The sequence below is a fragment of the Enterococcus raffinosus genome, from assembly GCF_018917525.1.
In the GTDB taxonomy this organism is placed as follows: domain Bacteria; phylum Bacillota; class Bacilli; order Lactobacillales; family Enterococcaceae; genus Enterococcus_A; species Enterococcus_A raffinosus_A.
Map to the genome: position 1 here is coordinate 57,672 of NZ_JAHLOS010000001.1, position 57,482 is coordinate 115,153.

Here is a 57,482-nt window from a genome sequence, read left to right on the forward strand (position 1 = left end):
CGGGCGATGTAGTAAGACATCCCGTAGTTGCAGAAATTATCGAAGCTTATGAACATGAGAACCTACGACACCAAGAAAAGTAGTCAGGAGGGAATTGGATGTTAAATCGACCCATCAATAACTTGCTGAAAAAGTTAGGTTCAAAATTTATACCAATCATTTTAGGCGCTTTTTCGACTATATTAGTTTTAACGATGCTTACGAGCGTCATTCAAAAAAGTGTGGATTATAAAGAAGGTCAAGTGGCTACAGAAAGTATTCGAGCCAACAAGACCATTGAAAACAAAACGGAGACGAATCAAAAGCGTCAGCTGGCCGCTGAAGCAGTTACGCCAGAATATACTTATCAAGCTGACTTGGCACAAACCCAGCATGATCGTATTAGTCAATTAATCTCGTTGATTCAAAAGGCGAATAATGATTTAGATAAAAATTATCAGACGAAGGTCTCACAAGCCAAAGATGGAGAAAAAGTTCCTCAACCGACAGTTGATGAGCGGGTTGCCGCAGTGAAGAAGAATTTTGAAGGATTGGATCAGGATGCTGTGACTTTCTATCAGCAGCTGCCAGAGGAGTTTTATCAAGCCGTTGTACAACTAAGTGCCGCTGATTTGACGAAAGTTGGAACAGAGAGTTTGAAGCTGTTAGATGAGCAAATGACCAAACGAATCCGTCAAAGTGATCTTGCTGAATACAAGCAGCAAGCCATCGATAAGGTCCAAAATTTGGGGTTGTCAGAAGAGTCTAATCAAGTAATGCGTTACTTGTTAGAGGAAGGGATCGTTATCAATGACTCCTTAAATCAAAAACGGACGGATGAGCTGAAAGAGCAAGCTAGTGATTCAGTTCAGCCTGTAATGATTTATCAAGGTGAAGTGATCGTTCGTGAAGGAAGCCAAATTGATGCAAATGCGATCAATAAGTTAAAGCTATTAGGTTTGACTAGCTCCAGCACCTCGATCTTTCCATTAATTGCAATGGTCTTATCTGCCATTCTGCAGGGTGTGCTGCTATGGTTTTATAGCCGCCAGTTTGAAGTCGAGTTTCAACGTGTTCGTTTCATTTTATTCTATAGTGCGACGATGACGATTGGTGTCTTTATTATGAAGATATTACAATCTTTCCAAGGCGGGACTTCGAATAATCTAGCGTTGTTCTTCCCAGCCGCCTTTATACCATTGATTTTGACTGTCTTTGTCAATCGACGAGCAGGGGCTTTATCGGCGGTTTTCCAGACTGTTTTTGCGTTGTTTATTTACTACAATGCCATCGGTACAAATATGCTGCCAGTCATTTTAATGACGTATCTTTTCTCAGGTACATTGGCTGTTATGGTGAAACAAAGACGCTTATCCGACCAAGTGAAGCAAGCTTTGCTTTGGATCGTGGCCTTTCCGGTTGCCTGGTCGATTATTTTAAGTATCTACCAAGGAATGTCCTTTACTGATTCGCAAACATGGGGGCTGCTGCTAGGTGCTTTTGCTGCCAGCATCTTATCCTTCATTATGGGGATGGGACTTCAACCGTATATCGAAATCTTAGTGACAGATAGCGGTGTAATTACCTTAAATGAATTAAGTAATCCGAACCATCCGCTGTTAAAAGAACTTTTGGAAAAAGCTCCCGGAACCTATCATCACTCAATGATGGTAGCGAATCTGAGTGCTAATGCTGTGGCAGAAATCGGCGGTCGTTCGTTGCTGACGCGAGTAGCGTGTTATTATCATGATATCGGTAAGATCCGCCACGCGAATTTCTTCGTAGAAAATCTACCAACTGGAGCAGAAAATCCGCATAATTTCCTGTTACCAGAAGATAGTAAACAAATTATCTTTGGTCATGTGATTGAAGGCGCCAAGATTCTGAAAGAATACAAGATGCCGCAAATGGTGATTGATATTTGTAATCAGCATCATGGTACGACGTTGATGAAATTCTTCTATTTTAAAGCGAAGGAACGCAATCCTGATGTAACCGAAGCTGACTTCCGTTATCCAGGTCCTAAACCACAAACTCGTGAAGCTGGGGTCGTAAACATTGCGGACAGCTGTGAAGCAGCGGTCAGAGCGATGGATCATCCTTCGATCGATAAGATTACAGAATTTGTTCATAATTTGATTGAAGAACGCATCAATGATGGTCAGTTAGATGATTCTGGCTTGACCCTAAAAGAGATTCGAATCGTAGAAAAATCATTGATCAGCGGCTTAAGCTCGACCTTCCATTCACGGATCAAATATCCAAGAATGCAATCAGAGGCTGAGAAAATGAAAGAAGAGCAAGAGAAAAAAGGGGAAGAGTAATGGATATTACGTTTATTGACGAAACAGAGCAGGTCTCTGAAGAAAAAATTCAAGAAATCGATGGCGTATTGCAGTTTGCGGCTGACTATTTGAAGCTGCCGAAGGATACGGAAATGTCTGTTACTTTTATGGATAATGCAGCGATCCAAGTCATCAATCGTGATTATCGCGGAAAGGATGCACCAACTGATGTCATCAGCTTTGCGCTGGAAGAAGAAGGTGAAGATGAGATTCCGATCATCATGGATGAGGAAGATCCGATGCCGCGGAATTTAGGCGACATTATGATTTCTACGGAACGTGCCGCAGAACAGGCAGAGGAATATGGGCATAGCTTTGATCGTGAATTAGGATTTTTAGCCGTACATGGTTTTTTACATATCAATGGGTACGACCACATGACTCCTGAAGATGAAAAAGAGATGTTTGGTCTACAGAAAGAGATATTAGATGCCTATGGACTTAAAAGATAAAACAGAAAAAAATAAACATTTTATTACCTCTCTAGAATTTGCGATTCAAGGAATCAAAACAGTTTTTCAAGAGGAGCGCAATATGCGTGCTCATGTAGTTTTTGGGCTGATGGCGATTCTGGTAGCATTCTTACTGGGTGTCTCTGTACTGGAATGGCTCTGGATTTTTTTAGCGGTCTTTCTCGTTTGGATTGTTGAGATTATCAATACGGTTTTTGAGAATGTGGTCGATATGGTGACCGATTGCCATTTTCATCCAATCGGCAAGAAAATCAAAGATATGGCAGCTGGGGCAGTTTTAGTGACGTCAGTGTTTGCGATAATCGTTGGAGTGATTATCTTTTTACCAAAAATTATTGAGCTTTTTCTTTCGGGAAATTGAGTATTTAAGGTTCAGAAAGGAACTTTTACATGTCAGAACATAAATCAGGGTTTGTAGCGATCGTTGGTCGACCGAATGTTGGTAAATCAACCTTGTTGAATCGTATCGTAGGTCAGAAAATCGCGATCATGAGCGATAAGGCACAAACCACTAGAAATAAAATTCAAGGTGTTTATACAACACCAGAAGCACAAATTGTTTTTATTGATACTCCCGGCATCCATAAGCCGAAGCATCGCTTAGGTGATTATATGGTAGAGATGGCCTATAGTGCTTTGCGTGAAGTGGATGCCATCATTTTCATGGTTAGCGCGGATCAAAAACGTGGACGCGGTGATGACTTCATTTTGGAACGATTAAGCAACCAAGAGGTCCCTGTTTACTTGGTCATCAATAAAATCGATACGATCCATCCAGACGAGCTGTTGGCGATCATTGATGATTATCGTACGATCATGGAATTCAAAGAGATCATCCCGATTTCAGCGACTGAAGGCAATAATGTCGAACACTTGTTGGACGTTTTAGTTGATCAAATGGATGAAGGGCCACAATATTTCCCAGACGATCAAATTACCGATCACCCAGAATATTTTATCGTTTCTGAACTGATTCGTGAAAAAGTATTGAGCTTAACGCGTGATGAAGTTCCGCATTCAGTGGCTGTCGTGACGGAATCAATGAAACGGGATGAGAATGACAAGGTTCATATCCAAGCGACGATCATCGTTGAGCGGACAAGCCAAAAGGGTATCATTATTGGAAAAGGTGGAAAGATGCTGAAAAATATCGGTACACAAGCCCGCAAGGATATTGAGACACTTTTAGCAGATAAAGTGTATTTAGAGCTTTGGGTCAAAGTCCAAAAGGATTGGCGCGATAAACAAACTTATCTGCAAGACTACGGTTACCGTAAAGACGACTATTAATAAACAAAGCTTCACGATTCTTTCGTGGAGCTTTTGTTATCGAAGTGGAGGTGAAAATTTTTGGCACAAGTGGGCGAAACAAAAGGTATCATTTTATTCAGCCGTGATTACAAAGAGAAAGATAAGCTGATCAAGATTTTTACCGAATCGGCTGGGAAGGTTATGTTTTTTGCGAAGGGGATTCATCGAGCGAACAACCCATTGCAGACAGCGGTCCAGCCCTTTACTGAAGCAGTATTTATTGGAAATTTGAAAACGGATGGCCTTTCTTTCTTAAATAGTGCCAAGGATGTCCATCCTATGCGAAAGCTTCAAGAGGATATCTTCTTGAATGCTTATGGCTCCTATATCCTAGGTTTAACGGATGCGGCGATCGAAGATCATGTGTACGATCCAGCTTTGTATGGGTTCACTCGAGAAGCATTGCAGCGAATGAATGAGGGTGCAGATGGTGAGACGATCATGAATATTTTTGAGGTTCAGATCATGCAGCGCTTCGGAGTTTCGCTTAATTGGCAGGCTTGTGGAGTGTGCGGAAAGAAAACCGGCGCCTTCGATTTCTCTTCGAAGTACAATGGAATTCTCTGCCAGGAGCACTGGCATTTAGATCAGCATCGCTATCATGCTGATCCGCGAGCAATCTATTTTCTTCGTTTGTTCAATAGTGTGACCTATGAAAATATCAATACGATCAATTTAAAGCCTGAAACAAAAAAAGCGATTCGCCAAACACTGGATCAATTATACGAAGAATATATCGGCTTGCATTTGAAGAGTAAAAAGTTTATTGATCAAATGGGCGAATGGCAAGATGTATTAAAACCAAAAGACGCAGAATAAGCTGTAGAACCTAATTAGGACTACAGCTTATTTTTTGTATTTAATTGTTTACAGAAGAATAGCCAAATCAGGCTGCCTATGAAAGACAAGAAAAGGTAAAGGAAAATCATTTGTCCGTTTAACTGATTCTGATAAATAATTGCCGAAGCAAATATACCTATGATTAGAAAGTATGCGAAATAAAAGAATGTCCGGATTTTATTAGATAAAGAGGATCTGGTTTCAATGAAGTAGGAAGCTATCAAGAATAAGCTAACAATGAGTATGTTAAATAAGGGTTTAATAGACCACCCGTTTGTATACAGTTCATGTGACCAATCGTACAGAGGAAATATCATGAGTAAAATGAGAAATATTATGTACGTATTCGTCTTTTTTATTTTAGGCTTTCGTTTATTCATCATTAGAAATCTCCAACTCCTTTTTATGTTTGGTCATATTAATAGCACCCAACAATGGGCCAAATCCACCAAAAATGGAGATAAAGGCAATCAGAATGACAGATGTATAATCAACTAAGCTTTCTTCAATGATATCTATAGTTAATAGGGTTAAGAAGATGAGAAGAAAGCAAACCAAGAACTGTAGACCTTTCCTGCTGGTGATTACAAAGGCAAAGTAACTAATCAAATGAAACCAAGAAAACAATAGAGGATAGTAAAAATTAGCAAATGGCTGGGCATGCCTAATAAGATTGATTGTTAATTGAATAATAGCTAAGAATACAAATAAAATTATCACTGAATAACCAGGTTTCCCTCTCAAGAAATCATCGAATTTTCGATAATTTGTTCTAAGCATCTCCACCATTTTTACTTTACCTTGCCTTCTAGTTTTATTGTTAAGAAAAGTATATCAGAAAAGTTTGCTGAAATAATCAAATCTTTTATTTCTTATTCTGCAAAATGTTCGTTCTTTCACAGATTACCATTGCTAATTTATGGCAAAACGATTAATATTGTTAGAAAATACTAAGGAATTGTCATCTGGACAAAAAAGGATTTCAGTCAGATTTTTGCTGTATGAAATGAACTGTATGAATTTGAAAAAATGATTACATAAATTGAATTAGATGGTATACGGCAGGAAAATTAAATACAAAAAAATGACTTAGGATGCCAGTTCAGCTTTTCGCAGTGTATGGCATTCGGACTGAATACAACAAAGTAGGGCAAAATAAAGCTCGAACTGTCTAGCTGAATGGTATACGGTAGGAAAATCAGACTTAATTTTCTGTAAAGAAAATTAAATACATAAAATTGACTTAGGAGTGATAAGTGTGGAAGAATTATGGGAAGTATTAAGACCCGAGGAACAAATCGAATTAAAATTAAGAAAGTTATATACTCAACATCATTTTCATCCTTATCACTTAAACAATTTTGAAGAATATGGCGACTATCAGCAAAATTACAACTTTTTACGAAATTCCTCCATCATTACCTTTACCGGAAACGATGGTCGGACAATGGCATTGAAGCCGGATGTGACGCTGTCAATCGCGAAGAATACGCCGGCTGGCGAAGCACGAAAAGTGTATTATGTGGAAGATGTGTATCGCCATGACCGTCAAGCGGGAGAATACCAGAAGATTTATCAGATCGGTTTGGAGATTATTGATGAGATTACTTGGGAGGATCAGCTGGAAGTATTAAAGCTGGCTTGGGAAAGTTTAACGTTGGTTGGTGAAGGCACATTGGATCTGTCACATATGGGGATCATCAATGGGATCTGTGATCGTTTTCCAGCGGAGGATCGCCAAAAGGTGTTAGATTGCTTGCGAGATAAAAGTTCTCACGGCATGGATGAGCTGACAGCCAAAGCAGGTTTATCAAAGGAAGAATCTGATAATTTAGCGAAATTGGTACGTTTATCAGGAGATTTTGAAACTAAATATCAGCGCGCGAAAGTCTTATTAGCGACTTATCCTGAAGCACAAGCAGGGTTAGAAGAGCTGAAACAGCTATACAAAGCGATGCAGGAAGAGAAGCTCTCAGAAAAGATCCGTTTGCGGATTGATTTTTCGATCATGAATGATGCGGATTATTACAGCGGTTTATTATTTCAGGGCTTTATCAAAGAAGCGCGCGAAACGATTTTGTATGGTGGACGCTATGACCGCTTAATGAGCCGTCAAGGAAAAAATCAAGGGGCGATCGGTTTCGGAATGAAGCTGAATCATGTTGGGCAAAAGTTACCATCTGATAATCAAGGCTCGGAATATTTAAATATCGCTTTGCCTAAGGGGCGAATGGGCGATGCGGTGTATGATCTTTTCACTAAAGCAGGTGTTGCGGCTGAAGGTGTCTTTGAAGATAATCGCAAATTGATTTTTAGTGATGAAGACAATAAATTACGCTTCTTTTTAGTGAAGCCTAGTGATGTGGCGATCTATGTGGAGCATGGAGCAGCAGATATTGGTGTTGTAGGTAAAGATATTCTATTGGAAAGTAAAGCAGAGGTTATTGAGTTTCTGGATCTGCATATGGGTGCCTGTCGTTTAGCAGTGGCTGCTCACAATGATTTTGAAGAGGATTTCTCACGACCGTTACGTGTATCGACAAAATACCCGACAATCACTCGCGAATTTTATGAAGGCATCGGACGTTCTGTAGAATTGATTCATTTACATGGTTCAATCGAGTTGGCCCCTTTGTTGGGCTTATCCGATGTGATCGTTGATATTGTCGAAACGGGAACAACTTTAAAAGAAAATGATTTGAAGGTGATTCAAGATATCGCGCCATCTTCTGCTCGGTTGATCATTAACAACGCAACATGGCGCTTTAAACAGGAACGAATTCAAAAAGTGATCGAGAAGGTGAGGAAGCAACTATGAGAGTTTACTCAACACAAAAGGATCCATTAGCCGATATTTTGGCACGGAAATATTCTGAAACGGCTGATGTTTCTGCGGTGGTCAAAAAAATTATTGAACGTGTACAACAAAATGGGGATCAAGCGTTGTATCAATTGATTGAAGAAATTGATCATGTCACGCTGAATTCATTAGCTGTTAGTAAAGCAGAAATCCAAGCTGCTTTGCAGGCCGTATCGCCAGAATTATTAACGGTGATGAAGCAGGCGAAAGAGAACATTCTATCCTTCCATCAAAAACAAGTACGTCAAGGATTTGTTTCAACAGAACCAAACGGTGTTGTGATGGGGCAGCGGATCATTCCTTTAGCACGTGTCGGAGTCTATGTACCTGGCGGAACGGCGGCTTATCCCAGTACAGTCTTGATGGATGTCTTGCCAGCTAAGATCGCTGGTGTGAAGAAAATTGTCATGATGACTCCAACAGATAGTGAAGGAAATGTTCCAGCAGCTATTTTAGCAGCAGCGTCTATTGCTGGAGTAGATGAGATTTATAAAGTGGGCGGTGCACATGGCGTCGCGGCACTTGCTTATGGAACAGAGACGATTCCGAAGGTTGATAAGATCGTGGGACCAGGAAATATTTATGTCGCAACGGCAAAGCGTATGGTATATGGCGAAGTTGATATTGATATGATTGCAGGACCGAGTGATGTGTTGATTGTTGCTGATCACAGCGCAAATCCTCGCTGGATTGCAGCTGATCTGTTAGCGCAGGCAGAGCACGATAAATTGGCACAAGCCATCCTGGTGACGACTGAAGAAGCATTGATCGAAAACGTTCAGACAGAACTAGAGCAGCAGTTAGCTGTCTTGCCACGTAAAGAAATTGCTGGGGCAGCTATCGAGAATACGGGAAAAATTATTTTGGTGAAGGATTTGGAAGAAGCGATTTCGATTGCCAATCAAATCGCGCCAGAGCATTTGGAACTATCTGTAGCAGAGCCCTTTGCGTTGTTAGGCAAGGTTGAAAATGCCGGTAGTGTCTTTTTAGGTCATCACACTCCAGAGGTTTTAGGTGATTATTTTGCAGGACCGAATCATACACTGCCAACTGAGGGCACTGCTCGGTTTTATTCACCATTATCGGTGGATGATTTCATTAAAAAGAGCAGCTACCTTTATTATACCGAAGAGGCCATGAGCGAAGTGGCTTCAGGAGTAGAATTATTCGCGGAGACTGAAGATTTAATGGGGCATGCTCGTTCAATGAGAGTCCGAAGGGAGGAAAAGGAATGACCTTTTTAGATCAAAAATATCAGGACCTCACTCCTTATACACCGGGTGAACAGGTAAACGAGCAAACATATATTAAATTGAATACAAATGAAAGTCCTTATCCGCCAGCACCGAGCGTAGAAGCAGCAGTTGCTGAAGCTTCAAAAAGCTTAAATCGTTATTCGGATATTGCAGTTGAAATCGTTGCGAAACCTTTATCAGAGTACTTGGGGGTAAAAGAAGAGCAGCTGTTTCTCGGCAATGGCAGTGACGAAGTGCTTTCGTATATTTTTCAGGGCTTTACGGAAAACGGAATTGCCTTTCCAGATGTGACCTATGGTTTTTATCAGGTCTATAGCGGATTGTATAAAGTGGATTCGACAGTTGTTTCATTGAACAATGATTTTTCTCTTGATCTTAACGAATATGACCGTTTGAAGGGGACAGTAATTTTTGCCAATCCGAATGCGCCAACGGGAGTTTATTTGCCGCAGGCGGAAATTTGCGCATTTTTAGAGCGTCATCCAGACCGCTTAGTTGTGGTCGATGAAGCGTATATCGATTTTGGCGGTACGTCAATGGTCTCTTTGATCGATCGCTATAAAAATTTATTTGTAGTAGGAACCTTCTCCAAATCTCGTCAATTAGCAGGTGCGCGATTAGGCTTTGGTGTTGGGAACACGGAGCTAATCGCGGATATGAATCGCTTGCGTTTTAGCCTAAATCCTTACAATGTCAATAGCTTGACTCAAGCTGCTGGTGGCGCAGTCCTCCAGGAGCAGGAATATGTAGATCAAAAAATTCAAGAAACGATCCAAGTCCGGGAATGGAGTAAACAAGCGTTAACGAAGCTAGGCTTTGAACAAACCGATAGTCAAGGAAATTTCTTATTTGCGATGCATCCTAAAATTGCTGGTGAAAAATTATTTGCTGCTTTGAGAGAAAAGAAAATCCTTGTCCGCTGGTTCAATCAGCCACGAACAAAAGAATATTTGCGGATCACGGTTGGAACACAGGAACAAATGGAGCAGTTGATCATAGCTTTGACGACTATATTAGAAGAGGTGGACGCATGAGAAAAGCAGAAGTGACGCGCAATACATCGGAAACAAAGATTCAACTGGCATTGACAGTCGACGGTACAGGAAAACAAACAATCAAAACAGGCGTGGGTTTTCTGGATCATATGTTGGAATTATTTGTTCGGCATGGACGATTTGATCTGGATTTGGTCTGTGATGGAGACATCGAAGTGGATGCGCACCATACGACAGAGGATGTGGCGATCGTGATTGGTCGAGCTTTTTCTGAGAGTTTGGGCGAACGTCGGGGGATTAAACGTTATGGCAGTATGCTGCTGCCGATGGATGAGGCTTTAGTGATGACAGCGATTGATATCAGCGGTCGCGGGATGGCGGTCGTTGAGTTAGATATTCCTAGTGAAAAAATCGGTTCGCAATTTGATACAGAGTTAGTCGAAGAATTCTTTATTGCTTTTGCTCGAGAACTGGGCGCGACCATTCATCTGCATCAAATTGCTGGAAAGAACAGTCATCATATCGTGGAGGCTTGCTTCAAAGGCTTTGGGCGTGCGCTCGGCGATGCGGTGGCAATCAATCAATTAGCGCCAGATGAGATTCCATCAACTAAAGGTACGATAAATTAAGGGGGACGGTCTATGCTAGCAATTATCGATTATGGTGTCGGCAATCTTTTTAGTTTGTCACGCTCGTTGGAGTATTTAGGAGTGGAATGTCAGGTTACGCGTTCGTTAAAGGAATTGAAAGCAGCTGATCGAATTATTCTGCCGGGTGTAGGTGCTTTTGGCGACGCACGGAAAAAGCTGGAGGAATTGTCCTTAGTTGAACCGATCCAGGAGCTGGCAGCTTCTGGCAAACCGTTTTTAGGGATTTGCTTAGGGATGCAGCTGTTATTTGATAAAAGCGAAGAATTTGGAGAACACTCTGGCTTAGGCTTGATTCCAGGACGGATTGTGTCGATGCGAGAGGCGTTTGATCAAGCAAAACTTGATTTAAAAGTCCCACAAATCGGTTGGAACAGGTTGGATGTCCGGAAAACGGAAAGTCCTTTGGTAAAATCCTTAGGCGAAAATGATTTTGTCTATTATGTTCATAGCTACTATGCGACAGATTGTCAGGAGCATTTGGTTGCTGACAGTGAATATGGTGTTTCGATTCCAGGGATCGTGCAAAACAACAATGTTTTTGGTACACAATTCCATCCGGAAAAAAGCGGCGAGGTTGGTCTGAGTATTCTAAAAGCATTTACGGAGGTGCCAGCATGAAAATATTCCCAGCAATCGATCTCTTAGATGAGAAAGTCGTGCGTCTGTATCAGGGCGATTATGATCAAAAAGAAGTCTTTGGCGATGATCCTGTTGCCTTCGCGCAGTCCTTCGAAAAGGCGGGTGCAAAGTATTTGCATCTCGTTGATTTGGATGGTGCCAAAGCGGGCAAGCTGCATTACTTTGGGATCGCGCAAAAAATTGTTGAAAACACGAATCTATTTGTAGAAGTTGGCGGCGGAATCCGTGATGAAGAAACCATCGAGCATTGTTTATCCGCAGGTGTCGATCGAGTCATACTTGGAACGATCGCTCAAAAAGATCCCGAATTCACGCAGGCAATGCTGAAAAAATATGGCAATAAAATCGCGATCGGTGTTGACGCCAAAGATGAAAAAGTCGCAGTCGAAGGTTGGCTGGAAAAAACGGAGACGGATGCGTTTGAATTCTGTCAGCAACTCGTTGAGTGGGGGGCTGAAACGATCATCTTTACTGAAATTTCTCGTGATGGTACAGGTGAAGGAATCAACTTGCCATTATATGAAAAGCTCAATCAATTGAACATTGAGATCGTGGCTTCTGGCGGTGTGGCTTCCTTAAAGGATATTGAAGGCTTGAAGCAATTGGGTGTTTCCAGTGCGATTGTCGGAAAGTCATTATACAATGGAAGTTTAAAGCTAGAGGATGTTTTAGCAGCGGGCGAGGAGGATGACCAATGATCGCAAAACGAATTGTTCCATGTTTAGACGTTCGAGATGGACGCGTGGTTAAAGGCGTGAATTTCGCTGGTTTGCAGGACGTTAATGACCCGGTAACTTTGGCTCGTTTCTATAATGAGCAAGGAGCAGATGAGCTGGTTTTTTATGATATTACGGCTTCAGCAGAGGAACGTGGTCTATTCACTGATATTTTGAAGGGTGTTGCCTCAGAAGTCTTTATCCCTCTAACTGTCGGTGGCGGAATCAACGAGGTGTCTGATTTTGAACGGGTCTTGAATTGCGGCGCGGATAAGGTCAGTGTTAACTCTGGCGCTATTCGCCGTCCGCAGCTGATTGAAGAAGGAGCAAAACGTTATGGCAGTCAGTGTGTCGTTTTGTCCGTCGATATTCGCCGCGTTGGCGATCAATGGCATGTTTTTGCTAAAGGTGGTCGTGAGGATACGGGATTGGAAGCCTTGGAATGGATTCGTCAAGGGGAACAATTAGGTGCGGGTGAGTTAGTGATTAACAGTATGGATACTGATGGCGTGAAACAGGGCTTTGATTTGGAACTATTGAAGGCTGTCAGTGAAATCACCACGTTACCAATCGTGGCTTCCGGTGGTGCAGGGAAAAGCGAAGATTTTATTGACCTGTTCCAATTGCCGAAGATCGAGGCAGGTCTTGCTGCATCGATTTTCCATTATGGCGAAGTAAAGATTCCGGATTTGAAAAAACAATTGATGGCGGCAGATATTCCTGTCCGTATCGTTTGAGGGGGAGCAACATGACGAAGTTGAAATTTGACGATCAAGGGTTAATTCCGGTGATCGTACAAGATGCTGAAACCAATGAAGTATTGACTTTGGCGTATATGAATCAAGAAAGCTATGAGTTAACATTGAAGGATCAGCTAATGACCTTCTATTCTCGCAGTCGTAAGGAATTATGGCGTAAAGGCGAGACTAGTGGCAACTATCAACACTTGGTATCGTTGAAGCTAGACTGCGATCAGGATGCTCTCGTAGCGAAGGTTAAAAAGGATGGACCGGCTTGCCACACTGGTGCAGAGAGCTGCTTCAATGAAGTATTATACGGTGATGATCAAAAAGCGACGATCGATGCGTTGTACGAATTAATCAAGGGACGGAAAGAGACACCGCAGGAAGGCAGCTATACGAGCTACCTGTTTGATAAAGGGGTCGAGAAGATTCTGAAAAAAGTCGGAGAGGAATCTACGGAAGTCGTGATCGGTGCAATGAAGGATGATCGAACCGAAACCGTTTTTGAAATTTCTGATTTAGCGTATCATGTATTGGTATTGATGGTAGAGCTGGGAATTGATTTGACCGAGGTACGCCAGGAATTAGCGAACCGACATGTTGTTGATAAAAAAGTTAAGCAAGAACGGATGCAGTAGGGGGAATCAGCGATGTTCTATTCAAATGCCCATACCCACAGCACATGGTGTGATGGAAAAGCTACCTTAGAGGAGATGGCACAAGCTGCAGTTGATTTGGGCTTTACGGATCTGGGGTTTACTTGTCACTCTCCCGCACTTTTTGATCCTAGCTGTCCAGGTGTGTGTAATGAAGTAAAATATCAAGCAGCTTTGCGCGAGCTTAAGGATAAATTGGCTGGTAAGCTAAACATCAGTTTAGGGTTGGAATGGGATTATTACAGTGCCGACCCAATTGATGGCTATGATTATACAGTCGGTTCTGTGCATTATTTTCCACCACGTCAAGGAATTTTTCGCAGCGTTGATGAAAGTCCTGAAAGTCTGATGAAGACATTAGACGAGTGGTATCAAGGAGATGCGTTGCAACTGGTGCGCGATTATTATGATACAGTCGTGAGACATATTGATCAGAACCATTCGATGATCGTGGGCCATTTTGATTTAATTACGAAATTTAATGAAAAACAACCCTGGCTGGATGAAGACAGCATGGAATATCAGGCGATCGCTTCGAAGGCGCTGAATGATGTGATCGACATTATTCAAACTTATGATGGAATGGTGGAGATCAATACGGGGGCAATTTCTCGGAATTGGCGTACGACTCCTTATCCCAATCCTTTCCTGCTGAAGCTTTTGAAGAAAAGAGACTGTCCGATTATTATCACCAGCGATAGTCATGAAACATCGACCTTGACGTGTCATTTCCCTGAAACCGTTGAATTATTAAAAACGATCGGGTTTACAGAAACAATGCAATTGAAAGATGGTATTTTTCAGCCGATTCCTTTTGACTAGCTTATTTTGCTATAAGGACTGTTTCGATAGAAATTTTGAAACATGTCTGATGCAATTAGCAGAAAGATTTGACAAAAGGGGTCCGGTGTCGCTATTATAGAACCAAGTTGAATAGGTGCGAGGATCAAATTTAGAAATTTGTGGAAAACACAGCGAGTCTGGGATAGTGGAAGCCAGAAAGGGAAACAAATTTTGTTGGCGTTTGTGAGCACATTTAGTGAAAGCTGCCAAGCAACTGCTTGGAAGTAGGGTGGAACCGCGTTGATACGTCCCTATGTCGATTATTTCGGCATAGGGACTTTTTTGCGAGTTGCCAGTTGCACTTTTCGCAGTTTATATGGTGAAAGAAGAAAACAATGGTTTTGAACAAATTTGTGATCAAGGTTATTAGTGCAATGGTATGCGTACGAAAATAAGCTCATTTTTCCTGTTTTTGGAAAAATGAATTTCCTTCAAATGAGCTAGCCACCCTGCAAGTCAAAAGATAAATAAACTTCAATAATAAACCAGGAGGAAACAGAATGAGCAAATTAACAGTGCAAGAAATGATTTTATCGTTACAAAAGTTTTGGTCAGACAATGGCTGTATGCTGATGCAGGCCTATGATACGGAAAAAGGAGCGGGAACAATGAGTCCCTACACCTTCTTACGGGCGATCGGACCTGAGCCATGGCGTGCGGCTTATGTAGAGCCTTCACGTCGTCCTGCTGACGGACGTTACGGTGAAAATCCTAACCGTTTGTATCAACATCACCAATTCCAGGTGGTAATGAAGCCTTCTCCAAAAAATATCCAAGAGTTGTATTTAGACAGCCTGCGCCTATTGGGCATTGATCCACTAGAGCACGACATTCGTTTTGTAGAAGATAACTGGGAAAATCCTTCGATGGGCTGTGCTGGTGTTGGTTGGGAAGTTTGGCTTGATGGAATGGAAATCACTCAGTTCACGTATTTCCAACAGGTCGGTGGACTACAATGCCATCCTGTAACCTCTGAGTTAACTTATGGGTTGGAGCGTTTGGCTTCTTATATTCAAGAAGTCGACAGTGTGTATGATTTAGAATGGAGCGACGGCGTTAAATACGGCGAAATCTTCAAGCAGCCAGAATACGAACATTCAAAATATTCATTTGAAGAAAGCAATCAAGACATGCTTTTAGATAATTTTGAAAAATTTGAAAAAGAAGCGAAACGCTGTATCGATGAAAATCTAGTGCATCCAGCCTATGATTACATTTTGAAATGCAGCCATACGTTTAATCTGTTGGATGCACGCGGGGCTGTTTCAGTGACTGAACGTGCTGGCTACTTAGCTCGTATCCGTAATATGGCGCGCTCTGTTGCGAAAATCTTCGTGGCTGAGCGGGAAAAACTAGGCTTCCCATTATTGAATCAGGAGGGCAAATAAGATGGCGAAAAATCTACTATTAGAAATCGGTTTAGAAGAAATGCCAGCCCACGTGGTTTGGCCAAGTATCAAACAACTAGAAGAAAAAGTTTCGAAGTTTTTATCAGAGAACAGCTTGACCTTCGAATCCATTGAAACCTTTTCAACTCCTCGTCGTTTGGCGATCCGAGTAACCAATATTCCTGATCGTCAAGAAGACGTGCAAGAAGAAGTTAAAGGTCCAGCGAAGAAAATCGCGCTAGATGCGGAAGGTAACTGGAGCAAAGCGGCAGAAGGCTTTGTCCGCGGCCAAGGCTTAACAACTGATGCGATCACTTTCCGTGAATTAAACGGTGTGGAATATGTCTATGTGACAAAATATATCCATGGAAAAGAAAGCAAGGAAGTTTTAATTGGACTTCTGGATGTCGTCAAGAGCATGAATTTCCCAACCATGATGCACTGGGGCGACACGATGTTTGAATACGTTCGTCCGATCCATTGGATTGTCGCATTACTGGATGAAGAAGTGATTCCTTTTGAGCTATTAGATGTTCAAACGGGATGTACAACAGAGGGTCATCGCTTTTTAGGTGATCAAGTTGAACTTTCTGATCCAAGCGAATACGAAGTAAAATTAGAAGAACAATTCGTGATTGCAGATGCCCATAAGCGTCAGCAAATGATCGTGGAACAAATCGAAGAAATCGCTGAAAAGAATAAATGGGTGATTGATCTTGACCCTGATTTATTGGAAGAAGTCACAAACCTAGTGGAATATCCAACCGCATTTGTTGGCGATTTCGAAGAGCGTTTCCTATCGGTACCAGAAGAAGTGCTGGTTACTTCAATGAAGGAGCACCAACGTTACTTCGAAGTTCGCAACCAAGCAGGAATGCTGTTGCCGCATTTTATTTCTGTTCGTAACGGAAACAGTGTGAAATTAGATAACGTCATCAAAGGGAACCAAAAAGTTTTGGCTGCTCGTTTGGAAGACGGTGAATTTTTCTTTGAAGAGGATAAGAAATTATCGATCGACGATTGCGTTGAAAAATTGAAGAATGTAACCTTCCACGAAAAAATCGGTAGCATGTACAAAAAAATGCAGCGGGTCGGCTTGATCAGTCAAGTCATTGGAAAACGTATTGGTTTGAGTGAAGAAGAATTAACGGATCTGAAACGCGCATCAGAAATCTACAAATTTGATTTAGTTACCAACATGGTCGGTGAATTCCCTGAATTACAAGGAATAATGGGCGAAAAATACGCTCTGCTGAAAGGGGAAAAACCTGCTGTTGCCACTGCGATTCGTGAGCACTATATGCCGATTTCCTCAGAAGGTGAACTGCCAAAAACAACGATTGGTGCAGTTTTAGCGATCGCTGATAAGATTGACAGTGTACTTGGCTTCTTCGCTGTTGGCATGATCCCAAGCGGCTCAAATGACCCTTACGCACTGCGTCGTCAAACATACGGCATCGTGCGAATCGTCGAAGCGCAAGGCTGGACCTTCCCATTCACAGATATGCAGGGTGCAATCGTGGATGCGATCAATGAAGATGTTCTGGATTACGGAATCCATTTCAATCGTGATCAAAAAGAGTTCATTGAGTTCTTTAAGGGACGTATCCGTCAACGTTTGCAAATTTACAACGTCCGTCATGATATCATTGACGCCGTTTTAGATTCACACCAGGATGATTTGGTTCAAGTCTTTAAGACAGCCCAAATTTTTGATGAACATTTGACTGATGAGCATTTTAAAGAAGCGATGGAAGCTTTGACACGTGTCATTAATCTGACGAAGAAAATGGACCCAGATGTCATTACCTTCAAGGTTGATCCTAAGCTGTTTGAAAATGATACCGAAAAAGAATTGTACGAGGCGGTGAAAGAAGCCGAAGATCAATTCGCAAACCAAAGCATGGCTGAAAATTATCAAACCTTGACGAACTTGCGTCCAGTGATCGAACGGTATTTCAATGAAACCATGATTATGGTAGAAGATGAAAAAGTACGCGATAATCGTTTGAATCAATTAGCGATCATCACTCGTATGACGAATGCGCTAGCAAGTATCGACAAAATTATTACAAAATAATAGAAAGCTTTCGAGTTTGCGCTCGAAGGCTTTTATAGTATTAATTTTAATAATAGCGGAATGTACGCGAGATATAATAGCACCGAGTAACCCAATGAAGAAGCCGCGAACTGCTGATCCGCGCCATAGGAACGGGCCAGAATGGGGACAGAGTTTTGAACCGGCATCGCAGCTTGGATGATGAAGACGGAGAGCATCAAAGGCGGTACGGTGATCCATTGTCCCAATAGCCAGACAATTAACGGAGAGATTACGTAGCGACCAACGATCACACCAATAATATCCTTATTCAAAGTCAGATTTTTGATCCCCACGTTATAGACGATGATCCCGATGACAAACATCGATAAGGGTGTCGTCAAATTAGCCAGATAGCTTAGAAAAGTCGCGATGGAATCTGGAACAGTAATGTTAACCAAGACAGCACACAAGCCAAGCAAAAAGCCTAACAGTGCTGGAGAGAAAATCTTTTTCAAAATTGGAATTAGATGGAAATTAACTGTCGCTTGTTCGATTTGAGGATTGTCGCGGGCAATAAAGTAAATGCCCAAGGTCCAAAAGATCGTTGTATTAACGATGTAATAGAGCAGGACATAAGGAACTGCTTGTTCACCAAAGATTGCCAAATTAATTGGCAAACCGATAAAAATCGTATTGGAGCAGGTGAACATTGTAGAAAAGATTCCTTTACGAGCAGGGGTGATCCGAAAGATGCGACAATAGGCAAAGCTCATGACAAAAGTTAGCAGCATAGAAAATAGGGGAATGATCATCCCGCCAACAAGATGTAAAAATTCTGATCGAGAAAAGTTTTTCGTGATCGTCAGAAACATATTACAGGGCAATGCAATCTGTAGGACTAGCTTCGAAAAGGCATCCCCGATTTGATTAGAGAACCATTGCTTATACGTCAGCACGTAGCCGATAAACATTAAAACAAAAATAAAAAGGATATTAATATACGCGGAAATCATTTTTTCACCTCGCATCTACTATACAGAAAAACACGGGTGCCATCAATGGCACCCGTGTTGACAATTTTTCTTCTTGCTTCAAAGGTAATGTTGTTCGTACGAAAAGTGGTTCGTTAACAGTAAGCTAGCTGTTGTTATGCTCTTGATAATTCAATAACCCAGAGAGATTTTCGATCTGTTCTTCCAAGCTATCGCCGACTGTCGTATCTTTGATCAAAATGCGTTTCAGATCTTTATCGATCACACGTTTCAAGGAAGTCTCATCAGCCTGCTTGGCTAATAGATTCTTGACGGATTCAAACGGGTCATGAGTGACTAGCTGGAAGCCGTAGGAATTATTCAGTAAAGAATAACCAGCGATTCCTGTGGTTTTTTGATAGGCTTTAGAAAGTCCTCCATCAATGACAAAGAGCATTCCTTCACCTTTAATTGGCGATTCGCCATCTTGAACCTTAACCGGTGTATGGCCGTTAATGATCCGCGAGTTTGGCGAATACAAAGCAAACTCCTCTAAGATCATCTGACAAGTCTCATGTGTATCACGAAATTTATAGTAGGGATTTTTGATTTCCTTATGTGTCTTTTTATCAGCAATAAAATAGCGCTCGAATGTCGTCATGGCACTCTTACCAAACTGCGGTGATATTTTCCCGGTCCAGCAATTCCAGATCCAATCCGCAGCGGGACTATCCGTTTGTTGACTTTGACAGCCAGAGCGAATTTGCTCCTCAAAGAAATTCAAAAGATCTTTGCCGGCATAGTCTTTGCCATTCACAGTCAATGGCAGGAAGCTGCCGTCGGCCTTTAATGGCAGACAGCCATGGAAGAGCAGATGCTGATTGTACACAAGATACATTGAGCCTTTATCCAAGAGCAGCTGCATATGCTCTTGCATTTTCGTCGATTGCTGGAAGGAAGCTAGCAGCATATCTACTACATAATCCTCTTGTTCAGTCAGAGCATGAACGTCCTCCTGTAAGGTTTGGAAGCAGCTGCCTTGCAGCGGATAATCTTTTCCAGCTAAGCGAACCGTATTTTTATCGAAATCAATCTTTTCAAACAATAAACGATCGTCCATTTGAAATTCAGGATGACGTTTGATCAACTGACCTTCCAACTTAAACTGTAGGATGGACAAGGCCTGATGGACCTTCTCTAAGCTATCTAAGCTTTCAATCGAATAACTTTCGCTGCTGTTTTTTTCCTTCGGTGTGAAAATCGGATTCTTTTCGTAATGCTCCTCCGCATACATGAATAGCGGCCGTAGATTTAGCGCATACGCCTGTTCGATCTCATATAGGTAATTATAGCGCGCAGCAATCCGCAATAAGGTCATTAAACAAGCACGAGAGCCTGCGAAAGCACCCATCCAGAGAATGTCGTGATTGCCCCATTGAATATCAACAGAAGGATGCTGACACAGCTTATCCATAATTTTATCTGCCTCTGGTCCACGATCGTAAATATCGCCGACTACGTGAAGATGATCGACTACTAGACGTTGGATGCTCTGACATAAGGCAATAATAAATGTCCGACCCTGCTCCAAATCTAAAAGATGGGCCAGAATCTGGTCGAAGTAAGCCGCCTTGTCAGAATAATTCGTATCGGTGTACATCAATTCTTCAATGATATAGGCATAACGCTTAGGAAGTGCCTTTCTTACCTTTGATCGCGTATATTTGGTTGAACAAAAGGCCAGCAGTTCTAATAGCTGACGGATCTTTTTTCGATACCAAGAGCGATCCCGATACGCATAAAACTCTTTATCATCTAATGCTTCACGTGGATAGGCCACTAAAATTGTTAGCTTATCTTTTTCATGCTCCGTAAGGCGATCTCCAAAGAGCAGGCTGATTTTTTCTTTGATGTTGCCGGCACCAGTGCGCAGGATATGATCAAAGGCGGTAAATTCCCCATGAATATCACTGATGTAAAGTTCGGTTCCTTTGGGCAAATGCATGATGGCTTCTAAGTTGATGAGTTCAGTCATGATTGCCTCCTTGGTACTAAATTCTTTTTCCAACATTTGATAATATTTTTCACGGGTTGATAGCATAACGTGCTCCCCTTTTATAAACGATTATCCAAATGCTCACAAATCAACGTTGCTGATTCTTCAATTGATTTGTTGGTAACATCCAGAGTAAAGGCACCTAGTTCATCGTATACGCTTAAGGCATAATCTACTTCTTCTTTGATCCGATTGATATCTGAATAGCGAGAATTTTCTGCCAAGCCTAAAGAATTCAAACGGCTCATGCGGATTTTTTTCTGAACTTCTGGTTCGATCATCAATCCAACGATCTTTTCTTTCGGAACGTGTTTGATTTGTTCAGGTAGAGGGACCTCCGGAATTAACGGAAGGTTCGCCACCTTCAAACGATTATTCGCTAAATACATGCTTAGGGGAGTCTTCGAGGTACGTGAAATACCCAGCAAAACAAGATCTGCTTCTAAAAAGCCCTTCGTGTCTTTGCCATCATCATATTTCACCGCGAATTCGATTGCAGCCACACGATCAAAATACTCTTGATTCAGTTTGTGGACCACACCGGCTTTTTGCAGCGGAGCGACACCCGTTTTTTGATGAACAATATCCATGAACTGGCTCATCAAGTTAATGTATTGCAGGCCTGTGCGTTCACCGAAATCTTCGACAATTTTAGTCAAGTTGTCGCTAACTAAGGTCGTTACTACAACGGCACTGTCTTTTAACGCATCGCCTAGAATACTTTTCAATTCTTCTTCATCTTTTGTAAACGGAAAACGATAAGACAAATCAAAATCTACTGTAGGGAATTGGGCTGCTGCGGCATTAACTAATTTCAGCGAGGTTTCGCCGACTGAATCAGAGATCATGTATAATGGTACACTTCTTTTCATTGTTTTCGCTCCTATCGATTGGTTTCAGTTTGTTTTGCTTGCTGCATGATATAGTTGAAAATACGAGATTTCGTAATTTTTCCGATCACTTTTTTTGGATCATCTTCACTGACTACCGGCAGTGAATCAACTTGGTAATCAAGTAAGACTGCGCCAGCTTCTAAGATCGTGTAATCCTTCGTGCAGGTTTGCAAATGCGGTGCACGAGTCATAACGACCGCTACGGGAGTACTTTGCAGGTTGCTGTTCAACGACGCACGCAATAAATCTTTGCGCGACAATAGCCCGACAAGATGCTGCTCTTTGTCGGTCACATAAATCGAGCCAACATCATACATAAACATATTGGTGATCGCATCATGGATCGAGGTGTCTTGCGGCGTTAGCAGAGGCGACAGCATGATCTCTTCTACTTTGACAGAAAAAATTTTGTCGAACAGAAATTGTTCGATGCCCACTCCTGTGTAGGTGTAACCAACTTTCGGGCTTGCTTCCAAAATTCCTGCCATTGTCAAGAAGGAAAGATCTGTACGTAAAGTAGCATGCGAGATTCCTAAGTGATCGGCGATTTTCTCGCCGCTTAGCGGTTGATCGCGTTTGACGATCTCAATGATTTTCTCTTGCCTTTGTGATAGATTCATAGGTCCTCCTAGTAATGCATTCGTTCTTCAGTGAGAAAAAATGAATTGGATTTTCTTTCAATTGTCATTGATGGATACTCCAAAAAACTCAACGACTTGAATACACACCCTATTATACACGTAATAACTATATAAACAACATGATAGATTAAATAAACACATATTTAAAAATTTCAGAAATAAAAAGGGATATTGCTTTCTAAAAAATGAGTTTAGCAGTATAATTCTTTTTGTTGATGAGACATAACCCGTTAGTCAAGGGGTCAAGACGCCGCGTTCTCAGCGCGGAGGCACGGGTTCAAATCCCGTACGGGTTATACCTAGAGTTGATATCCAGTTGGGTATCAACTCTTTTTTTGTTCATTTTTCTAGTCACATGAAATAATTTGTACTATATACTATAGGTAGTACAAAAATAGCTAGACGAGGAGGAACAACATGGAAGCTGCGAATGTAAAACGGCTGTTAAAGCAAAAATCCAAAGCAAATTTGGGCTTTTATCCCACCCCATTTTATCGGTTAAATAATTTATCCAGAAAGCTAGGAGTCAATTTGTTTATCAAGCGAGAAGATTTTTCCGGGCAGAGTCTCTTTGGCGGCAACAAAATCAGAAAACTTGAGTATCTGATCGGAGATGCTAAAGAACAAGGCGCAGAATATGTTTTTACCTTCGGAGCGACTCAATCGAATCATGCCATGCAGACAGTCGAAGCTTGTCGCAAAGAAGGCTTAACACCGATTTTATATTTAGTTGCTTATGTTGAGCCCGATGAGCAGGATCTTCGCAGTAATTTATTGTTGGATCGAATTTTAGGAGCAGAAGTTCATGTTATCCTTAAAAATCCCGGTGAGACAGAGGAGGAAATGAGTGCTCGCTCTGTCGAACTAGCACGAGAGCACATGGAACGTCTAACAAAGGAAGGACACAAATGCTATGAGATTCCCATGGGCGGTGCTAGTCCGATCGGATCAGTCGGTTTTATTGATGGGTTTGTAGAACTTGCAGAGCAAGCCGCAGATAGTGGAGAAGAGTTCGATTATTTAGTTCACGCGACTGGATCAGGCGGAACGATGGCAGGCTTAGTCGCCGGAAAGAAATTGTTGGGGCATCCTATACGGATTCTCTCATTTGACGTAATCGGTCATGATTCCAGCTATTTAGAAAGTTCAGCGAAATTAGGAAATGAAAGTTTAATATGGCTAGGAGCAGAGGCTTGCTTAACGGCTGAAGACTTTGAGCATGACAATCAGTATTATTTACCTGGCTACGAAATGCCAAGTGAGGCTGGAAATGATGCGATTCGGCTACTGGCAAGAGAAGAGGGACTGTTTCTAGACCCTGTTTACTCTGGCAAGGCCTTCGCTGGGATGCTGGATTATATTGAAAAAGGTATTATTCCACAAGGTAGCAACGTGATTTTTCTGCATACTGGTGGAGCTACGGCGCTATTTGCAGAAAAAGAAATTTTGGGGAATTTATTGGATAAATAATTCGATTGGGAGGGATAGGAAATGAGCAAAAAGGTGATTTGGATCTGGTCGACAAATTCGAATCAGGGGTTCAGAGGATTTGCGACTACATTTGGCATGCTAGTCAGACCTTACAAATTTCAAAAAGAAGTTCGAGAAGCTTTAGCACCAGAGTGGGAAGTTGAGTTTATCAGCGATGATATTTCGGAAGACGAAATACCTAAAGGCGATGCAACTATTTGCAGTCAAGCCATGGCTATCTATCTAGACAAAGACAGATATCATAATCTAGTAGTAATCCCTGAGCTGGAGCTTATGCAGTATGATTATTCAGCGATTAAAAAAAGGTTGGCAGAGTTTTTATAGGATTTTTGATTACTAGAAGAGTTGTTTATCTATCACTCATCAAATAGTATACAGAATAAATAGACTACGATCTCGATAGTAACTGAGGCGTAGTCTATTTAGCGTAGGCACTTTTCTTTTAAAATAAGAAGCTATTCTTGATATCTTTGATAGTAATTTTTAGCTTTTTCCAGATGAAGTTGAGAAATAATTTTATAGAATTGGGTTTCAGAAGTGGTCATATCGCTTAATTGATTTAGCAACTCGTTTAGCTTTTGTGAATATATCGGAAAATCGAAGTAACTGTTTACGATACAAGTCATAAAGCGTAACTGTAGGGATAAATATAGATGGTCGGACTTAGTCACTGCCTCAGCATAAAGCTGCAAACACTCTTTAGCCTCGTCTACATCATTGATCATCAATAACCATTGAATACGATTGAAATAGAGATCGCTGATTTCTTCGTAGTATAGTTTGGCATCAAAAAGTTCATATTTTGCTAATTCATCAAGAAGTCTCGAATAAAGCTGATTTTCCTTTTCCTTCTCTTTTTCCGAATAGGAAAGAAGCACAAGTTTTGCCAATTTTATTTCCTTTAATGTCCACATTTTGGAAGTGTCCAAATACGTAAGAATCTCTAAAAAAGGAGCGCGAGAAAAATTATAAAAATTGGTATTCGTAATAAGTACCAATAAGTAAGACTTAATCGCCAGATAGCGAATTTCTGCATGAGAATGTGATCTGTATTTTTCAAAAATTTCATAAAGAGCTTCAAAGTTGCCGCTTTTATACAATTGATCAATCTCAATATCTAGAGCCTTCTCTTCATTTTTGTTTTGACTATCTTTAAAGTAATCAAACTCTGCTTGGGTAATTCCTAGGTTATTCAAAAATCCTTGAAATTTGGTCACTTCGACAGAGTGCTTTCCAGCTTCAAAATCACTATAAAATGTTTTTGAGGCAATCCCAGAATAAACTTCCTTTTGTGTAAATCCTTTTTGTTTGCGAATTGATTTAATAATTATTTCGTTCATACATACTCCTATCTGAAATTCCTGTATACAGGAATTATACTTGTTTTCTGTTTCTTTTTGCATGCTATATTGTAAAAAAACAAATAGAGGAGCAAAAAAAATGAATAAAACATATTTTAAATTAATCGGTGGGGCACTTGCTTTAACAATGGTAATCAGTTTCTTCTCAGCTATCGGAATCGCATTGAAAATGAACGAGAATGGGGTCATTTTGTGTCAGATAGCGGCATTTCTAATTTGTGGACTAGTTAGTTTTCTTTATATGAAGAAAAAAGATCCAACCTTGAAACAATTCGGATTCAAAAAGGTGAAGCCAAGTAAAAGACTTGTAGGATTTATGGTATTGACTATCTGTATTCAGCCAGTTGTTTTAGGAATCAATTTCAATCTTTCCCTTTCAACGTTAGGTTTGATTCTTATTCAAATGTTGTTCGTTGGTTTTGTTGAAGAAACTTTCTTTCGCGGAATTATTTTCTATTCTTTAAGAAATAAAGAGCCAAAGGTTTTTATTGCTTTTTCTAGCGTAGTATTTGGTCTTCTACACCTAGCAAGCAGTTTAAACCCTGATACTGCATTTATCTTAGTTATTTTACAAATCATCAATGCTTTGCTGCTAGGACTAATTTTCTCGTTAATTTATCACTCAAATCAATCGATCTACACGGTCATTATTTTTCATGCACTATTCAACATATTCGCCTCAATTGCAAGTATTTCTTCAATCGAGAAAAATATTATCGCGGTGGTTCTATTGAGTATTTGCTATATTCTTTTCTTGATCTATTACCGTACAATTCTTTCAAGAAAGGTTTTTAGCTAAATTTTCTTAGGTAGTTGATTCACTCGACTCCATGGGAAATATTTTTAAGTTAACAGGATATCTTTAGAAATAAAGTGCTTTATTGGACTATCACAGATGTGATGTTCTTTTTTTGTAAAGATATCTTTACTTGTTCATGGAAATAGAGTATTCTTTTTGTAAAGATATCTTTACATTGGATTGAGGGGATAGAAATGAACGTTCATAATCAAATCAAAGCAATCCGTGAATCAAAAAAGATTCCACAAAAGAAAATGGCGGAGGATCTAAATGTTTCCCGCCAAACAATGACTGCGATCGAAACGATGAAGTACAATCCCAGCTTGGAATTAACGCTAAAGATCGCGCAGTATTTTGAAATGTCAGTAGAAGAAATTTTTCAATTAGAGGAGGAGTAATATGATATTAAATGTAGTTCTTTTTGCTATTTTTTTTGGACTAGCATTATATTCAATTATCGGGCTATTTACACTACTTAAGGTACTAGTCGGAGTCCACCGTTATGATGAATTAGAGAGAAAAGCTATTTTTGACGCGTTATCTATGAGTATGTTGACTATTCTTATTGTGAATTTACTTCAAATGGTACTATCCTTTAATCTACCCACTGAATGGAGAGGAATTGTATCACCTGGCGGATTTTACAACGGCGGATTAGTAACTAACGATCCATTACATTTTGATAGCTTTCTATTTGATTGTTCAGTTGTTGGAATCTGGTATATGGTTCGCCGATACCATTTTGGATTGATCGCTAAGAGAAATATCTTTATACCGATTATTATCTTCGTATTAATTGTTATGTTGCCAACTCTGGCTTCATTCATGTTTTGATTTTTGAAAACTAGACCTTTCATGTCATGAGCAACTCTCTTAATGTACGTTCAAGACAAAATAATCTATTTTTAAGATCATTCTTCAAAATCGGACGAAATTAATAGTATAATGGAACCAACTTTGTGAAATGTTTGCTTAGGGTTGTTGCGACATTTCATAAATGATTGAAAATTGTTGAGTTGGAGTGATTAGATGGAAAAGCATTTGAAGAAAGCAAAAACATGGAACATGGTATTGATTATTTTAGGGTTACTTTCGGTGGTATCTTCAGTTGTAGGGTTACCAAAATCGTTGAACCCAAAGCTGAGTGACTATGAAATGTTAGGATCAATGGGGCAGCAGATGTTCGATTACGCGAATAATCCACTGATAAAAGGAATCTCGGTGTTATCTCTAGTGATTTCGATCGTTTTGCTGATTTTCTATTTTATGGCAAATAAGAAATTAGCGGATGAGATTACTCCAGTAAAATTTCCTTACTATATTGAAATTGGATGGAGCCTTTTAAGTACAGCAATCGGCTTCATGCTGCAGCCGAAGATGCAAATGGACGGGTTTGATTTCTCCTTTATGACGCTGATCATTGGGATAATCTTTCAAATCATTTTCCTGATCCCAGCAATTTTAGTGATCGTCCATCTTTTTAAAGCAGAACCAGAGGAGTAGCAGATGAGAAAGAAAAAATTGACGAAAAAGCAAAAGATTCGTTGGAGTATTATTGCGGGAGTACTTGCGTTAGTATTGTTTATTGGCGCATTTGTTTATTCTCAAATGAAATCTACGACGGTCAAAGACAACAAATATAAAACAGTCACCTTGAAAAAATCTGATCCACTGACCTTTAATGGAATTGTGGAAGCAACGCATACACAAGATTATTACTTTGATCAGACGCTAGGCAAGATTTCTGAGATTAATGTTCAGGATGGGCAAGAGGTAGAGCAAGGTGCGACGTTGCTGAGCTATACCAACACGGAATATCAGGAGCAAGCGGATGAACAGAGCACGAATTTAGATAAGCTCTATCTTGCTGTTTCAAATGCGCAAGAAAGTTTGGCGATTGCACAGGATAAGCAAGCAAAAGAGCAGCAAAAATTAAACGAAGCAACAGCAAACTATAACAACACAAATGAAAATAGTGAAGAAGGCGCCGCTAAAAAAGAACAGTACAATCAGGAAATGACTCAATGCGAAAGCAGTGTGGATGCAGCGGCTGATGCTGTTGTTCAAGCGAGACAAGCACTAGAGAGTGCCAATGTAGAGCTGAATGCCGCATCACAGAGTGTCACGAAAATGCAAGGGAAGGTTAGCTCAACGATTGCCAGTGCGACAAAAGGAACAGCCTATATCAATGAAAAAGGCAAGAACGATCCTTCTGTACCAGTCGTAAAAGTCGTCAGTAATGAAGTCACGATCGAGGCAAAGGCTTCTGAATATGATTACCCGCAGGTTCATCAAGATGCGGCAGTAACTATTAAACCGATCACGACGAATCAAGAAATTGCCGGAACGATCACTCATGTAAATAAGCTCCCTGATCAAGCGGAAGCGGCTAGCCAAGCTGGAGCAGCTGCCGGAGGATCAACGAGCTCTATTTCCAATTATAGTTTTATCGTGAAGCCGACCGAGGAACTGCAGTACGGCTATAATGTCCAAGTTGTCTTGCCGTTGAATGAAATTCGTCTACCGAAAAAAGCCGTTCGTAAAACAGGTGATACCTACTATGTTTTTGCTTATCGCAGCGGGAAGGTTCGTGAGATCACGATTCAGGCAGAGGATAAAGGAGACTACTTCATTTTGAAGGAAGGGCTCAAAGACGGCGATCGGATCATTTCAAATCCTGACAAATCGTTACGCGACGGTCAGGAATTGGCGGTGGATTAAATGATCGAACTGAAAAATATCAACAAGTACTACCGCAACGATGAAGAATCGCTGCATGTTTTAAAGGACATCAATCTAAAAGCGGATGCCGGTGAAATGATCGCCATCATGGGCCCATCTGGTTCAGGTAAATCAACCCTGATTAATCTGCTGGGCTTCATTGATACCAAATTTGAGGGGCAGTATTTATTTGAGGAAGAAAATCTGGTGGCTACCACGGATGATCGCTTATCTAAAACCCGCAATCAAATGGTGGGCTTTGTTTTCCAGAATTTCAGCTTGATCGAAAATTATACGGTCTATGAAAATGTGGAGCTGCCATTACTTTATAATGGCTACGGCTTTCACCAGACCAAAGAAAAAGTAATGTCTGTTTTGGAGAAAGTCGGAATCGCTGATAAAGCTGAAAAGCATCCACGTCAGCTTTCTGGTGGACAGCAGCAGCGGGTGGCGATCGCCCGAGCGCTGATCAATCAACCGAAATTTATTATTGCTGACGAGCCGACTGGGGCTTTGGATACCCACACTTCAAATGAAATCATGGAGCTCTTTAGAGAGCTGAATCGTCGTGACCAAGCGACAATTTTTCTAGTCACCCATGATCCAGAGGTTGTCCCTTACTGTACGCGCTTAGTGAAAATCAGAGATGGGGCCATCACTGAGGACAAGGCGGTGAATGACGAATGAAATTCTATGTAAATTGGCGTTCCTCGCTTGGTTCAATCTTTAAGAATAAAAAGCGCAGCGCCCTGACGATGTTTGGGATCGTGATCGGGATCGCAGCGGTAATCGCTATTCTTTCAATTGGGCGCGGATTTGAACGTGACACCATCGCGAGCTTAACTGCTGATGATTCGGAAAAACTGGAAGTGGATATTAACTTTGTTCCAGGAAATCCCGCGTTGTACTACTCCAATGTGGATATGATCCAATCCTCAGATTTTAGTCTTTTACGAGATGTCGAAGGTGTGGAATCTGTCTCCTATCCTAAAAATGATTTGTCCTATATTTATAAGGAAGTTAAGATAAAGGATAAAACAAAAAACTATCGCATCGGAGTTGTCTCAACGGATGGGGACACCGTCAGCTATGGACGTGCAATCAGCGCTTACGATAATCAAACGCAAAACAAAGTCGCAACGATTGATTCGTCAATAGCCAAGGAGCTTTTCGGCTCAGCTCGCAGTGCGGTTGGACGCGGCTTCGAACTTGATAATCAGGTTTTTACAATCATTGGTGTTTTCCCGGCAGGTGCGGAGGAAACAATGTTTTCGGAAGGTTCAACCAAAATATTATTACCCCGGCAGACCTATATCCATTTCTTTGGCAATGAGCAGGATACGAGCGCGGTGGTTTTGACCTTGGCCGATGGGAGTCAACTGAACAAGGTTGCCGACAGAGCGATTAAGAAACTACAGGACGCTGGAGCGATGCGTCAGCAAGGAGAATATCAGGTTTCTAACATGGCGATGATGACCGATGGAATCAGTGAAGTCTTAAATAGTATCACGCTCTTCATTAGTGCCGTTGCCGGGATCTCGTTGTTTATCGCGGGTGTCGGTGTCATGAACATGATGTACATTTCTGTTTCAGAGCGGACGAAGGAAATCGGGATTCGTCGAGCTTTGGGAGCCACACGCGGAGCGATTCGAATGCAATTTCTATTAGAAGGGATGACCTTGACCTTGGTTGGGGGAATCATTGGCTATTTGCTGGGGATGATCGTCGCCTATGCGATCGGTAACGTGATGGATATCTCGGTGTCTGTCGATCTGTTTACGGTTGCTTTAGCCGTGGGCGTCTCAAGCGGGATCGGTTTGATCTTTTCCGTGATGCCGGCATCAGAAGCAGCCAAGAAAGATTTGATCGATATTTTGAGATAATTAAACTAAAAGCAAACAGAGTTCAAGCTCCTATCAGGGGCTGAACTCTGTTTTTTTGACTATAAAGAAAGTATAAACTTTTTACATGAATAACTCGATTTACAGCAGGTATATCCATGTCCGGCTTCACGAACTAGCTTTCTCGGCAATAAGCAAAAATATTTCGAAATTTGAGAAGCACCGAGTAGGTACCAATCAACATCAGCTCTCTTCGATCACTGTGTTTCTTGGCAATTTAGAAATATTTTGGTCTTATTGTTGAGACACACAGCGACTGCTTGCAGAGCTGATGTGGAACAGTACCTACCTGGTGCTCAGAAGCTGAGCGAGTTCGCGAAGCCTTTCTTATGTAGTGATCTTGAAGCGTAAGAATTCTTTAGATAAGTCGTATTCCTTGCTATGAAATATTTGGAAGACGTAAAATGTACCTACATTTTATTGAAATCGTTTGCATAAGTAGGTAGAAGCTCAAAGAGAGAGGGAAAATAGAATGAATAATAGTAAATCAGATGGATTCAAAACCTTAGTTGATTTTCTATCTTCTATGGGAGTTAATTTGTATTCAGGAGTCACCGGCGGAGGGGTGATTCATTTCTTGAAGTACGTTGATCCTTATAGTGGCAAAAAGGCTGTTGATACACCAGAACTATTTACTCTTAGTGAATATGCGGCTGGTTTTACACCTTTGGGTCACTATCTTGCAACTGGACAAGTTTCTGCAGCTATAGCTACTACAGGGGCGGCTACTAAATTGTTATCCTGTGGTCTTAGCGATGGAAAGCTTCATGATATTCCCTCAGTTTATTTGTTTCCCGTATCGAATCTTTCTCATGCAGAGGACGAGGCTTTACAGGATACATCGGTCTATGGAAGCAATATGATCCAACAATTACGATCGGAATTTCCGGAACAGGTTTATCTTTTAGATAATCCGCTGAACTTTGCTAATCAATTGAACCAGGCTGCCCAGATGTTAGCCGCGCGAAAGCCGGTAATACTTTTCTTGGATAACGAAACACTAGCCTCGTCTCACTATAATCTTCCTAGAGCCACGTTTCCAGAACAGATAAGCAAGGCTGATGAGATTAGGGATTTTCTTGAGCATTTCAGGGAGAAAATAGCAGGTAAACGGGTGATTTTACTTGTTGGTGAAGAAGGGATGCATGAGGAGGGCATCCGGAAATTAACAACGGATGTTTGTAACGAATTAAAGGCTGCTGCGGTTTGGAGCATGAATGGCGGGAATTGTGTAGAAACGGATAATCCCTATGGGTATGGCTATATTTCTTTTGGTGGGAACGATCAGGCATTGGATTTATGGGACTCGGTCAATGCAGAGGATGTCGTCCTGTGTGTCGGAGTATCGCCAGATGAATATACGACAGATCTTAAAAAAATCGCAGCGAATGAGGTGTTCTTCCTAAACAATATTGCGAATGCCTATGGTCAGGTTCGCGGTAGCTTTCAGCATAGTGCCGCTCATCAGGTGTATCAAGTTAATGCACCGATAAGTGAGGTGCTGCGATTAATGATTGAAGAAGGGCAAAAGCAACCTCATTTGACAATCGCTTGTCCCGAAGCACCAAAAAATTTAAATACTCGAGAGATACTCCCGCCCAAGAAGGGCTATGCGGATATGGAAAAAGTATATAAACGACTGAACGAGTGGTGGCAACCGCAGAGTCTAGTAATTAGCGATGTTTGCCTTGCCTACAAAGATTATCAATATGTGACTCAACGACCTAATGAAAATATCACCTATTTTTCTTTTTATCGAGGGTCCGCTATGGGAGGCGCTTATGGGGTTGCTGTTGGTGCAAAATTGGGTGCTCCGGACAAGCGGGTTTTTCTATTCAGCGGAGATGGCTGTTTTAGGCTTTATGGTGGCAGCCTGGAGGAAGCCAGAAATTTAGGCATCGTTATATTTCTAATTAATAATCAGAATTATTCGATCGTTTCCCAAGGCTTACCTAAAATTCTACCTGATGTTGATTCTGAGCGTTATCATGACCATTTGAGTAACATCGATTATTGTAAAATAGCCGAAGCCTCTGGTTGGTTGAGTTATTCCGTGACCGATGATTTAAGTAATTTAAATGAAATATTATCAGAGATCGAACGAAATAAAGCACGTTCGATTCTTGTGAATATACCAGTTGATCCTGAACAAATTCTAGGGCAGAATCCACGAGTTCGTAATTTATAGAAAGAGTTGATTAGATGGAAAAAAAAGAACGTGATCAATTACTAGACCTAGTTGAACAATCTTATAGCCAATGGACTGAGGGGAAAAGCTTGATAATCCCGCTTGAGGAAGAAAAACAGAGCTATGGTTGGTTAGATGAACGAGCTCCTTTTGGCTTGTTGGTTCAAAATACTGAAAGTGATCCGATGTTTATCTATGCCAATCGAAAAGCACAAGAAATCTTCGGCTACACTCTAGCTGAATTTTTAACAATCCCTTCAAGAAAAAGCGCTCCTCCTACCAAGCGTGAAGATCGTGAACAAATGCTGCAGGAGGTAGCGAAAAAAGGCATTTTTGATGGCTACAAAGGAACGAGAATTGATAAACAGGGAAAGCTGTTTGAGATATCCAAAGGTAGTATTTGGAAGGTGCTGGATTCTTCCGGAGAAATGATTGCAACAGCAGCCATGATTTGGGTCGAGAATCAATAAACGACATAAATAGTTGATGAAACAAAAACAGAGTTCCTTCTCACTGGGAGATGGAACTCTGTTTTTTACTATTTAACACCATCGCCTGAAAGACGACTTTTCAACGGGAAGGATTATTTACGTTGTTGCTTGCCGGCATTCCGTCCGTTGCCGTTTTTATTGTTTTTGTTCTTAGGCTGAGTGACTTGTTTTGGTTTAATTGGTTCAGCCTTTTTGATCGGCGTCGTTACTACTTGTTTTGGCGGGTTTTTCTTTAGTTCTTCTTGAATTTGCGCTTTGATACGAGGACGCATCAAGACATTTGTAATAAAGGTTTGGATACAACTAAAGATACCACCGATTACCCAGTAAAGCGCCACTCCTGCAGGTGAAGTAAAGGACATGAAGACGATCATTAATGGTGAAGCGATCATCATACTGCGCATTGTTTTCTTTTGTTCTTCAGGCACACCGATTAATGAGATGTAGCCTTGCAACAAGTAAGCAACCCCTACAAACACAACGAGCAGATAGCTTGGTTTTGCCAAGTCAATCCCGATAAAGGTTGAATGCTGGATACCTTCCGAGAAACGAGCTGTATAATACAAGGCTGAGAAGATCGGCATTTGGATCAGTAGTGGCAGACAGCCCATGCCGCCCATCATGCTGACATTATTTTCTTTGTAGACAGCTTGCATTTCGCGCTGTGCTTCCATTTGTTCTTCTTGCGTGGTTGCTTGTTTTACTTTTGCTTGTGCTGCATCGATTTGTGGTTTGATCGATTGCATTTTTTCCGATTGGATCAATGATTTCTTAGATTGATTGATTCCTAGTGGCATAATGATTAGACGAACGATGATCGTTAAAACGATGATCGCAAGACCGTAGGACCAATCGAAACTGGTAACCATCCAATTAAGGAAGTTCTCCAATGGAACAACAAGCATTCGATAGACAAGACCAGATGTATCTGGGGTACCATCACTATTTGAGCGGACACATCCCGATAGTAGTAAAAGAACACCCAAAAGGCCAGAGCCTAAGAGCCAATTTTTAAATTTATTCATTCAATTCTTCCTCTGCTAATAAAAATTTATACAGGAAATACTATACTAGATAACACAGGCCTTTTCAATCAAATTCGAAAAAAGTCAGGGAACCTTGTCAATTTTTTAATAGACCACATTAAACTGATCATAGTCCTTAATGGTGGGGTCTTCATATTGTTCAATATGGGAAACTTTAGCAAACGGATTTTGTGGTACCTTCAGCTTTTCCAAGAATTGATCCAGCTGTGCTTCAGTGCCTACAGCTTCGATAGTGACACTGCCGTCATCCTCATTTTTCACTGTACCAGTCAGTCCAATCTCAATTGCCATTTGATAGGTTGTATAACGAAAGCCGACGCCTTGCACACGTCCAGTAACATTTATATGCTTCTTCATAAGAAAACCTCCTATTAATTTACTTCTTATTCTATATGATAGCGAGTTTTGCTGGTTGTTACAAGAATTCGCATGCTATAATGGCAGACGAAATGATAAATGAGCGAGGGGAACACGTTGAAAGAAATTCAATCAAGTAAAAATACATTAATCAAAGAAACAAAAAAATTACAGCAAAAAAAATACCGCCAACAAACGCAAAGCTATCTATTAGAAGGCTTTCACTTGATCCAAGAAGCAAAAGCAGCTAATGTCGTCCTGAAAGAAGTGTTTATCAGCCAGCGCGGTTTGAACGAATGGTCGGAATGGATCGAGGAAAATCTCTTGGATTATTATTTGGTTTCCGATGACGTGCTAAAAACATTAGCCAGTCAACCGACGCCTCAAGGCATGATTGCGGTAGCAGAAATGCCGCAAGAGGAGACAGCAGATTATACGGGTGCTTGGCTACTATTGGATAATGTTCAAGACCCTGGCAATGTCGGCACAATGATCCGGACTGCGGATGCGGCCGGTTTTACTGGTGTTATCTTAGGTCAGGGCAGTGCGGATCTATATAATCCTAAAACGCTTCGTAGTACACAAGGCAGTCTCTATCATCTATCTGTCAAAACCGGCGATTTAACAGAAATAATCCCGCAGTTCCAGCAAGCTGGTAGCCTAGTACTTGGAACAGCTTTAGATAAAGAAGCGAAGGATTATTTAAACGTTGAGAAAATGTCTGATTTTGCCCTCATAATGGGTAATGAAGGGCAGGGGATGTCGGAAGAATTATTGGCACTAACCGATCAGAATCTGTACATTCCAATCAAAGGGCAGGCGGAGTCTTTGAATGTTGCAATCGCTGCTGGAGTCCTAATGTTCCATTTACTTAAATAAGTCTTCACATTTTCGCAACTGTTATTAAGGAACCCTTAAACTTTTTTCACAAACTCATGGAAGCCTATTCAATGATCGGAAGCCGTGATATAATGAGCAGCAGAATGAAGAAAAGGGGCTTTTTTATCCATGACAGAAAATTGGCGTGAAGACGAAGAATACGTTTCTTATATTGAGGATTTACTAGCTACCGATGAAGTACAAAGACTAGCAGATTATACCCAACATATGAATTCAACACGATTGGAGCACTCTATCAGTGTTTCTTACAATAGCTACAAATTAGCAAAACAATTCAATGGCGATGCAAGAGCGACTGCTCGTGCAGGCCTACTACACGATTTGTTTTACTATGACTGGCGGACAACGAAATTCGATGAAGGCTCACATGCCTACATGCATCCACGTATCGCCGTGAAGAATGCAGAAAAAATCACCGAATTGTCTGACCTTGAACGTGATATTATTATTAAGCATATGTGGGGAGCAACAATCACTCCTCCAAAATATAAAGAAAGCTACATCGTAACGATGGTCGACAAATATTGCGCCATTAAAGAAGCAGCCGTACCTTTGGTTGACAGATTCAATTCTTACAAAGCACGCTTAAGAAAAGAATGGAACTAATAAAACAATTTTAGGCACCAAACATGGAATGTTTGGTGCCTTTTTTGTCAGTCACGCTTTTTGCAGTTTGCTAATGTTAAAGCCACTATTACTTAGCATTAAATATCTTGATTGAATAGGTTTAGCGTGATGATATGCGTACGAAGATAAAATCATTTTACACGGTTTTGTAAAATGATTTCCTTAGTAAGAGTTAGCTTGCCATTGCCTAAATGAATCCATTAATACGGCTAGTAAAACAGTTTACTTGCTTAAAAGCATAGAAAGTGAGGAATAGACTTATCAAACCAAATATCATTAAACAATTATTTTTTGCTGTAATCGGAACGTTTATTGCGGCGGTCGGTATCCGCTTGATTGTCGTTAGCGGATTAGGAGCTGATGCCATCAGTACATTAGTCCTAGGTATATTGCAGCATGTTCCCTTGAAATTTGGAACGGTCAGTATGCTTTTTAATGGGATCATTTTAGTAATGATTTTCTTTTATGATCGCAAGATGATCGGGCTGGGAAGTATTATCAATAGCTTCGGAATAGGTTTTTGTTTAAATTTATTAGATTGGATGGGTATTCTGCATACGATCCCATATGGCACGAATTATTTAGCAATCATCACAGGCTCGATCGTATTTGGCATCGGGACAGGTATCTATTTGTTAGCAGATTCAGGTTCGGCGGCATACGAGTCATTGATGATCTTATTGAAACGAATGCTGAGAAGTTCTGTTAAAGTCGCTCGAATCGTTTTAGACGCGGCCTTCTTTTTAACCGGTTACCTTCTAGGCGGACATATCGGCTTAGGGACGTTGATCGTGCTTTTATTAATGGGGCCGTCCTTAGAATTTACCCTGAATCAATTACCGAAACTGCGATTTTTCCGTGTGCAGCAGGCAAAATAACTAGTTTAGCCTATTTTTTCCTAGTAACTACAGGGGTTATTTGCTACAATGAATAAGGTTCATTTTATCGTAGATTCGGATCAGAATGACGATCCATCGGATTTTTTACAATGAAAAATTCGAACATATAAAATAGGAATAGGAGTGCTTATTAATGATTTCAGCAAGCGATTTACGCGCTGGTATGACTTTCGTTCAAGACGGAAAATTGATCAAAGTATTAGATGCTAGCCACCACAAACCAGGTAAAGGAAATACAGTTATGCGTATGAAATTACGCGATGTGCGTTCAGGTTCAACGTATGACACTACTTTCCGCCCAGATGAAAAATTCGAAAAAGCAATGATCGATACAAAACCTGTTCAATATTTATACAGCCAAGACGATGTTGCGATCTTTATGGATTTAGAAACATATGAACAATATGAGATTCCTGTAAAGACTGTTGAAGATGAAATGAAGTTCATCCTTGAAAACATGGAAGTAAAAATTCAATTCTTTGGCGATGAAGTAATCGGCGTAATGTTGCCATCTTCAGTTGTCTTGCGAGTGGTTGAAACACAACCATCAATCAAAGGCGCAACAGTAACCGGCTCAGGCAAACCTGCAACAATGGAAACAGGATTAGTCGTGAACGTTCCTGACTTTATTGAAGAAGGCGAATTGTTGGAAGTAAGTACCCAAGAAGGTACGTACCAAAAACGCGCAACTAAATAGTAAAACAAAAACCACGGTCTTAAGCGATCGTGGTTTTTTGTATCCAGAGTGTAGAAATTCATAAGCTGAAGCATTTAAAATTTACTTTAGAGAGAGTCCGGTCTAGCCTTTTTTCTCTTTTGAATGATAATTAAAAGCTTGATCAATACAAATTTTTAACGGTTCCTCGGGTATCGGTTCATCTAGTTCGAAAAGAATCGCCCGATTTTTCGAAAAGTTCAACGTATCAGAGAACAAAGATCTCCAATCCTCAATCAAATGTGTTTGGCAATGGACGAAGAGAGCTATCCGAGTATCAGAAAAGCGATCAATTCTTAGCGGTGTTCCGTTAGGTGTGGCAAAAGAAAGCTGTCCCCATTTAGTACTCTCAACGATTTCAATCTGAGATTCCTCGGCTATTTTGTGAATCAGCTTTTGCAATTCTGTCAGTTTTTGTTTTTCTAGTGCGGAGTACGTTGGATAGAAAGTTTGGATATCGGTTTTTAGCATAATTTTCTCCCTTCGCATTGCCTATTCAGTGATTATGAAGAACTGGTTTCTTATTAATTAGTCTACTATCAGCTTACCTATTCCTACAAGCTAAAATTAAGAAAGCACAAATAAGGCGGTATAAACTCTTCAAAAGTTTATACCGCCTTATTTGTGTTGTTACGGAGAAGGAGGGATTTGAACCCTCGCGCCGATTTCTCGACCTACACCCTTAGCAGGAGCGCCTCTTCAGCCACTTGAGTACTTCCCCAGATGAAGAATATACGGCATTCGAATCGGCCTAATTTTTTCCTAGAAAAAATTATTACTTAGAAACGAATAAGGAGGATAAGGGATTCGAACCCTTGCACGTTTTTACCCGCCTGACGGTTTTCAAGACCGTTCCCTTCAGCCAGACTTGGGTAATCCTCCATTAAAAATGACGGTTCCGACGGGATTTGAACCCGCGATCTCCTGCGTGACAGGCAGGCATGTTAACCCCTACACCACGGAACCTTCTTAACACAAAGATTAGTATACCGAAAGATAGGACCATCTGCAAGAAAAAATCGCTCGAATAAATAACGACATACTCGTATATTTTTGTTTATAAGACGTTTATATGTATGGGGGTAAAAAAAGATAAAACAACGAAATTAAGTTTTCTATTATTCTTCTAAGAGATGATTCGTAATTGTTTTATTGGATTGTGATCTGGAGCTATTGAAACTAAGTTAAATATAATTTTTATTTTTTTATCTTTTTTGTTAAACGTTTAAATTTATCCAAATTTATATTCACAAAAGCGAATATAAAAATAACTATTTCCTTATTTTTTTAGTAGATATACAGCACTATCGGTTATGTATTTTTTATTAGATAATAGTAATTATGATTTTTTATTCATTTTTATCTGAAAATGTGATATTTTATAATGAGTGAAATAGAAAATTTGAAGACCTGAACGGTTCGGATTCTAGTTGAAGAAAGAGCAGTAAAAATGTTGTTTTCAATACTAGATAATGGCAATGGTAGTCGTAAGAGTAGTAGATCCACTTCAGTGGATGATTTTGTATCAAATACAAAAGACTATTATTTAAAAAGGGATTTCAATAAGTTTCGAAAAGATATGCATGGAATTGTTGTTTCTATTAGAACCGACAGTCGAACTGTAGAACCTACAATCGAAATGAATATCTCTAAAAGAAATGTAATTAAAATCAGATATTAAGAGGAAGAAACTTATATGGAGAACTGGAAGGATACGTTTATTAATCAAGTACCCAAAGATGTTTACACAGTTAAAATAAATAGCGGTGAGCAAGACGGTTTAAACATTATGTTATATGGAGAAAAAAATAGACATAAGATTGAAATCGATTTTGGTGCATTGGCATCTTACAGAATTATTGATGAGGGATTCTTGTTGAGTGAGTGCGAACTTGTCATTCCCGACAAAATTGTAAAGAAGTTAAAAAAAGATAATTATCCAAGTACACTATATGAAATTGAGAATGAGAGTTACTCAAAATTTATCAATGAAATCAGCTGTGGTTTGTTTGATATCTATGAAATGAAACAATATAACATCATTACTTTGAACTATGTAATTGAAATAGCAAGCCGGTTTGATCCGATTATTAATATTTTGAATTAAGCTTTTTTGTAGTGAGTGGGTAGTATTCTCATCATGAGTTTATTTCTCTAAGTGTTTCAAAAGTTAACTCTCGAAGGATAAATATTTCATTTTTTTGAGAGAACGTATTTCAAAAAAAGTGTATATAAATGGAGTCATAAAGCCGTTATCAGAGGAAACACAAGAAAATAGCAAATAGGTAGTGTCAGTTTTGGTTAGGCTGAATAAAAATAAAAGAGATTTCGAAAAGGATAAGAGAGAAGGAACCTATAATGAAGATGGGCAACGAATCAGAGATTAACATTCAGGATGGGAAGATCCCTGAATTAGAAAAAATGGATTTTTCATCAAGCAGTTTTGATAATGAGCTTTATAAATTGTTTTTCGATGCAACAGAATATCATGATGTAGTGGTTGAAGCGACAAGGCTTAAAAAAATTGCTGTATTAGATGTATTTAATGAAACTATGCAGATAGGAGAGACCCGAGACTTGATCTATTGTCAAATGAATACTTCAGACTAAGTCAAGAAAATAAGTATTTATCTTTTTTTGAGAGAGTATTTGAAATAAATGATAACGAAGCTTATATAGATTTGGGAGGTGAAGATGACAAGAGTAAGATAATAGAGTCAATAGATAATGATTTCGAGGCATTAGATAAGATAGATAGACTAATTTATATGAATCAAATCGATATATTAAATAATGGTGATAATTATATATATAAGATTGAAAATATAAATCTTTTAAAACTATTTATTAAAGGTTTTCTTCGAGAAAAAATATGGAACAGTTTATACTTTAACTCACATCCTATGATTTTAATCGCCAATTATGATCTGAGTCTCCCGATTATTATTGATAATGATAAAGATAAAAAACTTTATGAAAAAATTGCCAATGAGAACAATCTATTTTTGAGATAATTTAGGGTTTTCAATTGTAAATGTTAGGAAAATAGCTTTCGGTCTACGTACACTGCAACGACAACGACTAAAGGAATTGAAGTTGTTTCTGCGTTATACAAATGCTAAAAAGGAAAGAAACTTATATGGAAAACTGGAAGGATACGTTTGAATCGGCTACACTAGACTAGACAGAAAAAATAAGGTGTGTAGAATAATAAAAAACACACTGGAGGATTTTTCATGTCAAGACGTCAACGAAGAACCTATTCAAAAGAATTCAAGCAACAAGTCGTCGATCTCTACCTTGCAGGTAACCCCCGCGCAGAAATCATTCGAGACTATGAGCTGACTGCTTCCGCTTTCGATAAATGGGTGAAGCAGGCACAGTCGACAGGCTCGTTCAAAGAAAAAGACAACCTAACACCAGAACAAGTAGAGTTGATCGCACTTCGAAAGAAAAATAAGCAGCTCGAAATGGAGAACGATATTTTAAAGCAAGCGGCGCTGATATTCGGACGAAAAGACAAGTAATTGATGCTAACAAGCACAAATACTCGATATCAGCGATGTGCAAAATCCTAAAGATTTCCCGTCAGACTTACTATTATCAAGCACAACCTGTCAAAAATGAGTCCGAGTTAGAAGAAGTCGTACAGGAAGAATTTATTCGCAACAGAAAAGCTTATGGCACACGGAAATTAAAAAAATGTTTAGCTAAGCGTGACCTTCAAATCAGTCGACGCCGAATCGGTCGAATCATGAAACGTCGTGGGTTGACATCTACCTATACGATCGCTCACTTTAAAGGCCACCGAACAACTTGTAATGAAGCGGAAACAGCGAATGTATTAGATCGGACCTTTACACAAGAACAGCCATTGGAAGCGATCGTTACTGATCTTACTTATGTTCGCGTGGGGAAAAGGTGGCATTATATCTGCTTAATTCTGGATTTGTTTAATCGAGAAATTATTGGTTATTCCTGTGGTGAGAAAAAGGACGCCTCATTGGTAAAAGAAGCCTTTGGACGGATCCCATATCCCTTAACAGACGTCAAACTTTTCCATACCGATCGTGGAAAGGAATTTGATAATCAAACCATTAATGAGATTTTAAATGGTTTTGAGATTACTCGTTCGTTGAGTAAGAAAGGCTGTCCCTATGATAACGCTGTTGCAGAATCAACCTATAAATCTGTCAAAGTAGAATTCGTGCATCAATACCAATTTGAGACACTGGCACAGCTACGTCTAGAATTGTTTGATTATGTCCATTGGTGGAACTACCTACGAGTGCATGGCACGTTAGGGTATGAAACACCTATCCAATTTCGACAACAGAGATTGGCAAAGCGAACCCTTGATAATGAGCTCGGATCTGATACCTCTGGAGAGGCAGCGTAATTGAATGAGCACGTTTCTGCCGGAAAGAATCCGATCCGAGGAGGCTCATTGTCAAGGGCAATCGGAGCAATAACACCGAGGGATTCACAACACCTTATAATTTTTGTCAAAAAAAGTGTTGCCATTCCAGTTTATTAATCAAGTACCCAAAGATGTTTACACGGTAAATATAAGTAGCGGTGAACAAGACGGCTTAAACATTGTGCTAAACGGAGAAAAAAAAGGACACATAGTTGAGATTGATTTTGGCGCATTATCCTCTTACAGAGTTATTGATGAAGGATTCTTGTTGAGTGAGTGCGAATTTGTCATTCCCGACAAAATTGTAAAGAAGTTAAAAAAAGATAATTATCCAAGTACAATATATGAAATTGAGAATGGAAGTTACTCAAAATTTATCAATGAAATCAGTTGTGGTTTGTTTGATATCTATGAAATGAAACAATATAACATCATCACTTTGAACTATGTAATTGAAATAGCAAGCCGGTTTGATCCGATTATCAATATTTTGAATTAAGCTTTTTTGTAGCGAGTGGATAGTATTCTCATCATGAGTTTATTTTTCTAAACGTTCTAAACTCTTCAAAAATTAACGTATAGCAAAATTTTAATTGTTAAAACGTAAAAAGCGTTGCTAACCATAAGCAAACAGTTAGCCAAACCTATAAAAATATCGTATCAGAAGGAGTTAAAATTTGAATAAAAACAAAGTTATTTCTATTGGGTTCGTCACACTTGCTGCACTTTTAGGCATATCATTAAGCTTTTTTGGAAATTCTACTTTTGTTCTTGGAATTTTCTGCTTAGCGATGTATGTATATTACTCGTTCTTAATCGCCCCAAATCAGAAAAGGTTTCTGAATATAAAAGAAGCACTTAAAAGCACGGACCTATCTAATGAGGAGCTATCTTCAATAACACAGGTTGATCCTGAAAAAATTAATTTATTACGGGTAGACAATGATTTTACTGAAGAGGAACTGAAAAGCTTGGCTGTGGCATTAGATGTAAAAGAGGATCGATCAAGCCAGATGAATGCGAAGCGGATTATTTTCATCGTGCTCGGAGTAATCTTGACAGTGGTTTTAGTGTATTTTCTATTTGGAGAGGCTTAAGGTTCTTGGCAATAGTAATTATTTAGTGATTCATTAGGGATTAAAGATAAAGGGAGTTATTGGATTGATAAAGGTTAATAGAGATTTTAGTTATGTGGGTTTTGCTACGGCAATTAAGCAATATTTTATTGGTTACTTCGATTTTAAAGGCAGATCAACCAGAGCTGGTTACTGGTGGGTGATGGTCGGCTTCCTCATTTTGTCGCTAGCTTTAATTCCCATTGTAATTTATCAATTTGCTGGAATGATCAGTATGATGCTTAGAGGCATCGATGACGAACTGGCTCTAGAATATGGAACGAATAATTTAATGACAGTGATAATCATTGTATTTTTCATTTTCCTATTGTTTTTTTCTATTCCGACTTTAGCTCTGCATATTAGACGTTGTCGAGATGCCGGATTAAGAGGACGAGGCTTTTTTGTACTGTGGAGCATTTCACTATTATCAACACTATTATCTTCGATGGATTTTTTTCTTAATATATCACTGATATATTTTTCTTATCGATCTGGTGCAGATGCGATTTTTGTGTATGTAGATTACATTATCGGATTATTCCTTTTCATTTTAACCTTGCTTCCGTCTGATGCTCTCACCACTAAAAGCCAAAATAAATTTGTTAGATTTTTCCTGAGAACGAAGAATTTAAGTCTATAACTATTTAAGATTTCCAGTCATAATACTGGTCGTCTTTCTTGTTTGAAGAAAGAACACATGAGTTTCACAAGTCAAACCCAAGATGATTTTACGAAACAGTTTGAAGTATACTACTCAGACTGTTTTTTTGTTTCTAATTTTGAGGAAAAATATCATATATTGAAAATATTGAGATAGAAATATAGCGGATGAATAGTACTTAGTTAATACGTAAACAACAAATAGTTCTTGATAAAATATAATTACTAATTTTTACGGATAAAAGAACAATTTTTATTATTAATCACTTTGGAATTAGTGTAAACTGTAGCTAGGGTTGAAAAAGTTATCAATTTTAGTGAGGAGAAATATTATGAAAAAGAAAATACTTAAGGTAATTGTGGTTGGTATTGCTTTTGTCAGCTTAACAGCTTGTTCTAAGAATGACTCAGCGGAACCTTCTGAAACAGTGAAGAAAGAAACCTCTTCAGAAACAACGAAGTTGATCGAGAAATCCTCTACATCCTCTTCAGAAGTGGTACTTACTGAAGAATCGGAAAATTCAGAAGAGGGCAATTCTAAGCTTTTTGAATTTATGATTGAAGCAGCGCAATCACAGCTTCCTGCGATGAAAGAGCAATTAGGAGCAGCTTATTCAAACATTGAAATCGCTGCGGGTGAAAATCACACAATCATCTATCGGTACACTCTTCCTGAAGATCCAGGCTTTGAAATGGATAGCGCATCACTAAAACCAGTGATGGTTGAGGCGATGAAACCAATAATGGACTCGATAAAAGGAATGGTCCCTGATGCAAAAATTCAAGTGATCTATTTAAGACCTGATCAAACTGAAGTGGGAAATATCCTAATCACTCAAGAAGATACGGATGCCATACAAGGTGACTCTGATCCAGTGTAAAGCATCTAGAAAAAATAATTAGGTAACTTTGTATAACCCTATTTTTTTTATTCGGTAAATTATGTCATCAAAAATTAGGATGTTTGGAGATTATAGGATGAAAAAATGGATTGTTTTAGTGGCAATGGCTGCAGTGTTAGCAGGATGTGGCTCAGGTGGGGCAAAGGAAAATGAATCAGAAAAAAATACTGAGACAGCATCTACAACAGAAGTTTCAACGTCAAAAACAGAAACATCTTCTTCAGAAAAGAAAATTGAGATGAAGGATGTTGAGTTTCAAGTTGAAGGAACAAATTATAAAATGAAGATTTTAGATAACTGGGAAGTTCTTGAAGATGAAGACTTCTCTTTTAGCGCTGACAATGAAAACACTATTGAAAAAGTAATGGTTTCAGGAATGAAAAAGACTGATGTCGATGATTTCGTTGCCTTAAAAAGTGCGATGAAAGAAGAAATGAAATTTGATGATGAAGTCCGAATAAAAGAGGAAACGATTAAAGAAGAGACGTATCAATCACCATATTATGCTGGTGAATGTTATAGCTTTATAGGAACCGCAGATGGAGCAAATGCAGAATTTCGTTTTTATTTTTTAGAAACGGAGACCGAGTACGTCATTCTAAACTTCATGGGTCGGCCATCATTTATTTCAAAAAATGATGATTTAGTTACTGAAATGGTGAATTCTTTTTGTGGCTGGGGAAATGAAAATGCGATAGATTTGGATCACAGTTTCAATTCAACATTATGAGTGTTTATTGAGCAGTGGACAATCAGTGGCTAGAGAAGCGAGAGCGGTTATTAACAGTTTACAAAGGAGAACAATATGAACAATATGATGAGGAAGTTAGTTGTTTTAGGACTGATATTATTGGCAAGCAGCGGTTGTGTACCAAAAGAGACAGGGCCTTCCGAAGAAACTCAAAAATCCAAGCAAGTAGAAGAAAGCAGCGAACTTGTGAAAGGAGAAGCAACTAAAAATTATGTGACCGAAGTCAGAGCTGAAAATGGCGAATTATTTCAGTACACAGTATTAAAGGGATGGGTAGAGCGTGCAGATAAGAATTCAGAACTGCTTGTTACGACCGATAAAGAAGGCTTAAGTCTATACATCGAAGATAAAATGGATTATGAGGATTTTGCAAGCTGGCAAAATACGATAATCAATACGTATGAATCTATGGGGTATCAACTCGTTGAGCAAGGAGAGCCTGTTGAAGTTCATGGGATGCCTGGAGTTGAGATGGTGTTCGAAGGCGATACCGACGGCGCAAAACACAAAGCACTTGCCTATCTTTTAGAGGCGGAACAAAATTTTGTTCAAGTATATACCTCTACTAAACCAAGTCGATTTGAGGATAATCGGGAGAAGTTAAAAGAGGCAGCAGGTTCGCTAAAAAGAGCAGAAGAGCAACCAGCAAACTAGAGTATTTAAAAGATTCTTTGACACATACCTGAGTCAATATTAAAGTGGAGGGTAGATAAAATGATTCGAAAAATTCAGAAGTTTTTTATCTACCTATACCTCAGATAACATTCTTAAATTGTAAGGATTTTAACCTTAGCTTTAGCGAAAACAGATAGGTGATTGAAATGTATTTCTATCGAATAACAAAGTATAATCCTGAAAATCGAAACTCAAAAGGCCACTATATGGCAGACGAATGGACTTCTGTTAATGATATTGGAAATATATATAGTAGCAAAGAGCTTACATTGTCTGATTATGTGCTCGTTGAAGAGAAATACGTGGATGCAGTAAAAACGATCATGACTGAAGCGAAAATAGATAAACTAAAAATTCAGGAATTTGAAAAATATGAATACTCAGGAATAGTTGATGGGAATTCCGATTCCTTTAAAAACATGTATGATTCACTAGCAGAAGGGATAATGATCGGAAAACAAAACCTCCCATTTGTAGTGAAGCTGATTTTACGAGAAATTGTCTGGGCCAAGCTAGTCAATCCTAGTTTAGAAATTCACTTCGGATACGACTATTATATGTATGTTTGTTCCGAGTATTCACTCAGTTTAGCAGTCGAACGAATAATTGAAAACGGATTATTCGTTGAATCGGTAAGATCTCCCTATTTGTGATTCAATAAAGAGAAAGAAGATTTAATCAAAAAGCAGTATGTAGAGATTGGAGAAACAATGATCCCTAACGATTCTCTTGAATGATAAAAACCAAGCGACTAAAAATAAGTTAATTCGCTGTACGAGTTCTCTCGAGGACAGCTCAACTTAGCAAGAATGCATTCAAATTTTAAGAGCTTCTTTCACTCATCATTCATCACAATCCCCGATAAAAAAACAGATGTTTGATCTTTAAAAGAACATTTGTTTTCGATATTACACTAAAAACAAATTTGATTTTTACAAAAAGAAATGATAAATTATCGTTGTGTCTTCAATGGATTCTCTCAATATCCAGGATGAAAAAAGTTATTAATTTATATTCCTTAAAATATCCTTTCAGATCAAACATCTAGAACAATATTATCTTGTGAACGTAAGTTGAAAGAAAGGACAGTTTTTGCAGGTAGACCTGCAAAAATGTGGAGGAAAAGGAACATGATTTTAGAACATACTTTACATCGTTACTGTGCGATTCTCGAAGAATTGATGCATACTGAAAGTATTACCGTCAGTGAAATTGTTAGTCGCTTAGCTCTATCAGAGCGTACAGTAAGGAAAGATATTTCAGACATCAATCAATTGATAGCTCCATGTGAGATTACGAGAAATTCAAATCTTGGGATAAAATTAGATCGACCATCAAATTATGGTTGGTCCTATTTGTTTAGGCGAATAATGAAGGAGTCTACGCGCTTTAAGATTTTAGAACGTTTCATTCTAGGAAAATGGAAGAATTCCGATGAACTTGCTGATCAGTTGTTTATTTCGAATACGACGTTAAAGAGAAATATCCGTGCGCTAAATATCGATCTTGCTCCGCTTGGATTCAAACTAGATTTGACAAAGAAAATAATCATCGGTGATCTTAACAACGCCAATGATTTAATTAGCAATATCTATTTGGAGATGTATGGGAGCGCCGTGTTTTACAGCTGCAAAGAACAGCGGGCTGCGGTTAATGCACTTATCCCATATATCCGAACAGGAAGAGAGAATACCTCTTGTGATTTTCACAACGCCAAACTATTTTGTAAAATCTACATGTATCTGTACTTAATGAGAGGTTACAAAGAATATCCGTCTATCCCGAAAGAACATACAGGTCATAAGGTTCCCGTCGAACTGATCAGAAGAATTAACGACTCTTTTCAGACAACATTCGATCAGCAACAACTCCATAAGATTATTTGTCTGCTAAAGGAACATTTAGCAAAAACACAGTTTGGAGAAGAACAACTAAAAAAATATGCGCCAAATTACTCTAATCCGTGTATTCTCACAGATGAAATTGTTGGGAATATTATCACTGAAATCCTGAAGGCTTTTTCTATCTCGACACTAGCGAAGAATGATCGCCTTCACCAAACCATTAAAAGTATCCTTATCTGCTCCTTAGACAGTCCATGTGTGTTACAAAAGGAAAAAAATGTCTTTTTACGGAACATTGAAAATCTTAATCCATATGCTGTATTCAAAATTAAACAGTTAATCAGGGGACAACTGGATCAATCCTTGCCAGAAAATCCCTTCACTGATGATTCAATCGCATGTCTCTGCTTTTCACTAGTGATCCAAATGGATAATCTCTATGATATTTTGAAAAAGAATGTCTTTTCGTTAAAAGCAGCTTTGTTATGCAGTTATGATACGAGTCATAAGATTTTTTTACAACGGACCATTCATTATCATATGAAAGGACAGCTTGATATTGAGTTCGTTGAGGATCAGTATACAGAAGACCCTAAAGCCTTATCACAATTTGACCTTATACTTACGAACTATTCTGAGTTAACGGTTCCTGAAGTTCCAGTCATTAATATTTCTTCCCATCCATCCGTTGATGAATTCGGCCGTCTAATAGAGACATTTAACCAACTAATGAATAAAAAAAATCAAAGATAACACTTTTACGAATCTTTGATTTTTTATTTACAATTTTGAAAAAACAAAAAACTCACCAGCTAGGATGAGTTCTTTGTCGAGAGGTAAGATAAGCAATAAATTAAATTATTTTACTTGAAACAATGAATCTGCTGCATCTGGTGCCCAGGTGCTATCGCCATAGTTAAAGTGAGTTTGAAGGACTTTGTATACGATACCTTTGTGGTTAACGATTTCGCCGGTAACGTAAAGCTTAGGAGTTGTCATGCTTCCAAGTTCCCATTTTTTGCCTTCAAGTTCTCCGCCAGTCTCTGCTTTTTCTGTAGAGACTTTGAAAGTATTGCTTTTTTCTGATACTTCGTCAGAATTGCTGACAGCAACGATTTCATAAGTATATTCAGTATCTGCGTTCAATTCACTATCTTTAAAAGAAGTCTTAGCGGTTGATCCCACGTCTTTTCCATCACGGAAAATTTTATATTCTTTGATCCCTTGAGAATGAGTTGACGGATTCCACATTAAGGAAATAGTAGAGTCTGTTTCTCCCATTGAGTGAACATTGGTTGGTGTTGTTGGTTTTTCTTGAGCATCTTCAGCAAGAGTCACTACATTTAATTCATCACTCTTATCAGAAATTAGACCATTTACACTGACAGCTTCCACTTGATATTGGTAAGAAGTTTCAGGTGTTAAATCCTTATCTGAGAACTCAGCCGCTTCAGTTGTGGCGATTCTTTCACCGTTCCGATAGACAATATATTCCACAACATTCGATTGAGTATTCCATGAAATTTTTGACGTGGTTGCGGTAATATTGTCCGCTTTCAATCCCGCTGGAGACTGAGGTTTTTCTGGAATACCCGATGATGGCTTTACGTTCACATCAATGACGTTATAAAAAGCGTTGCTAGTATCGGCAACATCCCAAACAGCTAAAATGACGTGATAACCTACGCGATTTTTAGGAATATTGATAACATGAGTAGGCTTATTTGCAGCTGAGCTGCCATCATGAGTGACGGTCTCAATCTTTTCAAAATCTGATCGTTCCAACTTGTCGTTTGGGTTCCAACCAGGTTTAGTCATATAATAGTGCCATTTTGACGTAGCATGTGGTGCTGTATATTTCCAAGTTAGGCTCAAAGGACCTTGTTCGATATCTTGTTTTACCCAACGGTCTGTACTCTGATCATCAAGAACATAGTCCCCAATTTGCCCCAACCCTCCATTTGCAGAAGCGATTCGACCATCGGCAGGTCCAGCTTCTGGATACCCTTTTGGTGCTTCAAGAGATTGTGGATTTGTAATGACTGTACCGTACTTATCCCATGCAGCTTGCCAGCCTAACGTATTTTTTTCGATGGCTCCTTGGTATCCTCGGCTAATAGGTGATTCAACATATCCGTGGGCGGATACTTCCTTCGAGTTCGCTGTTAATCCAATCCCTAATAAGGCAACAGATAACAGCAATGATCCTAAAAATTTCTTTTCCAATTCTTGATTCCCCCAAAAAATTTATTCACTAGAGAACGTTTTCAGCTGATACTTTCCAAACATCGCTGTTGTTCTCTGTAAAATCATCATAACGTGCGCAGGATGGGAGATGCCATTCCAGATGTTGCCGACAAACCTGTAAAATAAGACCTGAGAAATTGAGAGGAAAGGAATGCTTATTGAAAAAATAAGTTCCATTTTCTTGTACTCATAAAATAAGACGAGCATTTATTACGTTTTAAAGTCTTTCTGATAAAAAACGCTGAAGACATTTTCTTTAATGTCTTCAGCGTTTTTCTAACTATAATATGTCTTAATCTTTATATCCTGATCGTAATTTCCAAAGCCTTTGCCAAATAATGTACAACCGCCAGCGTTTTTGGCCTCTTCTTTGACTTCGATGCGCAGGGTCCAGACTTCGCTATGGGTTGGAATGTCCGAGATGGTGATATTTGATAAGGGTTCGCCATCCATGTTCGTTAGATGATTGCTGATCCGAATCGTTTTTAACAGACCGTACTGATTTAAATTATCTGGGTACCACTCAGGGGTCAGCTTTCCGCGAATATCCGCAAAATCCCCAGGGCTTGTCCAAGTACCAAGCTCAACATCATTCAAGTAGAAGGTAATATCAGAGGGCCAGTTGTTATTGTGAAAAGGGAATTCAGAAGAGATTTCCATAGAGATCTCGATCATTTCCGCTTTTTCATCTTCATTTAGATAATTTGGTGTCTGATATTCAACAAAGCCTTCTGTAAACCAAAGAATCCGCGCATCCATTCGACGAGTATCCATGAAGTATCTAGGTTCATCCACGTTACCAATAAATTCCTGCAGCGTTGCGAGCCCACAGGTAGGCTTGATGGAATAATTGGTGTAGTGTCCAACCGGGATGCACGTTTCTCGTGTATCGAAGGCATTGAAAATCTTCTTTGGAAAATGAACGTCAATTTCATCAACACGAAGGCTAGAAATCTTTCGCTGGGCTACGCGTTCTGTTCGAATGATGTTAGCTTCTTCTAACTTTTTAATATGCATGGTCACAATGGCGCTGCTTAAGTGCAGCTTATCCGCAATTTCCTTTACACTCAGCTTGTCCTTTGAAAGCAATTTGATGATGTCGATACGCACTTTACTTGCGAGCGCTTCAAAAATTGGCAAAGACTCATGAGAGACATCTATTTGCATTAAGAGACTTCCTTTCTTGTAAAATTCCTCTGCTTGTATATTAACATATTTGTTAACGTATGTAAAATAGTGAATTAATATAGCTTATTCATTAATATAAACGTTAACGAACAAGCTTTCGAAATAATATATATTAATAAAAATATTGTTGACAGCGATTTCTTAAAAATGTATTATTTGCGTAGAGGTTAAAAGCGCTTTCTTAACTATGTTCTATTTTTTGGCTTTGACGCTGAATGCTACTAGCCGTTCAGTGTAAAAATAAATGAAAAGGGAGAATCAGAAATGAAACTGAAGAAATTTTTAATTGGTGCAGCGGCGGTTGCTTTGACTACTTCTTTGCTCGCTGGTTGTGGAAATAAGGGAAAGGCCGACAGTGACGGCGGCGACAGTGATGGTAAGACAACCTTAACATTTTGGAACGGCTTCACAGCCTCAGATGGAGAGATTCTAAAGGGAGTCGTGGATACCTTTAATAAGGAAAATGACAAGAACATCACGATTGAAATGGATGTTATGACATGGGCGAACTTAAATGAAAAACTGCCCCCTGCGATTTCTGCGAAAAAGGCTCCTGACTTCGTTGCTTTGAATTATGGGGATTTTGCTCAATATGTGAAAAATGGTGCCGTTCAAGATTTGGAAGATTTTTGGGATTACGATGGCGTTGATAAGAGCGACTTTGTTGATACAGCGGTTGATTTAGGAAAAGTAGAGGATAAGCAATACTTCATTCCAATGCAGGTACAAGGAATGTACATGTACTGGAACAAGGATTTGTTCAAGGCAGCAGGATTAGATGAAAATCAACCGCCTCGCACATGGGAACAATTAGCAGAAATGGCACCGAAATTAGCGGATTCGTCTAAAAATGTTCATGGCTTTATTTTCAATAAGGACGGCACTTGGCCATTATACAATTGGATGCTGGCAAATGGCGGGAAATTGGTCAATGACGACTACACCAAGTCTGAATTTGCCTCATCAGAAAACTTGAAAACATTGAAAGCGATTCAAAAGATGATTCACGATGACAAAGCGGGTCCGGAATCTATCTCAGGTGCTGAGATGGACAACGTGATGAATGCCAACCAGTTAGCGATTGAGTTGAACGGTCCTTGGTTGAACAATGGCTTGAAGGCCAACGAAATCAATTATAGCGTGACAACGATTCCTCAAGGCAGCGAAAATGGCAAGAAACAAGCCATTCTAGATGGTGTGGGCTACGCGATTCCTGCAAGTACCGATCCGAAGAAAAAAGAAGCGATTTACGAATTCTTGAAATACTGGAATTCAACCGAGATTGGCAAGAAATGGAGCATGGAAAACGGCTTCCCAGCTTACCTGAACTCTGTGAATGAAGACAAAGAAGTGAAAGAAGACCCAATCGTTTCAGAACTGTCTAAACAAATGGAGTTTGCAGAACCATTCTTACCTGGGTTTGAAAAATTGCCAACCATTAACAATGACATTATTAACCCGCTGATTGAACGTTTGTTAGCAGGAGAAGATGCTGAAAAATTAATGAATGAAGCAGACAAGAAAATCAACGACTTGCTTGCTGAGTAAATTTTAGGCAATTCCGAGTTCAACATCGACAGCTATAGGCTTGTCGATGTTGAATTTCAATGACTCTTTTCTTTGTACGATGATGAAAAGAGCATACGAATCACTTTAGGAGGAGAAATAATGAACCAAGGGAAACGTGGACTGCTGGCGTATTGGAACAAACCGAATCACGCAGCATATCTTTTCTTGCTACCATCCTTTTTAATTCTTTTATTGTTTACTGTTATCCCATTAATTGGGACCTTTGTTCTAAGCTTGACGAACATGAACATTTTCTTTACGAGTAAAGATTTTGTCGGCTTGGATAACTTTATTCGTGTCTTTCAAGATCCACGGGCAGTCAATTCGTTTATCCACTCACTGTATTTCACTTTGCTGGAAACACCTGCCCAGATTATTGTCGGATTAATCTTCGCGGTAGTTCTTTCGAGGAATACATTGTTTAATCGTTTTTGCCGTTCGACCTTCTACATTCCGGTTATTTGTTCGTTAACATCGATTGCTATTATTTTTTCCATGCTTTTAGATCCGAACATTGGTGCGATTCCTTACTTGTTCACACAACTGGGCATGGAGACACCGCAGTTCTTCCGCGATCCGACGTTAGCGATGCCGACGGTTGCTTTCATGACGGTTTGGAAAAACTTTGGGGTGACCATGACGATTCTTTTAACCGCGATACAAGGGATTTCGCCTTCTTTATACGAGTCAGCAGAAATGGATGGCGCCACCAAGAATCAACAGTTTTTCAACATTACCTTACCGCAAATTGTGCCATCATTAGGCTTTTGTATTTTGACAAACTTCATCGGCTCCATGCAAGTCTTTGACCAAGTCTATGTCGCCACCGCCGGGGGTCCGCAATTTAAGACGGAGACCGCTGTTCAGTACATCTATTCCCGAGGCTTCACCGCGCCTTATGAATTAGGGTATGCCTCAGCGCTATCAAGTGTTCTTTTTGTGATTATTGCTGTATTAGCGGTGTCCATCAACTTGTATATGACCCGTAAAGAAAAACAAATGAGATAGGAGGAGAAAAGACATGGAAGCTTCTACAGCGATAAAACCAGTGTCAAAAAAGAAGCAAAAGGCAAAACAAATTGTGGGAAGAATAATCCTTTGTGTAGTGATTTTATTAGTTGCTTTTCCTTTCTTGTGGCTTTTGATTTCTTCATTTAAGTATGAAAAGGACATTATTTCCTTTCCGCCAAAGATTTTCGCGGATCGGTATACCTTGGAAAACTATACCAAGGTTTGGACGACCATCCCGCTGATGGATTACATCAAAAATACAGTCATCTTCGCAGGCGGCGTGGTCATTACCTCGGTATTTTTTGATTCATTAGCAGGCTATGCTTTTGCGCGAATGAACTTTAAAGGAAAATCAGCCTTCTTCTATTTCGTCATGATCACCATGATGATTCCGTTCCAAGTATTTATGATTCCACTTTATATGGAAGTCAACTTCTTAGGGATTATCGACAGCTATCCTGGTTTGATCATCCCTCGAATGACCACCGCTTTTGGGATTTTTATGATGCGTTCCTTCTTTATCACCTTGCCGAAGGATTTAGAAGAAGCGGCACGAATTGACGGGTTGAACGAGTTTAATATCTTCTTGAAAATTATGCTGCCGTTAAGTAAGCCGACCATGCTGTCACTAGGGATTTTTACCTTGATGAATAGCTGGAACGACTTGTTATATCCATTGATTATGACCACCAGTTCAAAAATGCGCACATTACCAGCCGGACTTGCTTTGTTTACTGGACAAAACATTTCCTTCTACGGACCTGTAATGGCAGGGACTGTGATTTCGATGCTGCCGCTTTTACTTATTTACATGTTTGCACAAAAATATTTTGTTCAAAGTACCGCAATGTCAGGAATGAAAGAATAGAAGGTAAAACAGATGAAGCTAGTAGAAACAAGAGTTTACGCTTTTTTAATGCTTATTACAGACTACATTCTAATCGGGATTTTGTGGGTAGTTGGCTGCTTACCATTAGTGACCTTTGTGGCTTCCTGCAATGGGATCGTGTATACCACGCGTCAGTGGCGGGGACAAGGATCAGGAGAAATTTTGCGAAATTATTGGATCGGCTTCAAACGACAACTGCCATTATCACTTTTGGTCAGTCTGCTGTATCTCAGCCTGTATTTTGTCAGTGATTCAAATGCACGACAGATGCAGGGGGGACTATCGAACCAATGGTTAGCGGTGATTTATCTGCTGTCTTTGATTGTAAGTCTAAGTTTGCTATTTCGCATTATTTGGCAAATGACAGGGGATCGGCAATCGTGGCAAGCGGTTTTACGATCAGCGGTCTTTAGTGTGGTTACTTATTTTCTATCTAACCTTTTGGTTGTCAGTATCACACTTTTGTTTATTGGCTTGGTCTTTGTTTTTCCACCGTTTATCTTTCTTTTTGCGGGCGGCTATTGGAAGCTGATTCAGCTAGGCTTGGCACAAAAATTTTAACGACGAGGTTTATATCATGAAAACAACACTTACAGCACGAAAACAATTTACGGTTGGCGAGATTAGTCCACGCTTATTTGGTTCCTTCGTGGAACATATGGGCAGTGTCATTTATACCGGAATTTACGAACCTGGACATCCGTCTGCGGATGAAAATGGGTTTCGTCAAGATGTGATGAAATTAATCAAAGAACTAAATCTAGGGGTTATTCGTTATCCGGGAGGAAATTTTACCTCCGGCTATGATTGGAAGGATACGATTGGACCAGTAGAACAACGCCCTCGAAAAATCGATATTGCTTGGCGAGCGATTGAACCAAACACGTTTGGTATCCATGAGTTTATGAAATGGGTAGAGCAAACGGGTGCGGAGCCGATCTTCACGATTAATCTAGGGACGAAGGGAATTGACGAGGCACGGGATATTGTTGAATATTGCAATTTCCCAGAAGGGACCTATTGGAGTGATCTGCGTCAGCAAAACGGTGCCAAGGAGCCTTTTGGGATTAAGCTTTGGTGCTTAGGGAATGAATTGGATGGTCCTTGGCAGATTGGAACGAAGCTGCCTGAAGAGTATGGCCGAATCGCCAACGAAGCAGCAAAAGCGATGAAATGGGTGGACGAATCGATTGAAACAGTCCTAGTTGGCAGCTCTACGCCGCGTTTGTCCAGCTATCCGGAATGGGATCGCTTAGTTCTAGAAGCGGCCTATGAGAATGTCGATTATCTTGCTTTGCACAATTATATTGATAAATACGATGAAGACGATTTGACGCGTCCGCCGAAAACGGAGCGTGACGATACGCCGACCTATTTAGCAAAATCTAAGCGATTTGACCGTCAGATCGAAGAGATTATTGCCACCTGCGATTATGTCAAGGCCTTGAAGCGCAGTGAGAAGACGATGTATCTAGCCTTCGATGAGTGGAACGTCCATGCGCAGCCAGAAAAGGAGAATCAACCCTTTGAAGTCGGCAGCCCGATTGATTGGTGCCAGTTTACGATGGAGGATACCCTTTTGTTTGGGTCATTGGGATTAGCCATTTTACGTCATGCGGATCGTGTGAAGATTGCGTGTCAATCGTTATTGGTTAACACGATTCCATTGATTTTGACGGATGCTGGAGGCGACTGTTGGGTGAATCCAACTTACTTTGTGATGGAGCAGCTCTCAAATTATGCCAAAGGAGAAGTCCTGCACACCCAGTTTTCTGGGCCAACATATGATGTGGACAAAATGAAGCAGGTGGAGTTCGTCGATAGCTGCTTAGTCAATAACGAGGAAGAATTGGTTTTATTTTTGGTCAATCGTACGAAAGAAGAGCAGCTTGTGGAAGTCGATCATGACTTTGACCAGTCGCTTTCATTGATTGAACATCGTTTTATTGGCGGGCATGATTTACTGGATAAAAACACTCGTGACAATCAAAAGCAGATCCAGCCGCAAACATTAACAGATTGCGTCACATTGAATGAAGGAAAAATTGAAGCGAAGATTCCGGGCTATTCATGGAACATGCTTCGAATGAAGAAATAAGGTAGGGGTAGAGATGAAAATGGAGGGACACTATAAAAATCCAATTGTATTGCAGCGAGCCGATCCTTGGGTGTATAAGCACACAGATGGCTATTACTATTTTACTGGCTCAGTTCCAGGTTATCAGGAAATTGAGGTGCGGCGAGGAAAAAGCTTAAATGACTTAGCCAACGCCGAACGGCACAATGTCTGGCATGCTCATGAGACAGGCCCGTTGAGCCATTTAATTTGGGCACCTGAAATTCATTTTATCAGAGGCAAATGGTACATCTATTTTGCAGCTAGCGACAATGATGAAATTCGTGATAAAAATCATCA

61 protein-coding genes and 4 tRNA genes (2 of these 65 cut by a window edge) are annotated in these 57,482 nt (G+C 39.8%); 51 read left to right on the plus strand and 14 right to left on the minus strand.

Annotation, left to right across the window (positions count from 1 at the left end; translation table 11 throughout):
• The 6 genes in view from KQI58_RS00290 to recO are tightly spaced (at most 60 nt apart) and all read left to right on the plus strand, a layout consistent with a single transcriptional unit that may run on beyond the window.
• Nucleotides 1-83, plus strand: the 3' portion of a protein-coding gene (locus KQI58_RS00290; RefSeq protein ID WP_216405915.1) for a PhoH family protein. The gene continues 838 nt to the left of window position 1, outside the view; 83 of the gene's 921 nt are visible here — the last part of the coding sequence; the start codon falls outside the window, past its left edge; it ends in the stop codon at nt 81-83.
• A gap of 15 nt (nt 84-98) precedes the next feature.
• Entirely contained in the window at nt 99-2,303 is a 2,205-nt protein-coding gene (locus KQI58_RS00295) for an HD family phosphohydrolase (RefSeq protein WP_216405448.1), read from the plus strand.
• The gene (ybeY, locus tag KQI58_RS00300; protein WP_048718173.1) at nt 2,303-2,776 is read left to right on the plus strand and encodes an rRNA maturation RNase YbeY; all 474 of its coding nucleotides are present in this window, start codon (nt 2,303-2,305) and stop codon (nt 2,774-2,776) included. Before KQI58_RS00295 ends, ybeY begins: the two co-directional genes overlap by 1 nt.
• On the plus strand, nt 2,754-3,158 hold the full coding sequence (locus KQI58_RS00305; protein WP_016181321.1) for a diacylglycerol kinase family protein: 405 nt from the start codon (nt 2,754-2,756) through the stop codon (nt 3,156-3,158). The genes ybeY and KQI58_RS00305 overlap by 23 nt, the downstream gene beginning before the upstream one ends.
• A gap of 29 nt (nt 3,159-3,187) precedes the next feature.
• The gene (gene era / locus KQI58_RS00310; protein WP_216405450.1) at nt 3,188-4,087 is read left to right on the plus strand and encodes a GTPase Era; all 900 of its coding nucleotides are present in this window, start codon (nt 3,188-3,190) and stop codon (nt 4,085-4,087) included.
• Between the two features lie 60 nt (nt 4,088-4,147).
• Nucleotides 4,148-4,927 carry a DNA repair protein RecO gene (recO, locus tag KQI58_RS00315; RefSeq protein WP_216405452.1) on the plus strand — a complete coding sequence of 260 codons (780 nt, stop codon included), beginning with the start codon at nt 4,148-4,150 and terminating at the stop codon, nt 4,925-4,927.
• A 393-nt stretch (nt 4,928-5,320) separates the two neighbouring features.
• On the opposite strand, the gene KQI58_RS00320 is transcribed toward recO, so the two are convergent.
• Nucleotides 5,321-5,737, minus strand: coding sequence for a hypothetical protein (locus KQI58_RS00320; protein WP_216405454.1), 417 nt, complete (start codon nt 5,735-5,737; stop codon nt 5,321-5,323).
• A 469-nt stretch (nt 5,738-6,206) separates the two neighbouring features.
• Between KQI58_RS00320 and hisG the strand changes: the two genes are divergently transcribed.
• The 11 genes from hisG (at nt 6,207) to glyS (ending at nt 17,774) form a co-directional block, all read left to right on the plus strand.
• Nucleotides 6,207-7,766, plus strand: coding sequence for an ATP phosphoribosyltransferase (gene hisG / locus KQI58_RS00325; protein ID WP_216405456.1), 1,560 nt, complete (start codon nt 6,207-6,209; stop codon nt 7,764-7,766).
• Nucleotides 7,763-9,043: a histidinol dehydrogenase gene (gene hisD, locus KQI58_RS00330; protein WP_216405458.1), complete on the plus strand. Its 1,281-nt coding sequence runs from the start codon at nt 7,763-7,765 to the stop codon at nt 9,041-9,043. The genes hisG and hisD overlap by 4 nt, the downstream gene beginning before the upstream one ends.
• The gene (gene hisC, locus KQI58_RS00335) at nt 9,040-10,098 is read left to right on the plus strand and encodes a histidinol-phosphate transaminase (RefSeq protein ID WP_216405459.1); all 1,059 of its coding nucleotides are present in this window, start codon (nt 9,040-9,042) and stop codon (nt 10,096-10,098) included. Before hisD ends, hisC begins: the two co-directional genes overlap by 4 nt.
• Nucleotides 10,095-10,688, plus strand: coding sequence for an imidazoleglycerol-phosphate dehydratase HisB (hisB, locus tag KQI58_RS00340; RefSeq protein ID WP_216405461.1), 594 nt, complete (start codon nt 10,095-10,097; stop codon nt 10,686-10,688). The genes hisC and hisB overlap by 4 nt, the downstream gene beginning before the upstream one ends.
• Nucleotides 10,689-10,700: 12 nt before the next feature.
• A complete protein-coding gene (gene hisH / locus KQI58_RS00345; protein WP_216405463.1) occupies nt 10,701-11,327 on the plus strand; it encodes an imidazole glycerol phosphate synthase subunit HisH in 627 nt (208 codons plus the stop codon).
• A complete protein-coding gene (gene hisA / locus KQI58_RS00350; RefSeq protein WP_216405465.1) occupies nt 11,324-12,046 on the plus strand; it encodes a 1-(5-phosphoribosyl)-5-[(5-phosphoribosylamino)methylideneamino]imidazole-4-carboxamide isomerase in 723 nt (240 codons plus the stop codon). Before hisH ends, hisA begins: the two co-directional genes overlap by 4 nt.
• Nucleotides 12,043-12,801, plus strand: coding sequence for an imidazole glycerol phosphate synthase subunit HisF (gene hisF, locus KQI58_RS00355; RefSeq protein ID WP_216405467.1), 759 nt, complete (start codon nt 12,043-12,045; stop codon nt 12,799-12,801). Before hisA ends, hisF begins: the two co-directional genes overlap by 4 nt.
• An 11-nt stretch (nt 12,802-12,812) precedes the next feature.
• Entirely contained in the window at nt 12,813-13,445 is a 633-nt protein-coding gene (hisIE, locus tag KQI58_RS00360; protein ID WP_216405469.1) for a bifunctional phosphoribosyl-AMP cyclohydrolase/phosphoribosyl-ATP diphosphatase HisIE, read from the plus strand.
• A gap of 12 nt (nt 13,446-13,457) precedes the next feature.
• Nucleotides 13,458-14,285, plus strand: coding sequence for a histidinol-phosphatase (locus tag KQI58_RS00365; RefSeq protein ID WP_216405471.1), 828 nt, complete (start codon nt 13,458-13,460; stop codon nt 14,283-14,285).
• Nucleotides 14,286-14,806: 521 nt separating this feature from the next.
• Entirely contained in the window at nt 14,807-15,694 is an 888-nt protein-coding gene (gene glyQ, locus KQI58_RS00370; protein WP_216405473.1) for a glycine--tRNA ligase subunit alpha, read from the plus strand.
• Between the two features lies 1 nt (nt 15,695).
• Entirely contained in the window at nt 15,696-17,774 is a 2,079-nt protein-coding gene (gene glyS, locus KQI58_RS00375; protein WP_216405475.1) for a glycine--tRNA ligase subunit beta, read from the plus strand.
• A gap of 32 nt (nt 17,775-17,806) precedes the next feature.
• Here the strand turns inward: glyS and KQI58_RS00380 are convergent, their stop codons facing one another.
• From KQI58_RS00380 to KQI58_RS00395, 4 genes are all read right to left on the minus strand, one after another.
• Entirely contained in the window at nt 17,807-18,748 is a 942-nt protein-coding gene (locus KQI58_RS00380; protein WP_216405477.1) for an AEC family transporter, read from the minus strand.
• A 124-nt stretch (nt 18,749-18,872) separates the two neighbouring features.
• A complete protein-coding gene (locus KQI58_RS00385) occupies nt 18,873-20,807 on the minus strand; it encodes a fructose-1,6-bisphosphatase (protein ID WP_216405479.1) in 1,935 nt (644 codons plus the stop codon).
• A gap of 14 nt (nt 20,808-20,821) precedes the next feature.
• A complete protein-coding gene (locus KQI58_RS00390) occupies nt 20,822-21,634 on the minus strand; it encodes a pyruvate, water dikinase regulatory protein (protein ID WP_216405481.1) in 813 nt (270 codons plus the stop codon).
• 11 nt (nt 21,635-21,645) lie between these two features.
• Complete coding sequence (locus KQI58_RS00395) at nt 21,646-22,275, minus strand: helix-turn-helix transcriptional regulator (RefSeq protein WP_010739999.1); 630 nt, start codon at nt 22,273-22,275, stop codon at nt 21,646-21,648.
• A gap of 245 nt (nt 22,276-22,520) precedes the next feature.
• On the opposite strand from KQI58_RS00395, the gene KQI58_RS00400 reads away from it, so the two are divergent.
• From KQI58_RS00400 to KQI58_RS00410, 3 genes are all read left to right on the plus strand, one after another.
• Nucleotides 22,521-22,592: transfer RNA gene (locus KQI58_RS00400), tRNA-Glu, on the plus strand.
• 121 nt (nt 22,593-22,713) lie between these two features.
• Entirely contained in the window at nt 22,714-23,766 is a 1,053-nt protein-coding gene (locus KQI58_RS00405) for a 1-aminocyclopropane-1-carboxylate deaminase/D-cysteine desulfhydrase (protein WP_216405483.1), read from the plus strand.
• A 21-nt stretch (nt 23,767-23,787) separates the two neighbouring features.
• Nucleotides 23,788-24,111 carry a hypothetical protein gene (locus KQI58_RS00410; protein WP_253295701.1) on the plus strand — a complete coding sequence of 108 codons (324 nt, stop codon included), beginning with the start codon at nt 23,788-23,790 and terminating at the stop codon, nt 24,109-24,111.
• Between the two features lie 131 nt (nt 24,112-24,242).
• Here KQI58_RS00410 and KQI58_RS00415 read toward each other — a convergent pair whose 3' ends face one another.
• Nucleotides 24,243-25,127 (minus strand): helix-turn-helix domain-containing protein, encoded by an 885-nt coding sequence (locus KQI58_RS00415; RefSeq protein WP_216405485.1) that lies wholly within the window; start codon nt 25,125-25,127, stop codon nt 24,243-24,245.
• A gap of 100 nt (nt 25,128-25,227) precedes the next feature.
• Here KQI58_RS00415 and KQI58_RS00420 point away from each other — a divergent pair, with 100 nt between their 5' ends.
• From KQI58_RS00420 to KQI58_RS00460, 9 genes are all read left to right on the plus strand, one after another.
• Nucleotides 25,228-25,947, plus strand: coding sequence for a CPBP family intramembrane glutamic endopeptidase (locus tag KQI58_RS00420; RefSeq protein WP_216405487.1), 720 nt, complete (start codon nt 25,228-25,230; stop codon nt 25,945-25,947).
• A 194-nt stretch (nt 25,948-26,141) separates the two neighbouring features.
• Nucleotides 26,142-26,345 carry a helix-turn-helix transcriptional regulator gene (locus tag KQI58_RS00425; protein WP_216405489.1) on the plus strand — a complete coding sequence of 68 codons (204 nt, stop codon included), beginning with the start codon at nt 26,142-26,144 and terminating at the stop codon, nt 26,343-26,345.
• A gap of 1 nt (nt 26,346) precedes the next feature.
• Nucleotides 26,347-26,781, plus strand: a complete 435-nt coding sequence (locus tag KQI58_RS00430; RefSeq protein WP_253295702.1) for a hypothetical protein — start codon at nt 26,347-26,349, stop codon at nt 26,779-26,781.
• Between the two features lie 195 nt (nt 26,782-26,976).
• Nucleotides 26,977-27,450, plus strand: a complete 474-nt coding sequence (locus tag KQI58_RS00435; protein ID WP_216405491.1) for a hypothetical protein — start codon at nt 26,977-26,979, stop codon at nt 27,448-27,450.
• A gap of 3 nt (nt 27,451-27,453) precedes the next feature.
• Entirely contained in the window at nt 27,454-28,668 is a 1,215-nt protein-coding gene (locus KQI58_RS00440) for an efflux RND transporter periplasmic adaptor subunit (RefSeq protein ID WP_216405493.1), read from the plus strand.
• A complete protein-coding gene (locus tag KQI58_RS00445) occupies nt 28,669-29,355 on the plus strand; it encodes an ABC transporter ATP-binding protein (protein ID WP_216405495.1) in 687 nt (228 codons plus the stop codon).
• On the plus strand, nt 29,352-30,551 hold the full coding sequence (locus tag KQI58_RS00450; protein WP_216405497.1) for an ABC transporter permease: 1,200 nt from the start codon (nt 29,352-29,354) through the stop codon (nt 30,549-30,551). The genes KQI58_RS00445 and KQI58_RS00450 overlap by 4 nt, the downstream gene beginning before the upstream one ends.
• A gap of 490 nt (nt 30,552-31,041) precedes the next feature.
• A complete protein-coding gene (locus KQI58_RS00455; RefSeq protein ID WP_216405499.1) occupies nt 31,042-32,757 on the plus strand; it encodes a thiamine pyrophosphate-dependent enzyme in 1,716 nt (571 codons plus the stop codon).
• Nucleotides 32,758-32,771: 14 nt separating this feature from the next.
• Nucleotides 32,772-33,227: an MEKHLA domain-containing protein gene (locus tag KQI58_RS00460; protein WP_216405501.1), complete on the plus strand. Its 456-nt coding sequence runs from the start codon at nt 32,772-32,774 to the stop codon at nt 33,225-33,227.
• A 113-nt stretch (nt 33,228-33,340) separates the two neighbouring features.
• On the opposite strand, the gene yidC is transcribed toward KQI58_RS00460, so the two are convergent.
• Nucleotides 33,341-34,273: a membrane protein insertase YidC gene (yidC, locus tag KQI58_RS00465; RefSeq protein WP_216405503.1), complete on the minus strand. Its 933-nt coding sequence runs from the start codon at nt 34,271-34,273 to the stop codon at nt 33,341-33,343.
• Nucleotides 34,274-34,378: 105 nt separating this feature from the next.
• Nucleotides 34,379-34,651, minus strand: coding sequence for an acylphosphatase (locus KQI58_RS00470; protein WP_216405504.1), 273 nt, complete (start codon nt 34,649-34,651; stop codon nt 34,379-34,381).
• A 117-nt stretch (nt 34,652-34,768) separates the two neighbouring features.
• Between KQI58_RS00470 and KQI58_RS00475 the strand changes: the two genes are divergently transcribed.
• The 4 genes from KQI58_RS00475 to efp all read left to right on the plus strand — a co-directional run bounded on the left by KQI58_RS00475 (nt 34,769) and on the right by efp (nt 37,774).
• Nucleotides 34,769-35,530, plus strand: a complete 762-nt coding sequence (locus tag KQI58_RS00475; RefSeq protein ID WP_216405505.1) for a TrmH family RNA methyltransferase — start codon at nt 34,769-34,771, stop codon at nt 35,528-35,530.
• A gap of 129 nt (nt 35,531-35,659) precedes the next feature.
• Entirely contained in the window at nt 35,660-36,157 is a 498-nt protein-coding gene (locus tag KQI58_RS00480; protein ID WP_216405507.1) for an HD domain-containing protein, read from the plus strand.
• Between the two features lie 266 nt (nt 36,158-36,423).
• Nucleotides 36,424-37,056 carry a YczE/YyaS/YitT family protein gene (locus KQI58_RS00485; protein ID WP_216405509.1) on the plus strand — a complete coding sequence of 211 codons (633 nt, stop codon included), beginning with the start codon at nt 36,424-36,426 and terminating at the stop codon, nt 37,054-37,056.
• Nucleotides 37,057-37,210: 154 nt separating this feature from the next.
• Nucleotides 37,211-37,774 (plus strand): elongation factor P, encoded by a 564-nt coding sequence (gene efp, locus KQI58_RS00490; protein WP_216405511.1) that lies wholly within the window; start codon nt 37,211-37,213, stop codon nt 37,772-37,774.
• A 102-nt stretch (nt 37,775-37,876) separates the two neighbouring features.
• Here efp and KQI58_RS00495 read toward each other — a convergent pair whose 3' ends face one another.
• The 4 genes from KQI58_RS00495 to KQI58_RS00510 form a co-directional block, all read right to left on the minus strand.
• Nucleotides 37,877-38,263, minus strand: a complete 387-nt coding sequence (locus KQI58_RS00495) for a DUF1801 domain-containing protein (RefSeq protein ID WP_216405513.1) — start codon at nt 38,261-38,263, stop codon at nt 37,877-37,879.
• 162 nt (nt 38,264-38,425) lie between these two features.
• Nucleotides 38,426-38,513, minus strand: a tRNA-Ser gene (locus KQI58_RS00500).
• Nucleotides 38,514-38,584: 71 nt separating this feature from the next.
• A tRNA-Ser gene (locus tag KQI58_RS00505) sits at nt 38,585-38,674 on the minus strand.
• A gap of 11 nt (nt 38,675-38,685) precedes the next feature.
• Nucleotides 38,686-38,758 (minus strand) — tRNA-Asp (locus KQI58_RS00510).
• Between the two features lie 730 nt (nt 38,759-39,488).
• Between KQI58_RS00510 and KQI58_RS00515 the strand changes: the two genes are divergently transcribed.
• The 12 genes from KQI58_RS00515 (at nt 39,489) to KQI58_RS00575 (ending at nt 48,915) form a co-directional block, all read left to right on the plus strand.
• On the plus strand, nt 39,489-39,899 hold the full coding sequence (locus tag KQI58_RS00515) for a hypothetical protein (RefSeq protein ID WP_216405514.1): 411 nt from the start codon (nt 39,489-39,491) through the stop codon (nt 39,897-39,899).
• A gap of 251 nt (nt 39,900-40,150) precedes the next feature.
• A complete protein-coding gene (locus KQI58_RS00520; protein ID WP_216405516.1) occupies nt 40,151-40,402 on the plus strand; it encodes a hypothetical protein in 252 nt (83 codons plus the stop codon).
• Nucleotides 40,378-40,806 (plus strand): hypothetical protein, encoded by a 429-nt coding sequence (locus KQI58_RS00525; protein WP_216405518.1) that lies wholly within the window; start codon nt 40,378-40,380, stop codon nt 40,804-40,806. Before KQI58_RS00520 ends, KQI58_RS00525 begins: the two co-directional genes overlap by 25 nt.
• Nucleotides 40,807-41,028: 222 nt before the next feature.
• Nucleotides 41,029-42,191 (plus strand): IS3 family transposase gene (locus tag KQI58_RS00535; RefSeq protein WP_216405520.1). Its coding sequence is split into 2 segments (ribosomal slippage): nt 41,029-41,305 and nt 41,305-42,191, totalling 1,164 coding nucleotides; the frame shifts between segments, so codons are not numbered across the junction.
• A gap of 103 nt (nt 42,192-42,294) precedes the next feature.
• Entirely contained in the window at nt 42,295-42,711 is a 417-nt protein-coding gene (locus KQI58_RS00540) for a hypothetical protein (protein WP_216405522.1), read from the plus strand.
• Between the two features lie 178 nt (nt 42,712-42,889).
• Nucleotides 42,890-43,309: a hypothetical protein gene (locus KQI58_RS00545; RefSeq protein WP_216405524.1), complete on the plus strand. Its 420-nt coding sequence runs from the start codon at nt 42,890-42,892 to the stop codon at nt 43,307-43,309.
• Between the two features lie 64 nt (nt 43,310-43,373).
• Nucleotides 43,374-43,970 (plus strand): DUF805 domain-containing protein, encoded by a 597-nt coding sequence (locus tag KQI58_RS00550; RefSeq protein ID WP_216405526.1) that lies wholly within the window; start codon nt 43,374-43,376, stop codon nt 43,968-43,970.
• Between the two features lie 352 nt (nt 43,971-44,322).
• Nucleotides 44,323-44,871 (plus strand): DUF4854 domain-containing protein, encoded by a 549-nt coding sequence (locus tag KQI58_RS00555; protein WP_216405528.1) that lies wholly within the window; start codon nt 44,323-44,325, stop codon nt 44,869-44,871.
• Between the two features lie 97 nt (nt 44,872-44,968).
• Entirely contained in the window at nt 44,969-45,622 is a 654-nt protein-coding gene (locus KQI58_RS00560) for a hypothetical protein (RefSeq protein ID WP_216405530.1), read from the plus strand.
• 75 nt (nt 45,623-45,697) lie between these two features.
• The gene (locus KQI58_RS00565; protein WP_253295704.1) at nt 45,698-46,297 is read left to right on the plus strand and encodes a hypothetical protein; all 600 of its coding nucleotides are present in this window, start codon (nt 45,698-45,700) and stop codon (nt 46,295-46,297) included.
• A 227-nt stretch (nt 46,298-46,524) separates the two neighbouring features.
• On the plus strand, nt 46,525-46,971 hold the full coding sequence (locus KQI58_RS00570) for a hypothetical protein (RefSeq protein WP_216405532.1): 447 nt from the start codon (nt 46,525-46,527) through the stop codon (nt 46,969-46,971).
• Between the two features lie 477 nt (nt 46,972-47,448).
• Nucleotides 47,449-48,915, plus strand: a complete 1,467-nt coding sequence (locus KQI58_RS00575; RefSeq protein WP_216405534.1) for a helix-turn-helix domain-containing protein — start codon at nt 47,449-47,451, stop codon at nt 48,913-48,915.
• Nucleotides 48,916-49,020: 105 nt separating this feature from the next.
• Here KQI58_RS00575 and KQI58_RS00580 read toward each other — a convergent pair whose 3' ends face one another.
• The gene (locus KQI58_RS00580; protein WP_216405536.1) at nt 49,021-50,388 is read right to left on the minus strand and encodes a lytic polysaccharide monooxygenase; all 1,368 of its coding nucleotides are present in this window, start codon (nt 50,386-50,388) and stop codon (nt 49,021-49,023) included.
• Nucleotides 50,389-50,685: 297 nt separating this feature from the next.
• Nucleotides 50,686-51,576: an ArsR/SmtB family transcription factor gene (locus KQI58_RS00585; protein ID WP_216405538.1), complete on the minus strand. Its 891-nt coding sequence runs from the start codon at nt 51,574-51,576 to the stop codon at nt 50,686-50,688.
• A gap of 285 nt (nt 51,577-51,861) precedes the next feature.
• Here KQI58_RS00585 and KQI58_RS00590 point away from each other — a divergent pair, with 285 nt between their 5' ends.
• The 6 genes from KQI58_RS00590 to KQI58_RS00615 all read left to right on the plus strand — a co-directional run.
• Nucleotides 51,862-53,145, plus strand: coding sequence for an ABC transporter substrate-binding protein (locus tag KQI58_RS00590; protein WP_216405540.1), 1,284 nt, complete (start codon nt 51,862-51,864; stop codon nt 53,143-53,145).
• 120 nt (nt 53,146-53,265) lie between these two features.
• Nucleotides 53,266-54,174, plus strand: coding sequence for a carbohydrate ABC transporter permease (locus KQI58_RS00595; protein ID WP_216405543.1), 909 nt, complete (start codon nt 53,266-53,268; stop codon nt 54,172-54,174).
• A 13-nt stretch (nt 54,175-54,187) separates the two neighbouring features.
• Nucleotides 54,188-55,045, plus strand: coding sequence for a carbohydrate ABC transporter permease (locus KQI58_RS00600; protein WP_216405545.1), 858 nt, complete (start codon nt 54,188-54,190; stop codon nt 55,043-55,045).
• 12 nt (nt 55,046-55,057) lie between these two features.
• Entirely contained in the window at nt 55,058-55,627 is a 570-nt protein-coding gene (locus KQI58_RS00605; protein WP_216405547.1) for a DUF624 domain-containing protein, read from the plus strand.
• Nucleotides 55,628-55,643: 16 nt separating this feature from the next.
• Nucleotides 55,644-57,164 carry an alpha-N-arabinofuranosidase gene (locus KQI58_RS00610; protein ID WP_216405549.1) on the plus strand — a complete coding sequence of 507 codons (1,521 nt, stop codon included), beginning with the start codon at nt 55,644-55,646 and terminating at the stop codon, nt 57,162-57,164.
• A 19-nt stretch (nt 57,165-57,183) separates the two neighbouring features.
• Nucleotides 57,184-57,482 carry the 5' end (the start) of a glycoside hydrolase family 43 protein gene (locus KQI58_RS00615; RefSeq protein ID WP_216405923.1) on the plus strand. The gene runs 649 nt beyond the window's last position, so only the first 299 of its 948 coding nucleotides appear in the window; its start codon is at nt 57,184-57,186; its stop codon lies beyond the right edge, outside the window.

Excerpts from the sequence above, each read along its gene's own strand:
- KQI58_RS00295 (WP_216405448.1), top strand. The coding sequence starts at position 99 with ATGTTAAATCGACCCATCAATAACTTGCTGAAAAAGTTAGGTTCAAAA.
- ybeY (WP_048718173.1), top strand. The coding sequence starts at position 2,303 with ATGGATATTACGTTTATTGACGAAACAGAGCAGGTCTCTGAAGAAAAA.
- KQI58_RS00305 (WP_016181321.1), top strand. The coding sequence starts at position 2,754 with ATGCCTATGGACTTAAAAGATAAAACAGAAAAAAATAAACATTTTATT.
- era (WP_216405450.1), top strand. The coding sequence starts at position 3,188 with ATGTCAGAACATAAATCAGGGTTTGTAGCGATCGTTGGTCGACCGAAT.
- KQI58_RS00320 (WP_216405454.1), bottom strand. The coding sequence starts at position 5,737 with ATGGTGGAGATGCTTAGAACAAATTATCGAAAATTCGATGATTTCTTG.
- hisD (WP_216405458.1), top strand. The coding sequence starts at position 7,763 with ATGAGAGTTTACTCAACACAAAAGGATCCATTAGCCGATATTTTGGCA.
- hisC (WP_216405459.1), top strand. The coding sequence starts at position 9,040 with ATGACCTTTTTAGATCAAAAATATCAGGACCTCACTCCTTATACACCG.
- hisB (WP_216405461.1), top strand. The coding sequence starts at position 10,095 with ATGAGAAAAGCAGAAGTGACGCGCAATACATCGGAAACAAAGATTCAA.
- hisH (WP_216405463.1), top strand. The coding sequence starts at position 10,701 with ATGCTAGCAATTATCGATTATGGTGTCGGCAATCTTTTTAGTTTGTCA.
- hisA (WP_216405465.1), top strand. The coding sequence starts at position 11,324 with ATGAAAATATTCCCAGCAATCGATCTCTTAGATGAGAAAGTCGTGCGT.
- hisF (WP_216405467.1), top strand. The coding sequence starts at position 12,043 with ATGATCGCAAAACGAATTGTTCCATGTTTAGACGTTCGAGATGGACGC.
- hisIE (WP_216405469.1), top strand. The coding sequence starts at position 12,813 with ATGACGAAGTTGAAATTTGACGATCAAGGGTTAATTCCGGTGATCGTA.
- KQI58_RS00365 (WP_216405471.1), top strand. The coding sequence starts at position 13,458 with ATGTTCTATTCAAATGCCCATACCCACAGCACATGGTGTGATGGAAAA.
- glyQ (WP_216405473.1), top strand. The coding sequence starts at position 14,807 with ATGAGCAAATTAACAGTGCAAGAAATGATTTTATCGTTACAAAAGTTT.
- glyS (WP_216405475.1), top strand. The coding sequence starts at position 15,696 with ATGGCGAAAAATCTACTATTAGAAATCGGTTTAGAAGAAATGCCAGCC.
- KQI58_RS00380 (WP_216405477.1), bottom strand. The coding sequence starts at position 18,748 with ATGATTTCCGCGTATATTAATATCCTTTTTATTTTTGTTTTAATGTTT.
- KQI58_RS00385 (WP_216405479.1), bottom strand. The coding sequence starts at position 20,807 with ATGCTATCAACCCGTGAAAAATATTATCAAATGTTGGAAAAAGAATTT.
- KQI58_RS00390 (WP_216405481.1), bottom strand. The coding sequence starts at position 21,634 with ATGAAAAGAAGTGTACCATTATACATGATCTCTGATTCAGTCGGCGAA.
- KQI58_RS00395 (WP_010739999.1), bottom strand. The coding sequence starts at position 22,275 with ATGAATCTATCACAAAGGCAAGAGAAAATCATTGAGATCGTCAAACGC.
- KQI58_RS00405 (WP_216405483.1), top strand. The coding sequence starts at position 22,714 with ATGGAAGCTGCGAATGTAAAACGGCTGTTAAAGCAAAAATCCAAAGCA.
- KQI58_RS00410 (WP_253295701.1), top strand. The coding sequence starts at position 23,788 with ATGAGCAAAAAGGTGATTTGGATCTGGTCGACAAATTCGAATCAGGGG.
- KQI58_RS00415 (WP_216405485.1), bottom strand. The coding sequence starts at position 25,127 with ATGAACGAAATAATTATTAAATCAATTCGCAAACAAAAAGGATTTACA.
- KQI58_RS00420 (WP_216405487.1), top strand. The coding sequence starts at position 25,228 with ATGAATAAAACATATTTTAAATTAATCGGTGGGGCACTTGCTTTAACA.
- KQI58_RS00425 (WP_216405489.1), top strand. The coding sequence starts at position 26,142 with ATGAACGTTCATAATCAAATCAAAGCAATCCGTGAATCAAAAAAGATT.
- KQI58_RS00430 (WP_253295702.1), top strand. The coding sequence starts at position 26,347 with ATGATATTAAATGTAGTTCTTTTTGCTATTTTTTTTGGACTAGCATTA.
- KQI58_RS00435 (WP_216405491.1), top strand. The coding sequence starts at position 26,977 with ATGGAAAAGCATTTGAAGAAAGCAAAAACATGGAACATGGTATTGATT.
- KQI58_RS00440 (WP_216405493.1), top strand. The coding sequence starts at position 27,454 with ATGAGAAAGAAAAAATTGACGAAAAAGCAAAAGATTCGTTGGAGTATT.
- KQI58_RS00445 (WP_216405495.1), top strand. The coding sequence starts at position 28,669 with ATGATCGAACTGAAAAATATCAACAAGTACTACCGCAACGATGAAGAA.
- KQI58_RS00450 (WP_216405497.1), top strand. The coding sequence starts at position 29,352 with ATGAAATTCTATGTAAATTGGCGTTCCTCGCTTGGTTCAATCTTTAAG.
- KQI58_RS00455 (WP_216405499.1), top strand. The coding sequence starts at position 31,042 with ATGAATAATAGTAAATCAGATGGATTCAAAACCTTAGTTGATTTTCTA.
- KQI58_RS00460 (WP_216405501.1), top strand. The coding sequence starts at position 32,772 with ATGGAAAAAAAAGAACGTGATCAATTACTAGACCTAGTTGAACAATCT.
- yidC (WP_216405503.1), bottom strand. The coding sequence starts at position 34,273 with ATGAATAAATTTAAAAATTGGCTCTTAGGCTCTGGCCTTTTGGGTGTT.
- KQI58_RS00470 (WP_216405504.1), bottom strand. The coding sequence starts at position 34,651 with ATGAAGAAGCATATAAATGTTACTGGACGTGTGCAAGGCGTCGGCTTT.
- KQI58_RS00480 (WP_216405507.1), top strand. The coding sequence starts at position 35,660 with ATGACAGAAAATTGGCGTGAAGACGAAGAATACGTTTCTTATATTGAG.
- efp (WP_216405511.1), top strand. The coding sequence starts at position 37,211 with ATGATTTCAGCAAGCGATTTACGCGCTGGTATGACTTTCGTTCAAGAC.
- KQI58_RS00495 (WP_216405513.1), bottom strand. The coding sequence starts at position 38,263 with ATGCTAAAAACCGATATCCAAACTTTCTATCCAACGTACTCCGCACTA.
- KQI58_RS00515 (WP_216405514.1), top strand. The coding sequence starts at position 39,489 with ATGGAGAACTGGAAGGATACGTTTATTAATCAAGTACCCAAAGATGTT.
- KQI58_RS00520 (WP_216405516.1), top strand. The coding sequence starts at position 40,151 with ATGAAGATGGGCAACGAATCAGAGATTAACATTCAGGATGGGAAGATC.
- KQI58_RS00555 (WP_216405528.1), top strand. The coding sequence starts at position 44,323 with ATGAAAAAGAAAATACTTAAGGTAATTGTGGTTGGTATTGCTTTTGTC.
- KQI58_RS00560 (WP_216405530.1), top strand. The coding sequence starts at position 44,969 with ATGAAAAAATGGATTGTTTTAGTGGCAATGGCTGCAGTGTTAGCAGGA.
- KQI58_RS00565 (WP_253295704.1), top strand. The coding sequence starts at position 45,698 with ATGAACAATATGATGAGGAAGTTAGTTGTTTTAGGACTGATATTATTG.
- KQI58_RS00570 (WP_216405532.1), top strand. The coding sequence starts at position 46,525 with ATGGCAGACGAATGGACTTCTGTTAATGATATTGGAAATATATATAGT.
- KQI58_RS00575 (WP_216405534.1), top strand. The coding sequence starts at position 47,449 with ATGATTTTAGAACATACTTTACATCGTTACTGTGCGATTCTCGAAGAA.
- KQI58_RS00585 (WP_216405538.1), bottom strand. The coding sequence starts at position 51,576 with ATGCAAATAGATGTCTCTCATGAGTCTTTGCCAATTTTTGAAGCGCTC.
- KQI58_RS00590 (WP_216405540.1), top strand. The coding sequence starts at position 51,862 with ATGAAACTGAAGAAATTTTTAATTGGTGCAGCGGCGGTTGCTTTGACT.
- KQI58_RS00595 (WP_216405543.1), top strand. The coding sequence starts at position 53,266 with ATGAACCAAGGGAAACGTGGACTGCTGGCGTATTGGAACAAACCGAAT.
- KQI58_RS00600 (WP_216405545.1), top strand. The coding sequence starts at position 54,188 with ATGGAAGCTTCTACAGCGATAAAACCAGTGTCAAAAAAGAAGCAAAAG.
- KQI58_RS00605 (WP_216405547.1), top strand. The coding sequence starts at position 55,058 with ATGAAGCTAGTAGAAACAAGAGTTTACGCTTTTTTAATGCTTATTACA.
- KQI58_RS00610 (WP_216405549.1), top strand. The coding sequence starts at position 55,644 with ATGAAAACAACACTTACAGCACGAAAACAATTTACGGTTGGCGAGATT.